Origin of the sequence: Streptomyces sp. NPDC015345, from assembly GCF_043078805.1 — a bacterium.
GTDB lineage: Bacteria > Actinomycetota > Actinomycetes > Streptomycetales > Streptomycetaceae > Streptomyces.
On record NZ_JBIBTX010000005.1, the window covers coordinates 627184 to 682857 of the forward strand.

The 55674-nt window shown below is 70.8% G+C and carries 54 protein-coding genes, 6 tRNA genes and 1 other RNA gene (1 of these 61 only partly in view); 26 read left to right on the top strand and 35 right to left on the bottom strand.

Annotated features, from left to right (window positions below):
- Both ACF062_RS24040 and ACF062_RS24045 read right to left on the bottom strand, forming a co-directional pair.
- On the bottom strand, window positions 1–1184 hold the 5' end (the start) of the coding sequence (locus tag ACF062_RS24040; protein WP_392141061.1) for an MFS transporter. Its footprint begins 1363 nt before the window's first position; 1184 of the gene's 2547 nt are visible here — the first part of the coding sequence; the start codon lies at window positions 1182–1184; its stop codon lies off the left edge, out of view.
- Between the two features lie 13 nt (window positions 1185–1197).
- Window positions 1198–1704: a MarR family winged helix-turn-helix transcriptional regulator gene (locus tag ACF062_RS24045; RefSeq protein WP_223775565.1), complete on the bottom strand. Its 507-nt coding sequence runs from the start codon at window positions 1702–1704 to the stop codon at window positions 1198–1200.
- Window positions 1705–1879: 175 nt separating this feature from the next.
- On the opposite strand from ACF062_RS24045, the gene ACF062_RS24050 reads away from it, so the two are divergent.
- Window positions 1880–2083, top strand: a complete 204-nt coding sequence (locus ACF062_RS24050) for a hypothetical protein (RefSeq protein ID WP_392141063.1) — start codon at window positions 1880–1882, stop codon at window positions 2081–2083.
- Between the two features lie 143 nt (window positions 2084–2226).
- On the opposite strand, the gene ACF062_RS24055 is transcribed toward ACF062_RS24050, so the two are convergent.
- From ACF062_RS24055 to ACF062_RS24095, 9 genes are all read right to left on the bottom strand, one after another.
- Window positions 2227–3042: a hypothetical protein gene (locus ACF062_RS24055; protein WP_392141065.1), complete on the bottom strand. Its 816-nt coding sequence runs from the start codon at window positions 3040–3042 to the stop codon at window positions 2227–2229.
- A gap of 112 nt (window positions 3043–3154) precedes the next feature.
- Window positions 3155–4018, bottom strand: coding sequence for an RNA polymerase sigma factor SigF (locus ACF062_RS24060; protein WP_356576845.1), 864 nt, complete (start codon window positions 4016–4018; stop codon window positions 3155–3157).
- A gap of 244 nt (window positions 4019–4262) precedes the next feature.
- The gene (locus ACF062_RS24065; RefSeq protein ID WP_223775561.1) at window positions 4263–5099 is read right to left on the bottom strand and encodes an RNA polymerase sigma factor SigF; all 837 of its coding nucleotides are present in this window, start codon (window positions 5097–5099) and stop codon (window positions 4263–4265) included.
- A gap of 265 nt (window positions 5100–5364) precedes the next feature.
- Window positions 5365–5658 (bottom strand): Dabb family protein, encoded by a 294-nt coding sequence (locus ACF062_RS24070; RefSeq protein ID WP_223775560.1) that lies wholly within the window; start codon window positions 5656–5658, stop codon window positions 5365–5367.
- Window positions 5659–5704: 46 nt separating this feature from the next.
- Window positions 5705–5884 (bottom strand): hypothetical protein, encoded by a 180-nt coding sequence (locus tag ACF062_RS24075; RefSeq protein WP_223775559.1) that lies wholly within the window; start codon window positions 5882–5884, stop codon window positions 5705–5707.
- Window positions 5885–6293: 409 nt separating this feature from the next.
- Window positions 6294–6378: transfer RNA gene (locus tag ACF062_RS24080), tRNA-Ser, on the bottom strand.
- Between the two features lie 69 nt (window positions 6379–6447).
- Window positions 6448–6891: a tRNA adenosine(34) deaminase TadA gene (gene tadA / locus ACF062_RS24085; RefSeq protein ID WP_392141218.1), complete on the bottom strand. Its 444-nt coding sequence runs from the start codon at window positions 6889–6891 to the stop codon at window positions 6448–6450.
- Window positions 6892–6987: 96 nt separating this feature from the next.
- Window positions 6988–7542, bottom strand: a complete 555-nt coding sequence (locus ACF062_RS24090; protein WP_392141220.1) for a hypothetical protein — start codon at window positions 7540–7542, stop codon at window positions 6988–6990.
- 205 nt (window positions 7543–7747) lie between these two features.
- On the bottom strand, window positions 7748–7918 hold the full coding sequence (locus ACF062_RS24095; protein WP_199809524.1) for a hypothetical protein: 171 nt from the start codon (window positions 7916–7918) through the stop codon (window positions 7748–7750).
- A 99-nt stretch (window positions 7919–8017) separates the two neighbouring features.
- Here ACF062_RS24095 and upp point away from each other — a divergent pair, with 99 nt between their 5' ends.
- Window positions 8018–8653 carry a uracil phosphoribosyltransferase gene (gene upp, locus ACF062_RS24100; RefSeq protein WP_223775558.1) on the top strand — a complete coding sequence of 212 codons (636 nt, stop codon included), beginning with the start codon at window positions 8018–8020 and terminating at the stop codon, window positions 8651–8653.
- Window positions 8654–8662: 9 nt separating this feature from the next.
- Here the strand turns inward: upp and ACF062_RS24105 are convergent, their stop codons facing one another.
- The 3 genes from ACF062_RS24105 to ACF062_RS24115 form a co-directional block, all read right to left on the bottom strand.
- Window positions 8663–9328 (bottom strand): LytR C-terminal domain-containing protein, encoded by a 666-nt coding sequence (locus ACF062_RS24105; protein WP_392141068.1) that lies wholly within the window; start codon window positions 9326–9328, stop codon window positions 8663–8665.
- 134 nt (window positions 9329–9462) lie between these two features.
- Window positions 9463–9759 (bottom strand): type II toxin-antitoxin system VapB family antitoxin, encoded by a 297-nt coding sequence (locus ACF062_RS24110; protein WP_003999914.1) that lies wholly within the window; start codon window positions 9757–9759, stop codon window positions 9463–9465.
- 216 nt (window positions 9760–9975) lie between these two features.
- Window positions 9976–10557, bottom strand: a complete 582-nt coding sequence (locus ACF062_RS24115; protein WP_392141070.1) for an HhH-GPD-type base excision DNA repair protein — start codon at window positions 10555–10557, stop codon at window positions 9976–9978.
- Window positions 10558–10740: 183 nt separating this feature from the next.
- Between ACF062_RS24115 and ACF062_RS24120 the strand changes: the two genes are divergently transcribed.
- Together ACF062_RS24120 and ACF062_RS24125 are read left to right on the top strand one after the other, a co-directional pair.
- A complete protein-coding gene (locus tag ACF062_RS24120; RefSeq protein ID WP_392141072.1) occupies window positions 10741–12342 on the top strand; it encodes an ABC-F family ATP-binding cassette domain-containing protein in 1602 nt (533 codons plus the stop codon).
- Between the two features lie 91 nt (window positions 12343–12433).
- Entirely contained in the window at window positions 12434–13057 is a 624-nt protein-coding gene (locus tag ACF062_RS24125) for a GNAT family N-acetyltransferase (protein WP_392141073.1), read from the top strand.
- Here ACF062_RS24125 and ACF062_RS24130 read toward each other — a convergent pair.
- Window positions 12949–13899, bottom strand: a complete 951-nt coding sequence (locus tag ACF062_RS24130; RefSeq protein ID WP_392141074.1) for a LysR family transcriptional regulator — start codon at window positions 13897–13899, stop codon at window positions 12949–12951. The two genes, ACF062_RS24125 and ACF062_RS24130, sit on opposite strands and share 109 nt — an antisense overlap.
- Before the next feature lie 244 nt (window positions 13900–14143).
- On the opposite strand from ACF062_RS24130, the gene ACF062_RS24135 reads away from it, so the two are divergent.
- Complete coding sequence (locus ACF062_RS24135; RefSeq protein ID WP_392141076.1) at window positions 14144–15451, top strand: MFS transporter; 1308 nt, start codon at window positions 14144–14146, stop codon at window positions 15449–15451.
- 46 nt (window positions 15452–15497) lie between these two features.
- Here the strand turns inward: ACF062_RS24135 and ACF062_RS24140 are convergent, their stop codons facing one another.
- The 4 genes from ACF062_RS24140 to ACF062_RS24155 all read right to left on the bottom strand — a co-directional run bounded on the left by ACF062_RS24140 (window position 15498) and on the right by ACF062_RS24155 (window position 19048).
- Window positions 15498–15845, bottom strand: coding sequence for a GNAT family N-acetyltransferase (locus ACF062_RS24140; RefSeq protein ID WP_392141078.1), 348 nt, complete (start codon window positions 15843–15845; stop codon window positions 15498–15500).
- Window positions 15842–16606, bottom strand: a complete 765-nt coding sequence (locus ACF062_RS24145) for an ankyrin repeat domain-containing protein (RefSeq protein WP_392141080.1) — start codon at window positions 16604–16606, stop codon at window positions 15842–15844. The genes ACF062_RS24140 and ACF062_RS24145 overlap by 4 nt, the downstream gene beginning before the upstream one ends.
- Window positions 16607–16710: 104 nt before the next feature.
- The gene (locus tag ACF062_RS24150) at window positions 16711–18168 is read right to left on the bottom strand and encodes an FG-GAP-like repeat-containing protein (protein WP_392141082.1); all 1458 of its coding nucleotides are present in this window, start codon (window positions 18166–18168) and stop codon (window positions 16711–16713) included.
- 142 nt (window positions 18169–18310) lie between these two features.
- Window positions 18311–19048, bottom strand: coding sequence for a GAF and ANTAR domain-containing protein (locus ACF062_RS24155; RefSeq protein WP_392141084.1), 738 nt, complete (start codon window positions 19046–19048; stop codon window positions 18311–18313).
- A 217-nt stretch (window positions 19049–19265) separates the two neighbouring features.
- On the opposite strand from ACF062_RS24155, the gene ACF062_RS24160 reads away from it, so the two are divergent.
- The gene (locus ACF062_RS24160) at window positions 19266–19775 is read left to right on the top strand and encodes a DUF5949 family protein (RefSeq protein ID WP_392141086.1); all 510 of its coding nucleotides are present in this window, start codon (window positions 19266–19268) and stop codon (window positions 19773–19775) included.
- Window positions 19776–20118: 343 nt separating this feature from the next.
- On the opposite strand, the gene ACF062_RS24165 is transcribed toward ACF062_RS24160, so the two are convergent.
- A complete protein-coding gene (locus ACF062_RS24165) occupies window positions 20119–20406 on the bottom strand; it encodes a hypothetical protein (protein ID WP_392141088.1) in 288 nt (95 codons plus the stop codon).
- 282 nt (window positions 20407–20688) lie between these two features.
- On the opposite strand from ACF062_RS24165, the gene ACF062_RS24170 reads away from it, so the two are divergent.
- Complete coding sequence (locus ACF062_RS24170; protein WP_356576866.1) at window positions 20689–20970, top strand: hypothetical protein; 282 nt, start codon at window positions 20689–20691, stop codon at window positions 20968–20970.
- 263 nt (window positions 20971–21233) lie between these two features.
- On the top strand, window positions 21234–21515 hold the full coding sequence (locus ACF062_RS24175) for a hypothetical protein (RefSeq protein ID WP_356576868.1): 282 nt from the start codon (window positions 21234–21236) through the stop codon (window positions 21513–21515).
- A 167-nt stretch (window positions 21516–21682) separates the two neighbouring features.
- Here the strand turns inward: ACF062_RS24175 and ACF062_RS24180 are convergent, their stop codons facing one another.
- Window positions 21683–21898, bottom strand: a complete 216-nt coding sequence (locus ACF062_RS24180; RefSeq protein WP_223775546.1) for a hypothetical protein — start codon at window positions 21896–21898, stop codon at window positions 21683–21685.
- A 336-nt stretch (window positions 21899–22234) separates the two neighbouring features.
- Window positions 22235–22319: transfer RNA gene (locus tag ACF062_RS24185), tRNA-Ser, on the bottom strand.
- A gap of 120 nt (window positions 22320–22439) precedes the next feature.
- On the opposite strand from ACF062_RS24185, the gene ffs reads away from it, so the two are divergent.
- The 6 genes from ffs to ACF062_RS24215 all read left to right on the top strand — a co-directional run bounded on the left by ffs (window position 22440) and on the right by ACF062_RS24215 (window position 32087).
- Window positions 22440–22538, top strand: an RNA gene (ffs, locus tag ACF062_RS24190) — signal recognition particle sRNA small type.
- Between the two features lie 44 nt (window positions 22539–22582).
- A complete protein-coding gene (locus ACF062_RS24195; RefSeq protein WP_392141090.1) occupies window positions 22583–24817 on the top strand; it encodes a DNA polymerase III subunit gamma and tau in 2235 nt (744 codons plus the stop codon).
- Between the two features lie 635 nt (window positions 24818–25452).
- A complete protein-coding gene (gene purD, locus ACF062_RS24200; protein ID WP_392141092.1) occupies window positions 25453–26706 on the top strand; it encodes a phosphoribosylamine--glycine ligase in 1254 nt (417 codons plus the stop codon).
- Between the two features lie 318 nt (window positions 26707–27024).
- A complete protein-coding gene (locus ACF062_RS24205) occupies window positions 27025–29394 on the top strand; it encodes a hypothetical protein (protein ID WP_392141093.1) in 2370 nt (789 codons plus the stop codon).
- 170 nt (window positions 29395–29564) lie between these two features.
- Window positions 29565–31052, top strand: a complete 1488-nt coding sequence (locus tag ACF062_RS24210) for a N,N-dimethylformamidase beta subunit family domain-containing protein (RefSeq protein WP_392141095.1) — start codon at window positions 29565–29567, stop codon at window positions 31050–31052.
- Between the two features lie 138 nt (window positions 31053–31190).
- Window positions 31191–32087, top strand: coding sequence for a phosphoribosylaminoimidazolesuccinocarboxamide synthase (locus ACF062_RS24215; RefSeq protein WP_392141097.1), 897 nt, complete (start codon window positions 31191–31193; stop codon window positions 32085–32087).
- Between the two features lie 59 nt (window positions 32088–32146).
- On the opposite strand, the gene ACF062_RS24220 is transcribed toward ACF062_RS24215, so the two are convergent.
- The 8 genes from ACF062_RS24220 to ACF062_RS24255 all read right to left on the bottom strand — a co-directional run bounded on the left by ACF062_RS24220 (window position 32147) and on the right by ACF062_RS24255 (window position 36694).
- Window positions 32147–32219, bottom strand: a tRNA-Gly gene (locus tag ACF062_RS24220).
- A gap of 23 nt (window positions 32220–32242) precedes the next feature.
- Window positions 32243–32881 (bottom strand): response regulator, encoded by a 639-nt coding sequence (locus tag ACF062_RS24225; RefSeq protein ID WP_392141099.1) that lies wholly within the window; start codon window positions 32879–32881, stop codon window positions 32243–32245.
- Window positions 32848–34164 (bottom strand): sensor histidine kinase, encoded by a 1317-nt coding sequence (locus ACF062_RS24230; RefSeq protein WP_392141101.1) that lies wholly within the window; start codon window positions 34162–34164, stop codon window positions 32848–32850. The genes ACF062_RS24225 and ACF062_RS24230 overlap by 34 nt, the downstream gene beginning before the upstream one ends.
- Window positions 34137–34916, bottom strand: coding sequence for an ABC transporter permease (locus tag ACF062_RS24235; protein WP_392141103.1), 780 nt, complete (start codon window positions 34914–34916; stop codon window positions 34137–34139). The genes ACF062_RS24230 and ACF062_RS24235 overlap by 28 nt, the downstream gene beginning before the upstream one ends.
- Window positions 34913–35890: an ABC transporter ATP-binding protein gene (locus ACF062_RS24240; protein ID WP_392141105.1), complete on the bottom strand. Its 978-nt coding sequence runs from the start codon at window positions 35888–35890 to the stop codon at window positions 34913–34915. Before ACF062_RS24240 ends, ACF062_RS24235 begins: the two co-directional genes overlap by 4 nt.
- Before the next feature lie 135 nt (window positions 35891–36025).
- Window positions 36026–36101 (bottom strand) — tRNA-Gly (locus ACF062_RS24245).
- Window positions 36102–36180: 79 nt separating this feature from the next.
- Window positions 36181–36252: transfer RNA gene (locus ACF062_RS24250), tRNA-Gly, on the bottom strand.
- A 124-nt stretch (window positions 36253–36376) separates the two neighbouring features.
- Entirely contained in the window at window positions 36377–36694 is a 318-nt protein-coding gene (locus tag ACF062_RS24255; RefSeq protein ID WP_223775536.1) for an Lsr2 family protein, read from the bottom strand.
- Between the two features lie 354 nt (window positions 36695–37048).
- Here ACF062_RS24255 and purS point away from each other — a divergent pair, with 354 nt between their 5' ends.
- The 10 genes from purS (at window position 37049) to purM (ending at window position 46880) form a co-directional block, all read left to right on the top strand.
- A complete protein-coding gene (gene purS / locus ACF062_RS24260) occupies window positions 37049–37300 on the top strand; it encodes a phosphoribosylformylglycinamidine synthase subunit PurS (RefSeq protein WP_223775535.1) in 252 nt (83 codons plus the stop codon).
- A complete protein-coding gene (purQ, locus tag ACF062_RS24265; RefSeq protein ID WP_309031236.1) occupies window positions 37297–37977 on the top strand; it encodes a phosphoribosylformylglycinamidine synthase subunit PurQ in 681 nt (226 codons plus the stop codon). Before purS ends, purQ begins: the two co-directional genes overlap by 4 nt.
- The gene (gene purL, locus ACF062_RS24270; protein ID WP_392141107.1) at window positions 37974–40223 is read left to right on the top strand and encodes a phosphoribosylformylglycinamidine synthase subunit PurL; all 2250 of its coding nucleotides are present in this window, start codon (window positions 37974–37976) and stop codon (window positions 40221–40223) included. The genes purQ and purL overlap by 4 nt, the downstream gene beginning before the upstream one ends.
- Before the next feature lie 173 nt (window positions 40224–40396).
- Window positions 40397–40903, top strand: a complete 507-nt coding sequence (locus ACF062_RS24275) for an ArsR/SmtB family transcription factor (RefSeq protein WP_392141109.1) — start codon at window positions 40397–40399, stop codon at window positions 40901–40903.
- A gap of 36 nt (window positions 40904–40939) precedes the next feature.
- A complete protein-coding gene (locus tag ACF062_RS24280) occupies window positions 40940–41779 on the top strand; it encodes a M23 family metallopeptidase (protein ID WP_392141111.1) in 840 nt (279 codons plus the stop codon).
- A 5-nt stretch (window positions 41780–41784) separates the two neighbouring features.
- Window positions 41785–42423 carry a TetR/AcrR family transcriptional regulator gene (locus ACF062_RS24285; RefSeq protein WP_392141113.1) on the top strand — a complete coding sequence of 213 codons (639 nt, stop codon included), beginning with the start codon at window positions 41785–41787 and terminating at the stop codon, window positions 42421–42423.
- 9 nt (window positions 42424–42432) lie between these two features.
- The gene (locus ACF062_RS24290) at window positions 42433–43233 is read left to right on the top strand and encodes a sterol carrier family protein (protein WP_392141114.1); all 801 of its coding nucleotides are present in this window, start codon (window positions 42433–42435) and stop codon (window positions 43231–43233) included.
- Between the two features lie 54 nt (window positions 43234–43287).
- Window positions 43288–44124 carry an META domain-containing protein gene (locus ACF062_RS24295; RefSeq protein WP_392141116.1) on the top strand — a complete coding sequence of 279 codons (837 nt, stop codon included), beginning with the start codon at window positions 43288–43290 and terminating at the stop codon, window positions 44122–44124.
- Between the two features lie 110 nt (window positions 44125–44234).
- Window positions 44235–45761 (top strand): amidophosphoribosyltransferase, encoded by a 1527-nt coding sequence (gene purF / locus ACF062_RS24300; protein ID WP_223775529.1) that lies wholly within the window; start codon window positions 44235–44237, stop codon window positions 45759–45761.
- A 45-nt stretch (window positions 45762–45806) separates the two neighbouring features.
- Window positions 45807–46880 (top strand): phosphoribosylformylglycinamidine cyclo-ligase, encoded by a 1074-nt coding sequence (gene purM / locus ACF062_RS24305; RefSeq protein ID WP_392141118.1) that lies wholly within the window; start codon window positions 45807–45809, stop codon window positions 46878–46880.
- 89 nt (window positions 46881–46969) lie between these two features.
- On the opposite strand, the gene ACF062_RS24310 is transcribed toward purM, so the two are convergent.
- Together ACF062_RS24310 and ACF062_RS24315 are read right to left on the bottom strand one after the other, a co-directional pair.
- A complete protein-coding gene (locus ACF062_RS24310; RefSeq protein ID WP_223775527.1) occupies window positions 46970–47227 on the bottom strand; it encodes a DUF3073 domain-containing protein in 258 nt (85 codons plus the stop codon).
- A gap of 285 nt (window positions 47228–47512) precedes the next feature.
- Window positions 47513–48589, bottom strand: a complete 1077-nt coding sequence (locus ACF062_RS24315) for a Leu/Phe/Val dehydrogenase (protein WP_392141121.1) — start codon at window positions 48587–48589, stop codon at window positions 47513–47515.
- A gap of 232 nt (window positions 48590–48821) precedes the next feature.
- Between ACF062_RS24315 and ACF062_RS24320 the strand changes: the two genes are divergently transcribed.
- Window positions 48822–49673 (top strand): hypothetical protein, encoded by an 852-nt coding sequence (locus ACF062_RS24320; protein ID WP_392141123.1) that lies wholly within the window; start codon window positions 48822–48824, stop codon window positions 49671–49673.
- A gap of 468 nt (window positions 49674–50141) precedes the next feature.
- Window positions 50142–50348, top strand: coding sequence for a developmental transcriptional regulator BldC (bldC, locus tag ACF062_RS24325; RefSeq protein ID WP_003949541.1), 207 nt, complete (start codon window positions 50142–50144; stop codon window positions 50346–50348).
- A gap of 545 nt (window positions 50349–50893) precedes the next feature.
- Here the strand turns inward: bldC and ACF062_RS24330 are convergent.
- The 3 genes from ACF062_RS24330 to hrpA form a co-directional block, all read right to left on the bottom strand.
- Window positions 50894–51169 (bottom strand): DUF6274 family protein, encoded by a 276-nt coding sequence (locus ACF062_RS24330; RefSeq protein ID WP_392141124.1) that lies wholly within the window; start codon window positions 51167–51169, stop codon window positions 50894–50896.
- 264 nt (window positions 51170–51433) lie between these two features.
- Window positions 51434–51508, bottom strand: a tRNA-Asp gene (locus ACF062_RS24335).
- A 94-nt stretch (window positions 51509–51602) separates the two neighbouring features.
- On the bottom strand, window positions 51603–55607 hold the full coding sequence (gene hrpA, locus ACF062_RS24340) for an ATP-dependent RNA helicase HrpA (RefSeq protein WP_392141125.1): 4005 nt from the start codon (window positions 55605–55607) through the stop codon (window positions 51603–51605).
- Window positions 55608–55674 lie beyond the last annotated feature (67 nt).

Sequence of the window (55674 nt, forward strand, 5' to 3'; positions counted from 1 at the left end):
CCCATCAGAGCCATGTAGATCGCGATGTGCCAGTACTCGGTGTCGTACCGGATGGTGCCGAGCAGACCGAGGCCCGCCGTCACCAGCAGACCACCGCTGACCAGCCAGGCCTTCCACTTGCCCGTCTTGGTGATGATCTGGCCCGAGACGGTCGACGAGATGAACAGGCCGCCGATCATCGGGATCGTCATGACACCGGACATGGTCGGGGACTCGCCCCGCGCCAGCTGGAAGTACTGGCTGAAGAAGACCGTGCCCGCGAACATCGCGACACCCACGAAGAGCGAGGCGAGCGAGGCGAGCGTGATGGTGCGGTTGCGGAAGAGCCGCAGCGGGATGATCGGCTCACTGGCCTTGGACTCGACGAACACGAAGATCAGCCCGAGGACGACCGACCCGCCGACCATGGCGGCGGTCTGCCACGACATCCAGTCGTACTTGTCACCGGCGAAGGTGACCCAGACGAGCAGCAGGCAGACGGCGGCGCTGATGAAGAAGGCGCCGGCCCAGTCGACCTTGACGTCCCGCTTCACGACGGGAAGCTTCAGGGTCTTCTGGAGGACGATCAGCGCGATGATCGCGAAGGGCACACCGACGTAGAAGCACCAGCGCCAGCCGAGCCACGAGGTGTCGGTGATGACGCCGCCGAGCAGCGGGCCGCCGACGGTGGCGACCGCGAAGGTCGCGCCGAGGTAGCCGGAGTAACGCCCGCGCTCACGCGGGGAGATCATCGCGGCCATGACGATCTGCGCCAGGGCGGAGAGACCGCCGACGCCGATGCCCTGCACGACGCGGCAGGCGATCAGCATCCCGGCGCTCTGCGAGAGACCGGCGACGACGGAACCGCCGACGTAGATGATCAGGGCTATCTGGACCAGGGCCTTCTTGCTGAAGAGGTCCGAGAGCTTGCCCCACAGGGGCGTGGTCGCCGTCATCGCGAGCAGCGAGGCGGTGACGACCCAGGTGTAGGCGGACTGGCCGCCGCCGAGGTCACCGATGATCTCGGGCAGGGCGTTGGAGACGATCGTCGACGACAGGATCGCCACGAACATGCCGAGCAGCAGCCCGGACAGCGCTTCCATGATCTGCCGGTGCGTCATCGGAGCGTTCGCGTCGGGGTGACCGTGGTGGGCTCCGTGCTTGGCATGGCTGCCCCGCACACCGGCTGGTGTGGTTGTTGCCATGGACTTCCTCTTCTTACGCGGGTGTACGGGTGGTCTGTACGTCGTGGGGGGACACGTCGTGGGTGGGGTGGGGCAGCCGGGCCGAAGCCGCGCGGCAGTCCCCGAAGCTGTCGCGCAGACGCGCGAGCAACGTGCTGAGCTGGACGACCTCGTCGTCGGTCCAGTCGTGCAAGTAGTGGGTGAGGGTCCGGATGGAGAGCTCGGAGAGCTCGTCGACCTTGGCCTTGCCCTCGGGCGTGAGCCGCAGGATCCGGGAGCGCTTGTCCGCGGGGTCGGGATCGCGGACGATCCACTCCCTCTCCGCGACATGCGCGACATGGCGGCTCGTCACCGACATGTCCACGGCGAGCAGCTCCGCGAGCCTGCTCATCCGCATCGCGCCGTGGCGATCCAGCAGGACGAGTACGGCGGCGGACCCGCCGGGGCAGTCGTGGGGCAGACCCCGGCCGAGACCGCGCTTCACGGCACCGATGGCGCTGAGCTGTCGGGCCAGCTCCTCGTACTGACGCTGCGCGGCCACGGCACCTCCTGGGTATTTGTTGCTTAGGGCAACGATAAAACCAGTTGGTTGCCACAGGCAAACTAAAACCGGACCAAGGCCCTAAAGAGTCGGCAAAGCTCTGGGGCTGCGTGCGTAAAGTCCCAGGCGGGCGGGGGTTGGGCCGGGAGCCGTGGATTCGCTAGGGTCCTGCTCCATGGCACACAACCCCCAGGGTCCCCAGGGCAACCCCGACCCCGCCGGCAGCACGCAGATGTTCCGCGCCTTTGTCGACGAGGCGCCGCAGGGCCGCCGAGCGGCGACGCCCGCTTCCACCTCCGGTCCGCGGGTCGGCCTGATCCTCGGAGTGGTGCTTGCCGTGGTGATCGTGGCGGGAGTGGCGTGGCTGGCGCTGAAGTAGCGGCGGCGTTCTAGGGCCTGTCTGACAATTCCCGCCTGCCTCCGGGCGACGACGCGAATTGTCAGACAGGCCCTAGCGGAGACCTGAGCCCCGTCAGGGGCGCGGGGAACCGCGCGACCGGCCGAGACGTCCCGCGGACGCCGTCATCGCCAGTCGACCGAGACGTCCCGCGTCTCGACATGCATCCCCAGCGGTACGCGCCACGCGTCGACACATATCGGCCAGGTTTCCGTCTTCTTCCGCCCCGCTTCGATCGGGGCCGGAAGCTTTTCGGTCGACTCGACCGTTCCCCAGTCGACGCCCAGCGCCCCGATGATGTGCGTCCCGAAGGTCACCGTGCCCGAACGCACCGGTGATCCCCCGGAGTTGTGGAAGGTGACCGTCACCTTCTCGCACCACCGCTTGGCCGCGGGGGCCCGCTCCGGCTCACCGACGCTGAGCACCGCCGGCCCGCTCGGCGGTTCTGCCGGGCGGGGCCTCTCCGTACGCGGGGGCGTCGGGCCGCCACCCGGTGGAGTCCCGGCCGACGGCGGAGCGGAGCCGCTCGGCCCGGTGGGCGTGGCCGAAGCGGGTGGGCTCCCTTGAGCGGTGGGCGGCTTCCCCTCCGTGCCACCCGCCCCGCTGCTTCCGGGAGCGTCCCTGTCCGTCCCGTGCGGCGTCGCTGCCGCCGGGTCGCCGCGGCCGTCACCGGCGCCGCCTCCGGAGTCCTTCGCGCCGCCGGTCCCGCCGTCTCCCCGGCCTCCCTGGTCTCCGGCGTCTTTGGCGTCACCGTCCAGCGGGATCAGCCGCACGTCACCGGTCGGGCCCCCGGCCTCGCCCGGTGCCTTGTCCGGTACGGAGCCGACCGCCCCGGTCGCCACATGACCTTCGCCGCTCCCGCCGCCGCACGTGGCGAGGAGTCCGCCGAGGCACAGCAGGGCCGCCGACGCACCGAGCACGTTCCGAGCACCACGTCGCATGGCGGCAGTGTGGCTGACGGCCCGTCAATAAGGAACCCGTCAGCAACACGGCTTACGCGGCGCGCGGTTGACACGCCGGGCGGTGCATGAGGTGGGCAGGGCTTCCGGGAGGTCAGTCCGAGATGAGACCGTCACGCAACTGCGCCAGCGTCCGCGTGAGCAGCCGTGAGACGTGCATCTGCGAGATGCCGACCTCCTCGCCGATCTGTGACTGCGTCATGTTGGCGAAGAAGCGCAGCATGATGATGCGGCGCTCGCGCGGCGGCAGCTTGGCGAGCAGCGGCTTGAGGGACTCGCGGTACTCGACGCCCTCCAGGGCCGTGTCCTCGTACCCGAGCCGGTCCGCGAGGGAGCCCTCGCCGCCGTCGTCCTCCGGGGCCGGGGAGTCGAGTGAGGACGCGGTGTAGGCGTTGCCCACCGCCAGGCCGTCGACGACGTCCTCCTCCGACACCCCGAGCGCGAGGGCGAGTTCGGGCACGGTCGGCGAGCGGTCGAGCCGCTGGGCGAGTTCGTCGCTGGTCTTCGTCAGCGCGAGCCGCAGCTCCTGGAGGCGGCGCGGGACCCGCACGGACCAACTGGTGTCGCGGAAGAAGCGCTTGATCTCGCCGACGACGGTCGGCATCGCGAACGTCGGGAATTCCACGCCCCGTTCGCAGTCGAAACGGTCGATCGCCTTGATCAGGCCGATCGTGCCGACCTGGACGATGTCCTCCATCGGTTCGTTGCGGCTGCGGAAGCGGGCCGCCGCGTACCGCACGAGCGGGAGGTTGAGTTCGATGAGCGTGTCGCGTACGTAGACACGCTCGGGGCTGTCCTGGTCGAGTGCGGCGAGCCGCAGGAACAGGGAGCGGGACAGGGTCCTGGTGTCGATGGCTTCCGGGGCCGTTGAGCTCTGAAGCGCGTCGGGCGCGGATTCGCTCGGGCCCTTGGTGAGCGTGAGCGTGAGCACCTTCGAGCTGCCCTGGTCTGCGGACATGCCACCCCCTTGAGGTCGCGGACGGTCGCGGCGGGCGCTCCCGTCGGAGGAACGCAGCCTCCACCTGAATACCGGAGGTGGGGCTACGGCAAACGCGGTTCCAGCAGAATGTCACATGTCGGCAACGCGCTGTAGTTACTTGTCGACAAACAAGGGTGACATCCGTGCAGGAAAGAGGGGGTCTGCGGCATTTCGGCCAGGCGTGCCGTCGGGAAGAGCCCCGACCGCACTCCACTCGATACGGTTACGCCTCGATCCGATTTGCGGACCGAAGTCGCGCGAAGCTCCTGGCGAGCAGCCTCGACACATGCATCTGGGAAACGCCCAGTTCGGCGCTGATCTGTGACTGCGTCAGATTGCTGTAGTAGCGCAGCAGGAGGATCCGCTGCTCGCGCTCGGGCAGTTGGACGAGGAGATGGCGTACGAGGTCGCGGTGTTCGACGCCGTCGAGCGCGGGATCCTCGTAACCGAGCCGGTCGAGCAGGCCGGGCAGCCCGTCGCCCTCCTGGGCCGCCTCCAGTGACGTGGCGTGGTACGAGCGGCCGGCCTCGATGCAGGCGAGCACCTCCTCCTCGGTGATGCGCAGCCGCTCGGCGATCTCGGCGGTCGTGGGGGAGCGCCCGAAGGCGGTGGTGAGGTCCTCGGTGGCGCCCGTCACCTGCACCCACAGCTCGTGCAGCCGCCGTGGCACGTGGACTGTGCGGACGTTGTCGCGGAAGTACCGCTTGATCTCACCGACGACGGTCGGCATCGCGAAGGTCGGGAACTGCACCCCGCGGTCCGGGTCGAAGCGGTCGATGGCGTTGATCAGCCCGATGGTGCCGACCTGGACGACGTCCTCCATCGGCTCGTTGCGGCTGCGGAAGCGGGCCGCCGCGTACCGCACGAGGGGCAGGTTGGCTTCGATGAGCGCGCCGCGTACCCGGCCGTGCTCGGGGCTGCCCGGCTCCAGGTCCTTGAGCTGGCCGAAGAGGACCTGGGTGAGGGCCCGGGTGTCGGCGCCGCGGGTGCTTCCGGTGCTCGGTGCGGTCTTCGTGGGTGGAGCCTCGGGCGCAGTACTGGCCGGCACGGTCAACGCCACCCCTTCTCGGTCAAGCCCAGTCAAGCTCGGTCGACCTGAATCGGTCTCAATCGGTCTCAGTCGACCTCGGTCAACTCATCCGTCAAAAGCGGTCATAGCATCACAAGACATGTGCACTGTGTGCAAGCACCCGATAACTACGTGTTGAGGGGCAAGTTGAGGCCGGGAACGCGGAACGGCCCCGCACCGTCGTGGTGCGGGGCCGTGCGGAGCCGTGAGGGCAGGGGTCCGGCGGGTGGCGCGGAGCAGGGGCCTCCGGGGCGGCTCAGAACTCGTAGTCGGCGATCACCCACGTGGCGAACTCCCGCCACATGGCGACGCCCGCCTGGTGGGCCGGGTGTTCCAGGTACCGCTTCAGCGCTTCGGTGTCCTCGACCGCGGAGTTGATGGCGAAGTCGTACGCGATGGGGCGGTCGGTGATGTTCCAGTCGCACTCCCAGAACGTCAGTTCCGGGATCTGCCCGCCGAGCGCGCGGAAGGCGTCGACGCCCTCGACCACGCGCGGCTCGTCGCGCCGCACACCGTCGTTGAGCTTGAAGAGGACCAGATGGCGGATCACGGGCACTCCTTGGAGAGGGCTGGGGCCTGACGGCCTTGGCGGCCGCTCAGTCCTTGCCTCCGTTGGCGACCCACGTCATGAAGTCGCCGATGCTCTGAGCGGCGCTCGAAACGCCTTCGAAGCCTATCTGCACGTAGTCCGCGGCCTTGGCGGGGTCGGTGATGATCACGTAGAGAACGAAGACGACCACCACGAAGAGGCTGATCTTCTTCCACTGCACTGCCACGATCTGGCCTCCCCTTACCCGCGCCCCGTGTGACCCCTGTGACGGCGGTGAGTCTAACCCGGCGCGCACTCACCGGGCTTTTAAGGACCAACGGCCCACATCCCCAGGTCGTTTGCCTGCCTTCCTCCGGTGGCACGGAGCGCAGGATGGATGGTGAGCCCGGCGGATCTGGCAGGAATCCACGGGCGAGGGACCGGCCCCACTGCGGGGTCCGCGCCGTCTGCTTCCCCCTGACGACGGCGCCGACTTGAGGGCTGGTCCTCGTCGGGGGAAGCGGCTTTGTCCCCCCGGTGCCGCTTCCCCCGTCCTTCTCTCTTCCGGCCACTCTCTTCCGGCCGCACTCTTCTGGGGTTCTCCCGGCAGCACGACGAAGGGCCCGTCCGATCGGACGGGCCCTTCGTGTCAAGAGCGGTAGCGGAGGGATTTGAACCCTCGGTGACTTGCGCCACACTCGCTTTCGAGGCGAGCTCCTTCGGCCGCTCGGACACGCTACCGAGAGGAACTCTAGCCCAAGATGGGCCGTGGTCAGAAATCCGTTCCGCGCGGCGTCCCGGCGTCCCGGTTCAGCGGCCCCGGTGCCCCTCGCGGAAGAAGCGGGTGAGGAGTCCGGCGGCCTCCTCGGCGAGGACGTCATGGATGACTTCGGGGCGGTGGTTGAGCCTGCGGTCGCGTACGACGTCCCAGAGCGAGCCGGCGGCTCCGGCCTTGTCGTCGCGCGCCCCGTAGACGACCCGGTCCACGCGGGACTGCACGATCGCGCCGGCGCACATCGTGCAGGGTTCCAGCGTGACGACGAGCGTGCAGCCGGTCAGCCGCCACTGGCCTAGCTCGGCGGCGGCCCTGCGGATGGCGAGCACCTCCGCGTGCGCGGTGGGGTCGCCGGTCAGTTCGCGTTCGTTGTGCCCGGCGGCGAGCACCGTCGTGCCGTCCGGGGACAGCACGACGGCGCCGACGGGGACATCGCCGCCCCGGACGGCCAGCTCGGCCTCGGCCAGAGCGAGCCGCATGGGCGCCCGCCAGCGGTCGCGTACGGGGTCGTGAGCAGTGGTCTGGTCGGTGGTGCGGTCGGTGGTGTGGTCGGTCGGGTCGGTCACATCGGGAACCTAGCGGACGGTCTCCAGCACCTCCGCCGCCCCGAGGATCTCGGCGATGTCGTTGAGGGCGTCGCCGGCCTCCAGGCCGAGCAGCTCCTTCTCCGGCACGCCGAGGTCGGTGAGGAGGTCCGCGTCACCGAGCGGGCCCGGGGGCACCGCGTCGCCGGTGTCGGCGGGCCCGTCGTCCCCGCCGTCGGCGGAGTCCTCCGGTTCTCCGTCCTCCGTACCGTCGAGGTCGAGGGCGTCGAGGTCGGCGACCGTGTCGTCGGCGCCCGGGGCGCGGCCGAGCATTTCGTCGGTGAGCAGGATCTCCCCGTACGAGCTGCGGGCGGCCGCGGCCGCGTCCGAGACATAGATACGGGGATCCTCCTCGCCGTCCACGCGGACGACGCCGAACCACGCGCCTTCCTGTTCGATGAAGACGAGCACTGTGTCGTCGTCGTAGTCGGCCGTGGCTTCTCGGGCCAGATCGGCCAGATCCGCCAGGGTCTCCACATCGTCGAGCTCTGTGTCGCTCGCTTCCCACCCGTCTTCGGTGCGCGCGAGCAGTGCGGCGAAGTACACCGTGACTCTCCCACTGGTCATAGGCAGTGCCGGTTGGCGGTTTGGGGTCCCCCCGGCGAGGTCGGGGGGCGGGGAGCTGCTGTGCCGAGCCCCGCCCATTCGGAATCGTGGCAGAAACAGCGCCGTCAGGAGAGGTCTTCGGCCCGCTGTGTCCGCGTCGGCTTCATCCGGTGCCCCCCGCGGGGCCCGCCGCGCGCCGGGGCGGTCACCAGCGGAACGTACGCATACGCATCTGCTGACGCATCCGTGCCGCCCGGGCGCGGCGCGGCTTCACACGGTCCCGGAGCTCGATGGCCTCGGCGCGCTCCCGCAGAAACTGTGCGCGGCGCCTGCGGCGCTCGGCGTCGGTCTCGTCATCCGGCTTGCGTTCCGCCATGGGCCACACCACCTCAGTCCGTACGTCCCACCTTCCCCTGGTCGGCGGTATTGATGCCGACGAGCGGCGCGGGGGCCGGGCCCGGTTACTGTTGATGCCATGCGGATCCACGTCGTCGACCACCCGCTGGTGGCGCACAAACTCACCACGCTGCGCGACAAGCGCACCGACTCCCCGACCTTCCGGCGCCTCGCCGACGAGCTGGTCACCCTGCTCGCGTACGAGGCCACCCGGGACGTGCGCACCGAGCAGGTCGACATCGAGACCCCCGTGACGAGGACGACGGGCGTGAAGCTGTCGCACCCGCGTCCGCTGGTCGTGCCGATCCTGCGGGCGGGTCTCGGCATGCTCGACGGCATGGTGCGGCTGCTGCCGACCGCCGAGGTGGGCTTCCTCGGCATGATCCGCAACGAGGAGACCCTGGAGGCCTCCACGTACGCGACGCGCATGCCGGAGGACCTCTCCGGGCGCCAGGTGTACGTCCTCGACCCGATGCTCGCCACGGGCGGCACGCTCGTCGCGGCGATCCGGGAACTCATCAAGCGAGGCGCCGACGACGTGACCGCCGTGGTGCTGCTGGCCGCCCCCGAGGGCGTCGAGATCATGGAGCGCGAGCTCGCGGGCACGCCGGTGACGGTCGTGACGGCGTCGGTCGACGAGCGGCTCAACGAGCAGGGCTACATCGTGCCCGGCCTCGGCGACGCCGGAGACCGGATGTACGGCACGGCGGAGTAACCGCCGCGGTCAGCAGTTCTTCTCGCCGGACGGTGTGGACGTCGGCTCGGGCTTGGCGAGTGCCGCCAAGGCCTTGTCGGCGTCCTCCTTTTTGGCCAGGTCCTTGAACCGTGTGCCGAGGATCAGGTCGACCTCGCCGCCCGTGCGGCCGTCCGTCCTGTGCTCGGCGCCCGCGAGCTGCGTGCCGAGGACGGGGAGCGCGCTGTCGGCGGCCGTCTTCGCGCCGAGCAGTATCCCGGTGCCCTTGACCTTCTTGTCGTACTGCTTCGTCGCGTTGCCGACCTTGCCGATGGCGAAGCCGCGCTTCTTCAGCTCGTCCGCGGTGTTCTTGGCGAGGCCGCCGCGGGGGGTGGCGTTGAAGACGTTGACGGTGATCTGGGCGGGCCTGGGCAGGGGTCTGGCCTCGACGGCGGGCCTGGCCCCGCTCTTGGTCCCGGTCCCGGGGCCGCCGCGGTCGCAGTGCCGCGCGGACCGGCCCGCGGCCGACGCCTTGTCCGTGCCGGAGAAGACGTGGATGAGCTCCAGCGTGCCCCAGCCGATGAGGCCTATGGCCGCGGCGGAGGCGATGATCGCGAGCACGATCCTGCGGCGCCCGCCGGTGCGGCGCATTCGGGGATATCTGTCCCCCGTGATGCGGTATTTGCCGCCCATGCCGGGGGGAGTGAGCATGCTCATGGGCGCAGCGTAGTGCCGCGCGAAGGCGATGCCTACTAAATGATCATCTACCGGTGAGCAGTCCAACCCGAAAGGGTCAACGCGGGGTGGCGTACGGGGCGCGCCCGGTCCTCGCGGCCGTCCGGCCGCTCGCGTCAGTCCAGTTCGAGTACGCGGGCGTGGAGCACCTGGCGCTGCTGGAGCGCCGCGCGGACCGCGCGGTGCAGGCCGTCCTCCAGGTAGAGGTCGCCCTGCCACTTCACGACGTGCGCGAAGAGGTCGCCGTAGAAGGTCGAGTCCTCGGCGAGCAACGTCTCCAGGTCGAGCTGGCCCTTGGTCGTCACGAGCTGATCGAGGCGGACCGGGCGCGGCGCCACGTCCGCCCACTGCCGGGTGCTTTCCCGGCCGTGGTCGGGGTACGGCCGGCCGTTTCCGATGCGCTTGAAGATCACACGGAAAGCCTACCGGTCAAGACTCTCCGGGCGCAGCCATGGCGACGGAGTGTGCCCCTGGGAAATGACGCCTTAAAGCGGGGCAAAAGCGGGGCAAACCGGAAAGTGACGGGCCGGGAACAGGGGCCGAGGCGAGGGGGAGCGGGCCGAGGCCGTCCACGATGGGGAGCGGAAACCGCCCGAACGAGTCAGTGCGGGTGGCGGGGGTGACGGCGGTCAGGTGCGGGATTTGGCGGCGGCCTTGAGCTGTTGTTTGTGGGCGCGGACCCGGTGCAGGGATTCCGGGCCCGTGATGTCCGCGACCGAGCGGTACGCCTCCGCCGGACCGTAGTCGCCCGCCGCCTCCCGCCACCCCTTGGGCCGTACGCCCAGCTGCTTGCCGAGCAGGGCCAGGAAGATCTGCGCCTTCTGCTTGCCGAAGCCGGGCAGTTCGTTGAGGCGCCCGAGGAGTTCCTCCCCGGTGGCGGCGTCCTGCCACAGGGCGGTGGGGTCACCGTCGTAGTGGTCCACCAGGTACCGGCACAGCTGCTGGATCCGCTTGGCCATGGAGCCGGGGTAGCGATGGACCGCCGGCTTCGTGGAGAGCAGCGCGGCGAAGTCATCGGGGTCGTAATCGGCGATCTCGTGGGCGTCGAGGTCATCGGCGTTCATGCGCGTGGCGATCGTGTACGGGCCCGCGAACGCCCACTCCATCGGCACCTGCTGGTCCAGCAGCATCCCGACCAGCGCGGCCAGCGGACTGCGGCCGAGGAGTTCGTCGGCCTCCGGCTGCTGGGCGATGTGAAGGGTGACGTCCATGGGTCGATGATCTCTCGCCGACGGCCGCGTCGCCTCCCCACCAGAGCCTGCCGAAAAAACGCCGTGCGGCGGCGGTACGGCCGCCGCTAGCCTCGAAGGCATGTCTACGCCCCGCATCTCCTAGCCAGGACACCCGCTCTCGCGCCACCCGTGTGTCCATTCGCTATTGCGGAGCGTTACCCCATGATCACCGTACGAGGCATCGACGTACGCGTCGGCGCCCGGATCCTGCTGTCCGGCGCCTCCTTCCACATCGCCCCCGGCGACCGTGTCGGCCTGGTCGGCCGCAACGGCGCCGGCAAGACCACCCTCATGAAGATCCTGGCGGGGCAGGCGGCCCCCGCCGGCGGCACCGTCACCCGCACCGGCTCCGTCGGCCACCTCGCCCAGGACCCGGGCGCCGCCGACCCCGCCGTCACCGTCATCGACCGCATCCTCGCCGCCCGCGGCCTCGACGAGGCGGTCGCGGCCCTGCGTGCCGCCGAGGCCGCCATGGCGGACGCCGCGGACCCGGCCGCGCAGGAGCGGGCGATGACCGCCTACGCCCGCGCCGACGACCGTTTCCAGGCGCGCGGCGGTTACGCCGCGGAGGCGGAGGCCGCCCGGGTCGCCGCCGGGCTCGGGCTGCCCGAGCGGGCCCTGCAACGGGCCGTCGGTGAGCTGTCGGGCGGTCAGCGGCGTCGCGTGGAGCTGGCCAGGATTCTCTTCTCGCGGCACGACACGCTGCTCCTTGACGAGCCGACCAACCATCTCGACGCCGACTCGGTGGGCTGGCTGCGCGGGTACTTGTCCTCGTATCCCGGCGGTCTCGTGCTCATCAGCCACGACACCGGCCTCCTCGCCGACACCGTGAACCGCGTCTTCCACCTCGACCCGCGGCGGGCCGCCGTCGACGTGCACAACACCGGGTGGCACACCTACCTCGCGCAGCGCGCGGCCGACGAGCGGCGGCGCACCCGTGAGCGCGCCAACGCCGAGCGCAAGGCCGCCTCGCTGCGCGCCCAGGCCGACAAGATGCGCTCCCACGTCGCCACCGCCACCGCCGCGAAGAACATGGACCGGCGAGCCGAACGCATGCTCGCCGGCACGGAGCCGGTGCGGCGCGGCGAGAAGGTCGCGCGCATCCGGCTGCCCGAGCCGGCGCCGTGCGGCCGGATACCGCTCGGCGCGATCAGCCTCACCAAGTCGTACGGCTCCCAGCGCGTCCTCACGGGCATCGACCTGGCCGTCGACCGGGGCAGCCGCCTGGTCGTCCTCGGGCTCAACGGCGCGGGGAAGACCACGCTGCTGCGGCTCCTCGCCGGGCGGGAACGTCCGGACGCGGGGCGCGTCGTGGCGGGGCCCGGGCTGCGGCTCGGCTACTTCGCCCAGGAGCACGACACCCTGGAGGGCGCGAAGACCGTACGGCAGAACCTCGCGGGCGCGGCTCCGCAGCTGACCGACGGCGAGGTGCGGCGCGTCCTCGGGTCGTTCCTCTTCGGCGGCGACGACGCCGACAAGCCGGCGGCCGTCCTGTCCGGCGGCGAGAAGACGCGCCTCGCGCTGGCCGGGCTCGTCCACTCGGGCGCGAACGTCCTGCTCCTCGACGAGCCCACCAACAACCTCGACCCGGCGTCCAGGGACGAGGTCCTCGCCGCCGTGGGCACGTATCCGGGTGCGATCGTGATGGTCACGCACGACGAGGGCGCCATCGACGCGCTGCGCCCGGACCGCGTGCTGCTGCTCCCCGACGGCTCCGAGGACCTGTGGAGCCCCGACTACCGGGAGCTGGTCGGCCTGGCCTGAGGGCGCGCGGCGCGAGTGGTGTGCGGGCAGGCACGTGCCGAGTGGCGGGCACGGCGGGACCTCGTGCGTCCCGCCGTGCTTCCATGCTCCGATGAGACGAGACCATGTCGCCCCCGGCCTCCGAGTGCGGGAACGTGCCGGTGAGCGTGACCTGGAGGCGTGCGTCGGCGTGCTGGCCCAGGTCCACGAGTCCGACGGCTACCCCGTCAACTGGCCCTCGCGGCCCGGCGAGTGGCTGCTCGGAGCCGCCACGCTCGGTGCCTGGGTGGCCGAGCTCGACGGGCGCGTCGTCGGGCACGTGAGCCTGTCAAGGAGCGCGCCTGACGACGCGGCCCCCGGGCTGTGGAGCGAGCGGACGGGCGTGGGCGTCGAGGCGGCGGCCGTGCTCAGCCGCCTCTACGTGGCGCCGACCGCGCGCGGCCACGGCATCGGCGCGCTGCTGGCGCGGCGCGCCGTGCGGGAGGCGCGGACGCGCGCCCTGCATCCGGTCCTGGACGTGGTGTCCTCCGACACCGCGGCCATCACGCTGTACGAACGCATGGGCTGGGAGCTGCTGGCCGTCGTCGAGCGGGAGTGGGATCCGGGGCAGCGCGTGGCCCTGCGCTGCTACGCGGCGCCTTCCGGCGGCGCGGCGTCCGCCACCGGCCCGGCGGCGGCCTCCGTCGCGGAAGCCGCCGCCCGCAGCGCCTCCAGGAGCCCGCGCAGCGCGGGCTGAACCGGTGACCCGGCCCGTACCGCCGCCTGGATCGCCCTGACCGGCTCGGGGTTCCTGACCGCGCGTACGACCACGTCGGGACGGTGCCCGGCGGCCAGGCCGACCCCGGGCACCAGGCTGACGCCGAGACCGGCGGCGACGAAGCCCTGGGCCGTGGCGTAGTCGCCGCTCTCCACCACGAAGTCGGGGGTGAAACCCGCGGCCGCGCAGGCGTCGAGCACCGGGTCCAGGCACGGGCCCGGCGTCTCGCCCGCGACCCAGGGCTCCTCGGCGAGGTCGCTCAGGTCGAGCACCGGCCGCGCGGCGAGCCGGTGGCCACGCGGGAGCACGGCGCGGTAGTGGTCGTCCAACAGGTGCACGAACCGGATGCCGTCCACCGCCGCCCTGGCCCGCTCCCTGACCACCAGCGCCAGGTCGGCCCGCCGCGCCCTCACCTCCAGTACCGGGTCGTCCGGTTCGAAGAGCCGCAACTCCACCTGGACGCCGGGTTGTTCGCGGCGCAGCGCGGCGATCGCCGGTGCCACGATGGGCGCCCCGGCCGTGGTGAAGTACCGCATGGACACACGCCCCGTCCGCCCGGCCCGCAGCTCGGCGAGCGCGGACTCCGCCTCCGCGGCGTGGCGGCCGATGACCGTCGCGTATTCCGTGAGCAGGCGGCCCGCGTCCGTGGGCAGCACCCCGCGACCGGTCCGGTCGAGGAGTGTGATGCCCGCTTCCTTCTCCAGGGCCGCCATCTGCTGGCTCACGGCGGAAGGGGTGTAGCCGAGGTTCCGGGCAGCCGCGGTGACCGAGCCACTGGCTACCACCGCCCGCAGGATCTGCATCCGCCGCATGTCGAGCATGCTCCAAGTGTGCAGCAGACCTTAATTCTGTCTCCAGATCTTTTCGCTTGCCTTACGGCAGTTGGGCCGGGACCGTACGGAGCGGAACCGAAGCCAGAAGAAGAACGCTGGAGGCGAGCCATGCTCAGCGGACCCAGCGCATGCCACGCGGGCGCCGAGTCTGGGGGCTGTCCGCCGCCCAGGACGAGAAACGAGATGAAAAGCGAGACGAAAAACGAGACGAGAAGGACGAATGGAGCCTGGCGTGCGTAACCCCTCCGCATCCCCTTGGCGGACAGCCGACTTCCGGGTCCTGTTCAGCGCCACCGCGCTCAGCCAGCTCGGCACCAACATCGGATACGTGGCCGTCCCGATCGTCGCCGTCACCGCCCTGGACGCGCGCCCCGGCCAAGTCGGCGCCCTGGCGACCCTGAGCATGGCCGCGTTCCTGCTCATCGGGTTGCCCGCGGGTGCGTGGGTCGATCGGATGCGCCACCGCCGCGTACTGATCACGGCGGACCTCGTACGAGGGTCGCTGTACGCCACCGTGCCACTCGCCTGGTGGCTGGACCGCCTCACGCTCGGCCAGCTCTACGCGGTCGTGCTCCTGAACGGCTGTGCCACCGTCTTCTTCGACGTCGGTTCGCAGAGCGTCCTGCCCCAACTGGTGGGACGTGAGGGCCTGGTGCGAGCCAACGCGGCCATGGTGACCCTGATGGCGGCGGGCAATGTCGCCGGGCGGGGCGCGGGCGGCGGGCTCATGGCGCTGCTCACCGCGCCGGTCGCCCTGGTGTGCACCGCCGTCAGCTATCTGGCCTCGGCGGCACGGCTGACCGCCGTACGGGGCGGCGACGCCTCTCCGAAGCCCGTCCCGCGCGGTGCGCGCCCCCACCTCGGGGCGCAGATCGCCGAAGGGCTGCGGCACGTCCTCGGCAACAAGGAGCTGCGGGCCCTGGCCCTCACCGCCTCTCTCGGAAACCTCGGTTCGCAGATCGTCAACACCATGCTGCCGGTGCTCTTCGTCGGCGAGCTCGGCTTCTCGCCGGTGGTGTTGGGGCTGTTCTGGGCCGCGGGCGGTGTCGGACTGCTGCTCGGCGCGCGGTGCGCCCGGACCGTGGCTGCCCGCGTCGGCTACGGCCGCACGCTCGGCCTCGCAGGGCTGTGCCTGGCCCCCGCAGGGCTGCTCGTACCGCTCGTCGACCGCGGGCCCTGGCTGTACGTGGCGGGTGCCGGATGGCTGCTGGCCCTGTTCAAGACGGGGATGGACAACGTCCTCGGGGTGAGCTTGCGGCAGCGGATGACCTCCGACGCCCTTCTCGGCCGCATGAACGCCACGTTCCGCTTTCTGCTCAGTGGTGCCCTCGCTGTCGGCGCCGGGGTGTCCGGACTGGTCGGTGAGGTCGCGTCGGTGCGGGGCGCGCTGTGGACGGGGGGCGTGATCATGGCGATGGCGTTCCTGCCGGTCTTCTTCTCACCGGTACGTACGCGCCGTGAACTGCCCGGTCATGGTGTGCCGGTGGCGTCTGGCACGGAGCCGTCGGCGGAGCCCGGCCTACCGGCTTCGGGGCGGTAACGGTGACTGGCTCCAGTGCGGTGGCGGTGAACCGAGCGGCGGCGCCTCAGGCCCGGCGGGCGTGCGGATGCCCCTTCGAGGCGAAGGCCCAGTCCGTGCGGATCCCCGGCGCCCGCGAGGCCACCCCGCGGCCCCGCGCGTGCGGAGCCGTCCGGTATCCGGTCTCGGCGGTCCCGGGCGTGGGGACCGTCCTCTTGAGCGCGACGTCGGCCAGGAGTCGCTTCTCGCCGCCGCCGTCTCCCTCGTCCTCGGCCACCGTGAACCCGAGGTAGGTGCCGTCCGCCCGGCCCTGCCGCTGGGTCGCCGGCCGGCGACCGGCCTCCTCGCGCCACGGCCGCGGCGGCAGGGCGGGCACGGCCTCCGTGGCGGGGCCGCGCAGGACGGCCGGGGTCACAGCTCCGCTCCCGTCCTCGCGCCCTGTTCCCGCAGCCACGCGGCGACGTCGTCAGCGTCCTCGGCATCCGTCGCGACGGCGATGTCCAGGGGCGTCATGCCGTCGTGCCCGACCCGGTCGAGCGCGGCGCCCCACTCCAGGAGCAGCCGGGCGGTGGCCAGGTGCCCACCGTGGCAGGCACCCCAGAAAGCCCCGTCGAGGTCGTCGGCGCCAGGGGTACGTGACATGTCCGGTGTGTCCGCCGCGGCTCCCGTCAGGCGGGCCCGTATGCGGTCGAGCAGCCCGAGCGTCGCCTCGTCCCGCAGCGTCGTCCGCGCGCCGTGCTCCACCAGCCGCCGCGCCGCCCGCCACTGGCCGAACCCGCGCGCGTCGGCCAGCGGTGTGCCGCCCCCGATGACCCCGCCGTCCGCCTCGATGTCCGCACCCGCCGCGAGAAGGGCGTCGATCGCCGCGACGTCGTCGCTGGAGGCCGCCCAGTGCAGCGGCGTCTCGCGGTGGGCGCCGACGAAGCGGGCGTCGGGGTCGGCGCCTGCCGCGACGAGGACGCCGATGACCTCGGGCCCCGCGGGGAAGTGCCCCGGCCAGTCCGTGGCGATGTGCAGCAGGGAGCGCGTCCCTGCGGCCTCGCCCTCCTGTCTGATCCACGAGGCGGCGAGGCCCGGGTGCGCCCCGAGGAGCTCCTGGAGCGCGGGTACGTCACCGGAGCGGATCGCCGCGGTCACCGCGACGGCCCGCGGATCATCCGCGTCGAGAACTGCCATGCCGGGCCTCCTGATCGACTGCCGCGATTCTGCCAGCGGCCACTGACAACGGCGGGCGTCCTCCGGCGGATGGCTCGCGCCCGGACCACGCCCGCCGCCCGGTGTCAGCCCTGGAGCACGTCACCGAAGTACGACGTGCCCGCAGGCCCGCCGAGCCCCGGGCCGCTGACCGACTTCGAGCCGGTCGCCGAGACCCCGGCAGAGGTGCTCTTGAAGAGCCAGACGGCACCGGCGCCGTCGTTCTCCCCGTAGGCCCCCGCCACGAGCTCGGCCCGGCCGTTGCCGTCGGCGTCCGTGAGCTCGACCGAGGCGCCGAAGTGGTCCGAGGTCTCCGCCGTGCCGGGGACACCCGAGGTGTTCTGCGAGAACGCCTTCGAGCCCGTGCCGGTCAGGCCGCCCGCCGAGCCGCGCAGGACGACGACCGAGCCGGCCTTCTTCGCGGAGCCCAGCGTCTCGGTGGCCGCGCCGACCGCGATGTCGGCGTAACCGTCACCGTTGGTGTCCCCCGCCGCCAGGCTCCAGCCGAAGGAGTCACCCTTCTCCGCGGCGCCGGGCACGCCCGCCGTGTCCTGGGTGATGCGCATTGGGGTGCGGGTGCTCAGGCCGGTCGCGCTGCCGTAGGTGACGGTGACCGCGCCGCCGGGACCGCCGTTCGGCTCGTCCGCCGACTTCTCCATGAAGTTGCCGGTGACGATGTCGCCGAAGCCGTCCTTGTCGACGTCGGCGATCGTCGCGGCGTAACCGCCCGCCACCTTGCCGGCCGGCTTGGGCGTCGTACCGCCCCGGTAGAGGACGCTGCGCGTGCGGTAGCCGCCGGCGCTGGTCTGCTCCTGACCCATGACCAGCAGGTCGGTGGCCGCGTCGCCGTCGACGTCGCCGGTGACGATCCTGTCGGTGTTGATGCCGGTCGCGTCGGAGGTGTCGATGCCGGTGAGCGCCGCGGCCTTGCCGGTCCGGGAGATCGGGCCCCTGAAGATGTTCAGCCCCGGCGAGGCGTTGTTGGCGGCCGCCAGGTCGGTCGTGCCGTCGCCGTCGAAGTCACCGGTGGCCACCGCCCAGCCCAGCTCGCTGCGGTACTCGGGCAGGGGCGAGGAGATGTCGGTGCCCGTGCCGAGCCCGCTCGCGCCACCCCAGACCACGGTGAGCGCGCCGAAGTCGTCGGTGCTGCCGATGCGCTCGGCGTGCACGCCGACGATCAGGTCGGTGTAGCCGTCGTCGTCGAGGTCGCCGGTGGTGATCCGGTCGCCGAAGTAGTCGCCGGTCTCCGGGGTGCCGGGGATGCCGGCGGTGGCCTGGTCGATCAGGGTCCGCCTGGTGGTGTCGAGGCCGGCGGCGGTGCCGTAGACCACGGAGACCTGGCCCGCGCCGGACTTGCCCGCGACCTTGGCCAAAGGAGCGGAGATCGCGAGATCGCCGTAGCCGTCCCCGTTGAAGTCGGCGCGTATCCGGTCCGCCCCCGGGGCGGGCGCCGCACCGGCCGGAGCCGACCCCGCGGCCAGCAGCGATCCGGTCAGAGCGGCCGTGGCGGCTCCGGCCAAGGCCATACGGAACTTCTTGGGCATGCGTTTCTCCTGCGGCGGCATGCGGAACACCCGCGATTCGGGCATCCCATGGCGATGGGGCTGCCGAGCGCATGGCGCATCGGCGCACAGGAGACCTTCGATGCGGCGCGAGGGTTGTACGGGACTGGTGGGCGGCGCCCGCTCACGGCGAGGGCCAGGAGGGACCACCGGAGGGCGAGTCGTTGATCTCCCGGGCGATCTCCGGAAGGGGCCGCCCGGTGACGAAGGCGGAAGCCCGCAGGCGCGCGAGGGCTTCCTCGGGGGAGATGTCCAGGTGGGCGGCGAGCTTGTCGCTGGCCTGGTGGGTGGTGCCCCAGTGGGTGTCGATCTGGTCGGAGGGCTTCCACAGCGGCAGTTCGCCGTGCGCCAGCAGCCGCCAGAAGGAGGGCAGCATGACCCGGGAGACGGCCCGCGCGGCTGCTTCCGCCTGCCGGACCATCTCTCTGTCCGACGCGTCGTCCTCCAGGGAGACCGGCTCGTGGCGTATGAGTTCCACCGTCCCGAAGACCTTGTCGTCGAAGGCCAGGGGAAGGACGTGGACGGCTCCGACCTGCTCCAGCTCGTCCGTCATGACTGTTTCGAACAACGGCCAGCGCGTCAGCGGCCGCCGGAAATCCTCGACCAGGAGCGGCTTGCCGCTGATCGCGGCGGTCACGCAGGGCCCCTCGTCCGCCAGGAACTGGAGTTCCTCCAGGCGGAGCGACAGCGGATCCGTGGCGTGGAGCAGCTGGCGGTAAGGGGTCTCGGTCAGAAAGGCCAGGCTGGCACCGTCGGCGGGCAGCCCCTCGCAGAGCGCCCGGCACAGTCGCAGGGGCAGCTGCTCGGGCTCTTCCCGGGTGGCGGACAGCACCAGATCCACCACCGTGCATCCATGTGTCATAGCGGTTCAGCTCCCGCGCCCACCGGCGCTCATCTTTACGAAAGGGCCGTTCCTGAGTACCCCTCGCGCCCGAGGCGCACGCCTGCGGCCGGGGGACGGATCGCGGGGCCGGTTACCGGGCCCGTTACCCGGCCGGGGGAATCAGCCCGCCAGGTGTGGGCCGAACGGGTGTAAACGCACCCGAAGGACCAGGAAGGCGCCACTAGCATCCGCGGGCATGACCTCTTCCACCGCCGTAACGCCGGAAAAGCAGGGCTCCCTCCTGGGCACCCTCATCATCGTCCCGTGGGCCAACGAACCCGCACCCGGCTCCGAGGGCCCCGTGACGCCGTTCCTGCTGGTCTGTTCGCGCGGGGACGGCCGTGAGGGCCCCGAGGCGGGCACGAAGGCACTGCGGGCCGAGCTGGAGAAGGCCGGCCTCCCGGTCGGCGAGAACATGACGGACCTGACGCGCGAGACCCGCAGCTCGGTCTCGCTGCTGGTGGAGGCCGAACAGGCGGTGCTCACCCTGCCCTTCCTGCACGTCCAGTGCCCGGTCTCCCCGCAGTGGCAGAAGGCGGCCTACGAGAGCGGCTCGGCCTACATGATGTGCGCGCTGCGCCCATGGCCCGAAGCCGTACAGGGAAAGCCGGTCGGCGCGGAGCAGCTGCGGGCGTTCGTCTCGGACGAGCAGATGGTGCCGACCAGCGCCCGCTGCCTGGTGCCGGTCCGCAGGGTCCGTACCTGACGCCGAAGAGCGAGAACACGCTCTCCAAAATCACGCCCGCGAAAAACCACGCCCTCGGAGTTGTTTCTCCGGGGGCGTGCCGCTTAAGGTCTCCGGTTCTTTTGAGGTCTCTGGTTCTTTCGGTCCTTGCTTTGGGTACGCGGGTATGTGGCCGCACAGCTTTGCCCCGGGAAGCGACGGGTATCCGTCGCCTCCCGGGGCAATCGCTGCTCCGCCGTACAGGGATCCGTACCGGTTTCACCGGGCGGTGGTCACCCTCACAGTGCCGCTGACATACGCGTACCACCCGGTGAATTCCGGTGCTTCACCTCGCGGGGCGGAAGCCGGGACGTCGAGAAGAGCGTCAGTTCTGGACCTTGCCCAGGATCGGCAGCGCGGGGGCGGCCGACTCGTCCGAGTAGTGCGACTTCTGGCGGATCTCGTTGCACTGGAAGGCACGCGCCTGGTCCAGCACCTCAATGGTGAGGACGTCGATGTCCTGGACGGTCGGGCAGATGTCCCGAATGACCTGGATGCTCTGCGAGTAGTGGCCGTGCACTTCCTCGTCGGCCGAGGCCGGCGTGACCGCCATGCCGGTGGCCGCCAGGGTCAGCATCGTCCCCGCCAGCACCTTCTTGTTCTTCGAGTTCATATTTCTGAGCACTCCTTCCCGGATACATAGCACCCGGTCCGGGTGCCGACGCGGGACCCAACCACGGGGCGGTGTCAGAGGTTGCGCGCCCCGAGGCCCTTTCACCCAATTGCACGCTCACACTGTCCAAAAGTGTGATGACGCTATGTTCAATAGAAGTATGGATGCGGTAACCGGGTGATTATGGCCTTCCCGCAGAAACGTGATGGCGGTGCTCGCGGTTATGAGTGGTGCTGGCGCACTCACTGGGAGACGCCCACTAATGCTAGGAAGGTACACACCATGAGTGTGAAGAAGATTGTCGCCGGTTCCATGCTGACCCTGACCGCCACCGGTATGGCTGTTACCCCGGCCATGGCCGACGAGGAAGTCCACGGTCACTACTCGCAGAACATCGAGATCATCCGCGACATCTGCCCGACCATCCAGGACATCGACGTCCTCACCATCGAGGTGCTGGACGAGGCCCGCGCGTTCCAGTGCAACGAGATCCGTCAGGGCTCCAAGGTCCACGACAGCTCGTCCGCTCCCGCGCTGCCGCTCCTCGGCCAGGTGCTCAACTAAACAGCTTGGGCTCCGACGCGGCGCTCTTGTAATTCCCCTTTACCGAGGGAAATGGGCCCCGGGTTCGCGGACGACCGCGAACCCGGGGCCCATTGGGTATGCGGGCCGGTTGGACGGGCATATCGAGTGTCCGGTGCCTGCTACTGCAAAAGGGTGAACAAGTTTAGAGGGACGGAACCCCGGCTGCCGCGGGACAGTTAGTGAATCTGTCGGCGCCCACTGAAAGCGCCACAGCTACCCGGACGCAAGGAAGGCACATAACAATGAACGCCAAGAAGATTCTCGCCGGCTCGATGCTGACGCTGACGGCCACCGGCATGGCCGTCACCCCGGCCATGGCCGACGAGGAGGTTCACGGGCACTACTCGCAGAACATCGAGATCATCCGCGACGTCTGCCCGACGATCCAGGACATCGACGTCCTGACCATCGAGGTGCTGGACGAGGCCCGTGCCTTCCAGTGCAACGAGATCCGTCAGAAGTCGAAGGTCTACGACGACTCCTCGGCTCCCGCGCTGCCCATCCTTGGCGCCGTCATCGACTGACGCCGACGCAGTCCGGCGGTAGGCGAGGCCCTACTACGGACCCCGGGGCCGCTGTTCTTCAACAGCGGCCCCGGCGTTTGTTTTTGTGCTATTTAATTTTGCTGCCGGCTCTCCACGGTCGATGGATGCATCTCGTGGAGAGCCGATCAGTGTGGCGGCGACTCTACTCAGCGGTGGCCGTGGACTTCGCCGTGGTGGCCCGAGCCGCTGAAGATTCCGGTGCCGGACGAGGACTTGAGGACGTCGAAGTTCCCGCCACCCCACTCGGCACTGAAGCGGTGCTTACGGTCGTCACCGTCGCGGTCGTGAGCAGCGGCCGAGCTCGTACCGACTGCCATGGCGGCGGCAACAATGGCCGCGCAGGTAATAACCTTCTTGATCATTTCTGCCTTCGGGTCGAATTTCCGTGCCGCCCCATATGGGGAAGCATTTGTGGCGATTCTTTCCCGCGCTTCCCGGTTGTGCGGGGCCGGATACGCCGGGGCCACTCCTTCGGAAAGCGTCATTGCGCTATTTGGTCGCAGCAGGGGGGGATTTGTCCCGCCGGATGGTGTAACCGCCCACCGAGGCGTCCGGCTTGCGGCCGGCTCGTACCCGATGAGGCTCGCGCCGCACGACGGGCCGACCGGAGCGGCGTCCACGTCCGCAGAGCCCCCAGCGACGACGAAGGCCCCGACCGCTGAGCGGTCGGGGCCTTCGTCTGCCCTGACGGGCGAGTGCGGAGGATACGAGATTCGAACTCGTGAGGGGTTGCCCCCAACACGCTTTCCAAGCGTGCGCCCTAGGCCACTAGGCGAATCCTCCGCCGCAAACAATACAAGACGTTGGGCAGTGCTCGCGAACACGATCCCGTCGCCGGCTTCCCGGGCTCGGGAGGAGGCCTCCCGGCGTCGCTTCCGGCCCCCCGGATCCGCTAGGGTGGGGCTCAGCCCCTCACGTGGCGCTATCTGACTGAACTCCCCCAGGGCCGGAAGGCAGCAAGGGTAGGTCAGCTCTGGCGGGTGCGTGGGGGGCGCTTTGCGTTGGGGCGGTCCGGGTTGTCAGTGGTCGCCTATAACCTCGTATGCGTGTCGTCTCTCGCGTTGTACCGCCGTTATCGCCCGGAGTCGTTCGCCGAGGTCATCGGGCAGGAGCATGTGACCGACCCGCTGCAGCAGGCGCTGCGGAACAACCGGGTCAATCACGCGTACCTGTTCAGTGGCCCGCGCGGCTGCGGCAAGACGACGAGCGCGCGCATCCTGGCCCGCTGCCTCAACTGTGAGCAAGGTCCCACCCCCACGCCCTGCGGCGAGTGCCAGTCCTGCCGCGACCTGGCGCGGAACGGCCCGGGATCGATCGACGTCATCGAGATCGACGCCGCGTCGCACGGTGGTGTGGACGACGCCCGTGACCTGCGCGAGAAGGCCTTCTTCGGCCCCGCGAGCAGCCGGTACAAGATCTACATCATCGACGAGGCCCACATGGTCACCCCGGCGGGCTTCAACGCCCTGCTGAAGGTGGTCGAGGAGCCCCCGGAGCACCTCAAGTTCATCTTCGCGACGACCGAGCCCGAGAAGGTCATCGGCACGATCCGCTCGCGTACGCACCACTATCCGTTCCGCCTGGTGCCACCCGGCACGCTGCGGAGCTATCTCGCCGAGGTCTGCGCGCGCGAGGGCATGGCCGTCGAGGACGGCGTCCTTCCGCTGGTCGTGCGGGCCGGTGCCGGTTCCGTGCGTGACTCGATGTCCGTCATGGACCAGCTCCTGGCGAGCGCGGGCGAGGCGGGTGTGACGTATGCCATGGCGACGTCCCTGCTCGGGTACACGGACGGATCGCTGCTCGACTCCGTGGTCGAGGCCTTCGCCTCCGGGGACGGCGCCGCGGCCTTCGAGATCGTGGACCGCGTCATCGAGGGCGGGAACGACCCGCGACGCTTCGTCGCCGACCTCCTGGAGCGGCTGCGGGACCTGGTGATCCTCGCCGCCGTGCCGGACGCCGCCGAGAAGGGGCTCATCGACGCTCCCGCCGACGTCGTGGAGCGGATGCAGGCGCAGGCCGGCGTCTTCGGAGGCGCTGAGCTGAGCCGCGCCGCCGACATCGTCAACGAAGGCCTCACCGAGATGCGCGGCGCCACCTCGCCCCGCCTCCAGCTGGAGCTGATCTGCGCCCGCGTGCTGCTCCCCGCGGCGTACGACGACGAGCGCTCCGTCATGGCCCGCCTCGACCGCCTGGAGCGCGGCGGGAACTTCGTGGCGGGCGGTCAGGGGCCCGGCCCGGCGATGGCGTACGTCCCCGGGCCCGAGGCGCACGCGGGCATGCAGCAGCCGCCCGCGGTGGCGCCGCAAGGACCTCCGGTTCCTCCGGGAGGCGGTCCCGCCGCCGCGCGCGCGGCCGTACGAGGGCAGGGGGCTCCGCAGGGCGCCCAGGCCCCGGAAGCGGCCGCACCGCCTCCACCGCCCGCCCCGGCGGCTCCGGCCGCGCCTCCCGCCGCCCCGCCTGCGCCTCCCGCCGCTCCTGCGGGTGAGCGGCGGCCCGGCGGCTGGCCGACGGCCTCGGCTCCGGGCAGCGGTCCCGCGTCCCCGCCCGCCGCTGCCGCGCCCGCTCCGGAATCCGCGCCCCGGCCGGGCGGCTGGCCCACCGCGGCGGCCACGGGCAGCGGAGCCCCGGCTGCCGCCCCGCAGGCCCCTGCCCCGGCGGCTCCCCAGGCCCACGCTCAGCCCCAGGCCCCCGCCCCCATGGCCCCCCAGGCGGCCCCCGCGGGCGGCCCGGACCCGCGCAGCCTGTGGCCGAACATCCTGGAGGCGGTGAAGAACCGCCGCCGCTTCACCTGGATCCTGCTCAGCCAGAACGCCCAGGTGGCGGGCTTCGACGGCACGACGCTCCAGATCGGCTTCGTCAACGCCGGGGCGCGGGACAACTTCGCCAGCAGCGGCAGCGAGGACGTGCTGCGGCAGGCCCTGTCCGAGCAGTTCGGCGTGCAGTGGAAGGTCGAGGCGATCGTCGACCCCTCGGGCGGCTCCGCGCCTCCACCGGCCGCGGGCAACTTCGGCGGCAGTGTCCCCGCGGCGCCCCGCCCGGCGGCCCCGCAGCACCAGCCCGCCCCGCCCCCGGCGGCGACCCCGGCCCGGCAGGCCCCGCCCGCCCCGGCCCCGGAGCCGACACCACCGCCCCGCTCCGCCCCCGCCCCGGAACACGTCTCCCCCGAGGACGACATCCCCGAGGACGACGACCCGGACCTGGTCGAATCCGCCCTCTCCGGCCACGACCTGATCGTCCGGGAGCTGGGCGCGACGGTGGTCGACGAATACCCGAACGAATAACCCGGCCGTCTTCCGCCGCCCCGCCGGGCCCACGGGCCGTCTCCCACAGGCCTCGTGGGCTGTCTCCCACCGGCCCCTCGGCCGTCTTCCACCGGGCCTTGCCCCGCATGCCTGCCCGGGCCGTCTCCCGCAGGCCCCTCGGCCGTCTTCAGCAGGGGCCCCGGTAACTGGCCGGACTCCGGGATTTGACCGGACCCGGGGACCTGTCGGACCCCGGGACCTGGCCGGACTTCCGGGCACTGGCCGGACCGCCGGGCACTGGCCGGACCGCCGGGACGTGGTCGGGCCCCGGGAGCGGGCCGGGAGCGGGCCGGGACCCGGGAAGTAGGTAGCCCCCCGGGATCTGGCCGAACCTCCAGCCCCTGGTCGGGCCCTCGGGAACGGGCCGGGCCCTCGGGAACGGGCCGAGCCCCGGGGAACGGGTCGGCGCCCGGGAACGGGCCGGACGCCAGGGATCTGGTCGGGCCCCGCGATCTGGGTCGGGTCCCGCGATCTGGTCGGGCCCCGGCGAACTCGGCGGAGCCCCCAGGCGCTGGCCGCCCCCCCCAGAAACTGGACGAACATACAAGAGCCGCAGGACCCGTACTCGGCAGCCCGTACAAAGCCCTGCCACCCCGCGGGCTAGGCTGACCACCGTGAAGGTCCTCGTCATCGGCAGTGGTGCCCGCGAACACGCCCTGTGCCGCTCTCTGTCCCTCGACCCCGACGTCTCCGAGCTGCACTGCGCCCCCGGCAACGCCGGTACCGCGGAAGTGGCCGAGACCCACCAGGTCGACGCCCTCGACGGCGCCGCCGTGGCCGCCCTGGCGACCGAGCTCGGCGCCGGGCTGGTCGTCGTGGGCCCGGAGGCCCCGCTCGTCGCCGGCGTCGCCGACGCCGTGCGCGCCGCCGGTATCCCCTGCTTCGGCCCGTCCAAGGAAGCCGCCCGGCTCGAAGGCTCCAAGGCGTTCGCCAAGGATGTGATGGCGGGCGCGAGCGTGCCGACCGCCCGGTCCTACGTCTGCACCACCGCCGAGGAGGTCGACGAGGCCCTCGACGCCTTCGGAGCGCCGTACGTCGTCAAGGACGACGGGCTCGCCGCCGGCAAGGGCGTCGTCGTCACCGACGACATCGAGGCGGCCCGCGCACACGCCCTCGCCTGCGAACGCGTGGTCATCGAGGAGTTCCTCGACGGACCGGAGGTCTCGCTCTTCGCGGTCACCGACGGCGAGACCGTCGTGCCGCTGCAGCCCGCCCAGGACTTCAAGCGGGCGCTGGACGGGGACCAGGGGCCGAACACCGGGGGCATGGGCGCGTACTCGCCCCTCCCGTGGGCCGACCCCGAGCTGGTCGACGACGTCATGCAGAGCGTGCTCCAGCCGACCGTCGACGAGCTGCGCCGCCGCGGCACCCCGTTCGCCGGACTGCTCTACGCGGGTCTCGCGATCACCAGCCGGGGCGTACGCGTGATCGAGTTCAACGCCCGCTTCGGCGACCCCGAGACCCAGGTGGTCCTGGCCCGTCTGAAGACCCCGCTCGCCGGGCTCCTGATGGCCGCGGCGACCGGCAACCTCGCCGACCTGCCCCCGCTGCGCTGGAGCGACGACTCCGCGGTGACCGTGGTCGTCGCCTCGCACAACTACCCCGGCACGCCTCGCACGGGTGACCCCATCGAGGGGCTCGACGAGGTAGCGGCACAGGATGCGCCCCATGCGTACGTCCTGCACGCCGGGACCCGGCGTGACGGCGACGCCGTCGTCAGCGCGGGCGGCCGCGTGCTGTCCGTGACGGCGACCGGCGACGGCCTCACGGAGGCGCGTGAACGCGCGTACACCGCGCTGTCCCGCATCCGCCTCGACGGCTCGCAGCACCGTACGGACATCGCGGCGAAGGCGGCCGCGGAAGCGTGAGCCACCTCGCTGCCGCGTGACCTTCAGCCGGCCAAAGGCCCCGGATCCGACACTGGATCCGGGGCCTTTTGCGGTCTCCACCTTTAGCCAAAGCCATTCCATCGAGTGACCGCTGACCCATCCGGCTGACGGCAACCGGTACCCCAACTAGGGTGCGGCGCAAGCGTTCAAGGTGCCCAGAGCCAAACAGACCACCGGCATTGCGATGTCAGTGGCGGGTGCCACAGTGGGGGAGTGAGCAAGACCAACGCCATTGATGTGTGCCGTCGGCCCCGGCCGGCGGCCGAGCGGTAGGGCAACCAGGGGGTGCCATCGGTCGTGACAGGTACGGGTGTGGAGGTCGGCGCGCAGGCCGCGCGCTCCCGGGCCCTCGCCGTGCTGCGTCTGCGCAGCCGGGCGCTGGCCGTGGCCCTGTTGCCCGCGGCCGCCGCCGTCGTGCTGCTCGCGGGCGGGGCCACGGGCCATATCAGCGGCGGGAGTTGGGATGTCGTGCGCTGGGTGGTGACGGCGCTCGCCCTGCTCGTGCTGCTCGCCGCGGCGGGCGTCGCGCTGGTCGTCGCCCGGGCTAGGCCCGCGCTGAGCCCCACGGTCCCGATCGCCGAGGAGTCCGCGCCCGACCTGTACCGCCTGGTCCGAGACCTCGCCGACCGCCTGGACGTGCCCGCGCCCTCGGCGATAGCGCTCACCCCCGACTGCGACAGCTGGCTGGAGGACCGCACCCATCCGGCGCACGGCCCACCCGCGCGGGACCGCGACGCCTCCGCCGCGCGCGGCGAGGTCTCCGGCGGTGCGCCCGATGTCCGTGTCGCTCCTGAGCGCCGGCCCTCCGCCGCCCCCGTGCTCGTGATCGGCTCCCCCTTCCTGTGGTGGATGCGGGTCGGCGAGCTGCGCGCGGTGCTCGCCCCCGTCGTGGCGGGCACGGGGCCCTCCGCGCATCCCGACATAGCTGCCGCCCGGCGTTTCGTGCGCGGGCTCGACGCGGCGGTGGCGGTCGCCTCGGCCCCGGGCCGCGGCCCTCTGGTCCGTACGGTGCTCGCCGGTGTCGGCTGGGTCGCCCGGCTGCTTCTGCGCAACTGCCGGGTGCATGCCGCCGAGATGGAGCGCGGGGTCGCCGCGGCCGCCGCCGAGCGCGCCCAGACCGTGGACTACGGCGTGCGGATCGTCGCCCAGGAGCAGGTCGGCCTCGCGTACGCGGGCTGGGACCGGCTGCTCACCCGGGTCGCGCTGCCTGCCTGGCGGATGGGCCGCTGGCCCTCCCGGCTGGACGCGGGAGTGGTCTCCGCGCTCACCGAGCTGTCCCGCAGGGACCGCCTGGCGGAGGGTTTCGCCTCCCGCTTGGGCGAGCGACCCGCCTGTGACCTGCTGGAAGAGCCGGGTTCGGTGGACGAGGCGGCATCGCTGCTCGCCGCCCGCCTCTTCCACGGTGGCCCCGCGGAGACGGGGCCCGGCTGGGCGCCGGTGGCGTGGCAGGAGTATCCGGAGGAGGTCGTGGACCGCAAATGGCGCATGGACGCCGCCCGCCTGCACCGCGTCCTGGACTCCCTGGACGTGGACCACCGCGCGGACCCCGCGGCCCAGGGTCCCGAGGGCCCGACGCTCGCCCGCATCCTGGACCACCTGACCTCCGCGGCGGCGAAGAACGGCACCTCTGCGGCACCGGAGGCTGACGGCTTCGACCTCCGGGCCGGCGGCGAGGCCGACGAGACCCGCGAGGCGGGCACCGGCCGCGAGTCCGGCACCGGCGCCGCCCGCGATGCCGACGTGAACACGCCCACCACTCGGTCAGGCCCTGCTTCCGGCGCCGATGACGCCGACGACAACCGTGGTGCCGCCGACGCCCGCGATGCCGACCCGAACGCCCCCACCACCCGGTCAGGCTCCGCTTCCGGCGCCGATGAGACCGGCGGCGCCCGCAGTGCCGACCCCCACGCTCCTATCACCCGATCAGGCTCCGCTTCCGGCACCGACGCCGCCCGCGAGCCGGGCGCCGCCCGCGACACCGGCGGCGCCCGCGATGCCGACCCGAACGCCCCCACCACCCGGCCAGGCCCCGCTTCCGACGCCGACCTCGATGCCGCCCCCCATGGCAGCCACGACGGCCACGACGGCCACCACCGCGCTGACAGCCTCGACGGCCCCGGCGGTGCTCCCACCCCCATAACCGCCCCCGCCCCCACCACGCATCCCACGCTCACCCCCGACCCCGACCCCGACCCCACCCCCGACAACCCCGACACCCCCAACGATCCCTACGCCCCCAACGACCCCGACACCCCCAGCCCCCGCGACGAAACCCCCACCGGCATCCTCGCCGCCGGCCTCAGCGCCGAGCTGGCCCGTGAGGAGGCCGCGGCCCCGCCGCACCCCGCACCCGCCGGGCAGGGCCCGGACGAGGCGCTCTGGGACGACGGCGCGCTGCCACTGTTCCCGCTCCAGCCGCCCCGCACGGGCCGCGAGCTGCTGGCCGACCACGTCACGGCGATGGTCTGCTGCGCCGCCGTGGACACGGCGGGCGCCGCTCCCGGCCTCGACTGGCTCGACGGCCCCGCCCTGCTGGTCGACGGGGAGCGCGCGGCGGACCTCGCGCCCCGCGTCCTGCGCCTCGTCGAGCACGGAGACCCGTTCCCCCTGCGGGAGTGGCTCGCGCGTCTCGGTGTCCGTCAGGAGAAACCGGTCCGCCTCGTCTGACCCCGCCGTCACGCCCGCTTCGCACCGCGATCCGGAAGCTCCCCTTCCGTTCCCGTCAATTAGCGACGAACGGTGACGGAGTGCGTGCGTAATGTGATGTGCTGGGTTCCATCGCCGGACGTACACATCCACCGGCGCCGCAGGCTCGGGGGAGCGAGGGAGGGGAAGACATGGGGCAGGAGCCGATCCGCCGCTGGGAATCGGGCGCGCTGGCGCACGCCGTGTCGGACCCCTTCGGTCAGGGCCCGCTGCCCTGGCTGCGAGGATCCGAGCACTACTTCGACGACACGGGCCAGGTCGTGCCCTGGTACGTCGACCACGCCCCGGCCCCCGGGGCGAACATCCCGGCGCCCCGCACCGGCGGCCCACTGACCGCCGACGACGTGAGCTGCCAGATCAAGGGCTTCACCTCCACCGGCGCCGCCGCCCCGGGCGAGGCGATCGACTTCCACGTCACGGTGGACCCGCCCCAGCAGTTCAGCGTCGACATCTACCGCATCGGGCATTACGGCGGCGACGGCGCCAGCAAGATCACGACGAGCCCGCGCCTGTCCGGCATCGTCCAGCCGCGGCCGCTCACCGCGGACCGCACGGTCTCCTGCCACCACTGGTGGCTCTCCTGGCGCCTCCAGATCCCGAGCTACTGGAACATCGGGGCGTACGTGGCGGTGCTCACCACCGCCGACGGCTACCGCTCGCACGTGCCCTTCACGGTCCGCGACAGCCACCCCGCCGACCTTCTGCTCCTCCTGCCGGACGTGACCTGGCAGGCGTACAACCTCTATCCGGAGGACGGCCGCACCGGCGCCAGCCTCTATCACGCGTGGGACGAGGAGGGCCGCCTGCTCGGCGAGAGCGAGGCGGCCGTCACGGTCTCCTTCGACCGGCCGTACGCGGGCGCGGGCCTGCCCCTGCACGTGGGCCACGCCTACGACTTCATCCGCTGGGCCGAGCGGTACGGCTACGACCTCGCGTACGCCGACGCCCGCGACCTGCACGCGGGCCGCATCGACCCGACCCGGTACCGGGGCCTGGTCTTCCCCGGCCACGACGAGTACTGGTCACCGGCGATGCGCCGCACCACGGAGCTGGCCCGCGACGGCGGCACCTCCCTGGTCTTCCTCTCGGCCAACACCATGTACTGGCAGGTGGAGTTGGGCCCCTCCCCGTCCGGCGTCCCGGACCGCCTGCTGACCTGCCGCAAGCGCCGCGGCCCCGGCAAGTCGGCCCTCTGGCGCGAGCGGGACGGCGACAACACGGCCGAACAGCAACTGCTCGGCATCCAGTACGCGGGCCGCGTCCCCGAACCGCACCCCCTGGTCGTCCGCAACGCCGACCACTGGCTGTGGGAGGCGACCGGGGCGCACGAGGGCGACGAGATCGAGGGCCTGGTCGCGGGCGAGGCCGACCGCTACTTCCCGCGTACGGCGCTCCCCGAGCACCAGGACCGCATCCTGCTCGCCCACTCGCCGTACGCGGACGCGGAGGGCGTCACGCGCCACCAGGAGACCTCGCTCTACCGCGCGCCCTCGGGCGCCCTCGTCTTCGCGTCCGGCACCTTCGCCTGGTCCCCGGCGCTCGACCGCCCGGGCCATGTGGACACCCGCGTGCAGCGCGCCACGGCCAATCTCCTGGACCGCATCTGCAAGCGGGACTGATCATTGGTCCGGGCCGGCGCAAGGCCCGGAGCGATCCTTCCGCCGGGCCGACGCGAGGCCAGGACCGACCCCTGGCCAAGACTTCCCCCTCGATACGGGAGAATCGACACCACTTGGTCGGAATCACTGGAGGGAACCGTGTCCGGATTCGTAGAAAAGCCCGAGCCGCTGCACGTGCCGGGCCTGGTCCACCTCCATACCGGCAAGGTGCGCGACCTGTACCGCGACGAGGCGGGCCGGCTCATCATGGTCGCCAGCGACCGGCTCTCCGCCTATGACTGGGTGCTGCCCTCGGAGATCCCTGACAAGGGCCGCGTCCTCACCCGGCTCTCCCTGTGGTGGTTCGACCAGCTCGCGGACATCATCCCGAACCACGTCCTCTCCACCGACCTGCCGCAGGGCGCCCCCGCCGACTGGGAGGGCCGCACGCTCGTCTGCAAGTCCCTGGAGATGGTCCCGGTCGAGTGCGTGGCCCGCGGCTACCTCACCGGCTCGGGCCTCCTGGAGTACAACGAAACCCGTACCGTCTGCGGCCTCGCGCTGCCCGAAGGCCTGGTCGACGGCTCGGAGCTGCCCGGGCCGATCTTCACGCCCGCCGCGAAGGCCGCCGTCGGCGAGCACGACGAGAACGTGAGCTACGAGGAAGTCGCCCGCCAGGTCGGCCCCGAGACCGCCGCCCAGCTGCGTCAGGCGACGCTCGCCGTCTACAGCAGGGCGCGGAACATCGCGCGTGAGCGCGGCCTGATCCTCGCCGACACGAAGTTCGAGTTCGGCTTCGACGACGGTGCGCTGTTCATCGGCGACGAGGTCCTGACGCCGGACTCCTCGCGGTTCTGGCCCGCCGACCAGTGGGAGCCGGGCCGCGCCCAGCCGTCGTTCGACAAGCAGTTCGTCCGGGACTGGCTGACCTCGCCGGCATCCGGCTGGGACCGCAAGGGCGAGCAGCCGCCGCCCGCGCTGCCGCAGGAGGTGGTGGACGCCACCCGTGCCAAGTACATCGAGGCGTACGAGCGGCTGACCGGGACGTCCTGGTAGCGGGGGCGCCCGGGAAGAACGCGAAAGGCCCCGCTCCGAGGAGCGGGGCCTTTCATCTGAGCGGACGACCAGGTTCGAACTGGCGACCTCAACCTTGGCAAGGTTGCGCTCTACCAACTGAGCTACGTCCGCGTTGCGCCGTAACGCGAGGACCACTATACCCAACCTCGCTCGCGAGCGAGACGCACCGCCGTATGCCGGTTCTCCGCCCCGATCTTGGTGACCGCGGAGGAGAGGTAGTTGCGGACGGTCCCCGGGGAGAGCGCGGCCCGCTCGGCGATCTCCGCGACCGGTGCCCCGTCGGCGGCGAGTTCGAGCACCTCGGCCTCGCGCACGGTCAGCGGCGAGTCCCCCGCGGAGATGGCGTCGGCGGCCAACTCCGGGTCCACGTAACGGTTTCCGGCGTGCACGGTGCGGATGATCTCGGCGAGCCGCTGCGCGCTCACCGTCTTCGGTACGAAGCCGCGTACGCCCACCGCGAGGGCCCGCTTGAGATGTCCCGGTCTGCCATGACTCGTCACGATCATGGTGCGGCAGTGCGGCAGTTCGTCCCGCAGGGATGTGGCCACACTCACACCGTCGGCGCCCGGCATCTGGAGATCGAGCACGGCGACATCGGGCCGGTGGGCCCGCGCCATGGCGAGCGCCTCGGGCCCGGTGGCCGCCTCCGCGACGACCACGAGGTCGTCCTCCAGGGCGAGCAGCGCGGCGAGCGCGCCCCGGATGAGGTGCTCGTCGTCAGCGAGCAGTACACGCAGGCTCACAGCAGGGCCTCGCTCCGGTCGGCTGCACATCGAGGCGCCGCCGGCACCGCGCTCCCCGGGAGCAGTGGTACCGCCGCGGTGAGGCGGAAGCGCCCCTGCCCGGCCGCGAAGTCCAGGGTGCCGTCGACCTCGGCCAGCCGTTCCTGGAGCCCGGCGAGGCCCGAGCCGCCGCCCGACGGCACGGCATCGGGCACGCCGTTGTTCTCGACGGTCAGTGTCGTACGTCCGTCCGTCACCGCCAGGGTGATGTCGCAGCGCGTGGCGTCGCCGTGCCGCAGCACGTTGGTGGCCGCCTCCCGCACGACCCAGCCCAGCGCGGACTGCACGGGCGCCGGCAGCCCCGCCGCCGATCCCGTGACCCGGCAGGTGATCCCGGCCGCCTCCAACACGCCCTGGGCGCCGAGGAGCTCCACGCCGAGGTCGATCTCGCGGTAGCCCCGCACCACCTCCCGCACCTCCCGCTGCGACTCCTGCGCGATCCGCTGCACCTCGACCATCTGGTCCACGGCCTCGGGCCGCCCGCGGCGCGCGAGCTGCACCGCCAGCTCGCTCTTGAGGGCGATGACGGCGAGGTTGCGGCCCATGACGTCGTGCAGGTCCCGCCCGAACCGCAGCCGCTCCTCGGCGACCGCGAGGCGCGCCTCCACCTCGCGCGACCGGTCGGCCTCCCACATCACGGAGAGCGTCCAGGCGCCGCAGCGCGCGGAGATCAGCGTCAGGGCGCCGGCGAAGCCGATGAGGGCGGCGTACCCGGCGAGCCGTCCGCCGGGCACGCCGACGGCGGCGAATCCGGCCAGGGCGACGGCGTCGATCAGCACGATGTGCAGCAGGAACGCCCGGACGGAGACAGCGAAGGCGAGCGACTGGCCGAACGGCACGACCAGGTACAGCGTCGTGAAGCCGATCATGCCTTCGGTGACGCCGTCGACCGCTTCGAGGCCGAGGCTGAGCCCCAGCGCGACGGCCAGCAGGACACCGGAGACGGCGAGGTCGCGGCGCGGCATGCCGCACCGCTTCAGATAGTGGTCGACCGACCGCCGCAGGGACCGGTTGACGTGGACGCTCTGCGCGGCGGCCACCGCGATCAGCGCCCAGCCGAAGATCAGTGCGGCGGGCTCGTGGCGCAGGCTCAGGCCCAGGGGCAGCGAGCCCCAGCTGAGGAAGAAGATCCAGGGCATGGCGTGCCACATGACCATGCTCTGGAACTCGACCTTCTCGATCTTGCTCCGGCCGTGCCAGCCACGCTGCCAGGCCCGTATCCGGCCGACCACACGGACCGCCTCCCTCAGTGCCGGGGTTCCCAGCGGAACCATCGGCGTACAGCAAACACCGACAGCAGGGTCCAGGCCACCGCCGTGGCGAGGGCGCCGAGCGTGTCGGCCGTCGAGAGGTGGCCGGCCCAGCCGCCGCGGATCAGCTCGATGACCGAGGAGAGCGGGAGCAGCTCGCAGAACGCGGCGAGCTTGTCGGGCATGACCTCGAACGGGATGAAGAGCCCGGAGCCGATCATCGACCCGAAGATCAACGGCATGCTCATGACCTGGGCGGACTCGGTGGACCGGCTGAAGCTGCCGGTGACGGCCGCCAGCGCGGCGAACATCACGAGACCCGCGGCGATGCCGAGCACCACGAGGTGGGGCGCGCTCGGCGCCCCGGCGTCCAGGAGCACCGCGCAGCCGATGCTCAGCACCAGGCACTGCGCGATCCCGATGGTGACCGAAGGCAGCGCGGCGCCCGCGAGTATCTCGGCGTCCCGCAGCTCGCCGGTGCGCAGCCGCTTGAGCACCAGTTCCTCGCGCCGGGCGACGTAGACGCCGGTCAGCGTGGCGTATACGGCGAAGAGCAGCGAGAAGCCGAGGGCGCTCGGCAGCACGACCGTGCCGAGGGAGAGCCCGGTGCCCTTCAGGTCCATGCCTTCGGTGGCCTGCCGCATGCTGAGCGGGAGGACGAACGGCACGAACAGCGCCGCGAACAGCGAGCCCTTGCTCCGCCCGAGCAGCGTCAGCTCGGCGCGCGCCAGCGCCCGCATCCGCCCCGCGGGGGTCGTCGACGCCACGGTGCTCATACCGCCATCTCCTTCTCGGCCGGGCGCCCGCCCCGCGTGCTTCCCGCGCCGTCCGTGTTCGTGCCGGGCCTCGCGATCCGCAGGAACGCCTCCTCCAGCGAGGCCGCCCGCACATCGAGCGCCCCCAGTTCGACCTGTGCGTCCCGGGCCCACAACAGCAGCCCTGTGGCGGCTCGTTGCAGCTCGTGCGTACGCAGCTTCACCCGGCGCCCAAAGGTCTCGTGCCCGCTCACGCCCAGCTCGGCGAGCGGCGGCAGATCGCCGACGAAGTACCCCTCGGGGAGTTCGAAGGAGACGTGGGAGGGCTGCGCCGCGACCACGTCGGCGACGCGTCCCTCGGCGGCGATCCGCCCCTCGTGAAGGATCGCGAGCCGGTCGGCGAGCTCCTCGGCCTCTTCCAGGTAGTGCGTGGTGAGCAGCACGGTCGTGCCGTTGTCCCGCAGGTCGCGGACCAGCTCCCAGGTCTCGCGCCGCCCTTCCGCGTCGAGCCCCGTGGTGGGCTCGTCGAGGAAGAGCACCTCGGGCCGCCCGATGAGCGCCATGGCCAGGTCGAGCCGCCGCTTCTCGCCGCCGGACAGCTGCTTGACGCGCACACCGGCCCGCTTGCCGAGCCCCACGGTATCCAGGGCCTTGGCGACGGGCCGGGCGCCGCTGGTGCACCCGGCCCACATCCGCACGGTTTCGGCGACCGTCAACTCCGCGGGGAAGCCGCCTTCCTGGAGCATCACGCCGATGCGGGGCCGCACGGCGCTCCGCTCGGTGTACGGGTCGTGCCCGAGCACCCGGACCCGCCCGCCGGCCGGCGCCGCGAGGCCTTCGAGGAGCTCCATGGTGGACGTCTTGCCGGCGCCGTTGGTGCCGAGCAGCGCGAACAGCTCGCCCCGGCCCACGCCGAAGGAGACACCGCGTACCGCCTCGAAACCGCCCCCGTACACGCGCCGGAGATCGGTCACGTCGATCACTTGGTCAGTCATGGCTAGAGCGTCTCCCGGCCCGGGGCGCGGGAGCAGTGCGCGCTGTCACCGGCTCGCATGACAAATGTCAGAATCCGGCGGCCCGCCCGCGCGCACGAAGAAGACCCCGGTCGGACTGACCGGGGCCTTCTTCGATGGAGCGAACGACGAGGTTCGAACTCGCGACCTCAACCTTGGCAAGGTTGCGCTCTACCAACTGAGCTACGTTCGCATTGCCTCCGACCAGCTCTCACTGATCGGCGCGAGCACCAGCTTACCGCAACCAGATGACTGGTCCGTAAGCGATGCGGAGCGGGTGACAGGAATTGCACACTGCGCCTTCCCCCTGGAAGGGGGATGTTCTACTACTGAACTACACCCGCACGACTCCGTGAGGTCCGGCCTTTCGGCCTTGCCCCTCGGCGTGCTCCAGACTCTAGCTGACCAGCGGGGGTGCAGCGCAAGTCGGTTGCCGCGAGGGGCTCGGGGACCGCGGCGGCCGCCAGGTCAGTTGGCCGCCTCGAAGGCCTCGTAGACCCTCTTGGGGATGCGGCCGCGCGGTGGGACGTCCAGCTGGTGCGAGCGGGCCCAGGCCCGCACCGCCGACGGGTCGGGGGAGACGGCGGTGTGCCGGAACGCCTTCCCGGACTTCGACTGCTTCCGGGCCGCCTCCAGGTAGGGGGCGAGCGCGGTGCGCAGTTTCTTGGCATTGGTTTGGTTGAGGTCGATCTCGTACGACTTGCCGTCAAGACCGAACGCGACCGTTTCCGCCGCTTCCCCGCCATCCATGTCGTCAAAGAGAGTGACTACGACACGCTGCGCCACGAATATCGGTCCCTTCGTGCGGCTCCACCACGCTGACGTGCGGTGACGCCGACTGTCCGGCTGTTATGGGCAAAGTATCGACTATTGCCAATTCATTTGTACAGTGCCCGGCATTGCATTGTGAAGTCCGGCCGAATACCTCCGCGTGTCCGGTCGCAATGGCGAGGCGTGATCTTTTCCTGGATTCCTCGTGAAGGTGTCCTGTTCGATACCCGCCCAGAACCTCGGAACGTGACCGCCATCACGTAGGTTTCTACGAATCTACGCGAGTAGAAATTTTGTGCCGGTAGTCTGAAGGAACCTGCTCAGCACCATGCAAGCAGCACACGCCAGCACCACACACCGGGAGTGCCAGTGGCACGCGTCGTAGTCGACGTCATGCTCAAGCCGGAGATCCTCGACCCCCAGGGCCAGGCGGTGCAGCGTGCACTGCCGCGCCTCGGTTTTGAGGGCATCTCCGACGTACGTCAGGGAAAGCGTTTCGAACTCGAGGTGGACGGGCCGGTCGACGACGCGGCCCTCGCCCGTATCCAGGAGATGGCGGAAACCTTCCTCGCCAACACCGTGATCGAGGACTTCGTCGTAAAGGTGGAGGAAGAGAAGTGACCGCTCGAATTGGCGTCGTCACTTTCCCCGGAACCCTCGACGACCGCGACACCCAGCGCGCCGTCCGCGTGGCGGGCGCCGAGGCCGTGCCGCTGTGGCACAAGGACAAGGACCTCAAGCAGGTCGACGCCGTGGTGCTGCCCGGCGGGTTCTCCTACGGGGACTATCTGCGGGCCGGTGCCATCTCCCGCTTCTCGCCGGTGATGGAGTCCGTCATCGAGCAGGCGAAGGCCGGCATGCCGGTCCTCGGCATCTGCAACGGCTTCCAGGTCCTCACCGAGACGCACCTCCTGCCGGGCGCGATGCTGCGCAACGACCACCTGCACTTCATCTGCCGCGAGCAGAAGCTGCGCGTGGAGAGCGACCGGACCGCCTGGACCGCCGACTACACCGCCGGCCAGGAGATCTCGATCCCGCTCAAGAACATCGACGGGCAGTACACGGCCGACGAGCGGACCCTGGACATGCTGGAGGCCGAGGGCCGCGTCGCCTTCCGGTACCTGGACGGCAACCCCAACGGCTCGCTCCGTGACATCGCCGGCATCACCAACGAGGCGGGCAACGTCGTCGGCCTCATGCCGCACCCCGAGCACGCCGTCGAGCCGCTGGTCGGGACCGGCCGCACCGACGGCCTGGGATTCTTCACCTCGATCCTGAAGAAGCTGGTCAACGCATGACTCTGGACACCGTCAAGCACGCAGCCGAGACCCCCGACGTCAAGCTGCCCTGGGCCGAACTGGGCCTGAAGGAAGACGAGTACGAGCGCGTCCGCGAGATCCTCGGCCGCCGTCCCACCGGCGCCGAGCTGGCCATGTACTCCGTCATGTGGTCCGAGCACTGCTCGTACAAGAGCAGCAAGGTCCACCTGCGGCAGTTCGGCGAGAAGGTGCCGGAGAACGACGCGATGCTCGTCGGCATCGGTGAGAACGCCGGCGTCGTCGACGTCGGCCAGGGCTACGCCGTCACCTTCAAGGTCGAGTCGCACAACCACCCCTCGTACGTCGAGCCCTACCAGGGCGCGGCCACCGGCGTCGGCGGCATCGTGCGCGACATCATCGCGATGGGCGCACGCCCGGTCGCGGTCGTGGACCCGCTGCGGATGGGCGACGCCCACCACCCCGACACCAAGCGCGTGCTGCCCGGCGTCGTCGCCGGCATCGGCGGCTACGGCAACTGCCTGGGCCTGCCCAACATCGGCGGCGAGCTGGTCTTCGATGCCTGCTACCAGGGAAACCCGCTGGTCAACGCCGGTGCCATCGGCGTCATGCGGCACGAGGACATCCACCTCGCGAAGGCGTCGGGCCCCGGCAACAAGGTCATCCTGTACGGCGCCCGCACGGGCGGCGACGGCATCGGCGGCGCCTCGATCCTGGCGAGCGAGACCTTCGACGACACGAAGCCCTCCAAGCGCCCCGCGGTCCAGGTCGGCGACCCCTTCCAGGAGAAGCTCCTCATCGAGTGCACCCTGGAGGCCTTCGCCGAGAAGCTGGTCGTCGGCATCCAGGACCTCGGCGCGGCCGGACTCTCCTGCGCGACCTCGGAGCTGGCGTCGAACGGCTCCGGCGGCATGCGGGTCGAGCTGGACGACGTGCCGCTGCGCGACTCCACGCTCACTCCCGAGGAGATCCTCATGAGTGAGTCGCAGGAGCGCATGTGCGCCGTCGTGGAGCCGGAGAAGGTCGACCGGTTCCTGGAGATCTGCGAGAAGTGGGACGTCATCGCCACCGTCGTCGGCGAGGTGACCGACGGCGACCGGCTGGAGATCTTCTGGCACGGCGAGAAGATCGTCGACGTCGACCCGCGCACGGTCGCGCACGACGGCCCGGTCTACGAGCGCCCCTACGCCCGCCCGTCCTGGCAGGACGCCCTCCAGGCCGACGACGCGAACAAGCTGGCCCGCCCGGCCAACGCGGCCGAGCTGCGCGAGCAGGTCCTGAAGCTGGTCGCCGCCCCGAACCAGGCCGCGAAGTCCTGGGTCACCGACCAGTACGACCGCTTCGTGCAGGGCAACACCGTGCTCGCGCAGCCCGAGGACTCCGGGATGATCCGGATCAACGAGGAGACGGGCCTCGGCGTCGCCATCGCCACCGACGGCAACGGCCGGTACGCGAAGCTCGACCCGTACAAGGGCGCCCAGCTCGCGCTCGCCGAGTCGTACCGCAACGTCGCCGCCTCCGGCGCCAAGCCGCTCGCGATCTCGGACTGCCTGAACTTCGGCTCGCCCGAGGACCCGGACGTCATGTGGCAGTTCGCCGAGGCCATCCGCGGCCTCGCGGACGGCTGCCTGGAGCTGGGCACCCCGGTCACCGGCGGCAACGTCTCGCTCTACAACCAGACGGGCGAGGCGGCGATCCACCCGACGCCGGTCGTCGCCGTGCTCGGCGTGATCGACGACGTGGCCCGGCGCACGCCGATGGCGTTCAAGGAAGAGGGCCAGCTCCTCTACCTGCTCGGCGAGACGCGCGAGGAGTTCGGCGGCTCGGCCTGGTCGCAGGTGGTCCACGACCACCTCGGCGGGCTGCCGCCCGAGGTCGACCTGGGCCGCGAGAAGCTGCTCGCGGACATCCTGATCTCGGCCTCCCGCGACGGCATGATCGACGCCGCGCACGACCTGTCCGACGGCGGCCTCGTGCAGGCCGTCACCGAGTCCTGCCTGCGTGGCGGGAAGGGCGCGCGCCTGATCGTCCCGGACGGCCTGGACGCGTTCACCTTCCTGTTCTCCGAGTCGGCGGGGCGCGCGGTCGTCGCCGTGCCGCGCAGCGAGGAGCTGCGCTTCACCGACATGTGCGGGGCGCGGGGCCTGCCCGTCACGCGCATCGGTGTCGTCGACGGCGACGCGGTGGAGGTGCAGGGCGAGTTCACGCTGCCGCTGAACGAGCTGCGCGAGGCGCACGAGGGGACGATTCCGGGGCTCTTCGCCTGAGCGACTCCTGCTGACGGCTGACGGCTGACGGCTGACGGCTGACGGCTGACGGCTGACGGCCCCCGTCCGGATCCGATCCGGGCGGGGGCTTCGTCGTGCCCGGGCGCTTTTCCGGGGTGCAGGTTTCGGATCAGGGCTTGCCAGAAATTACGTACTTACGTAATCTCGTACTCGTGGATCTTGAAGAGCGCGTCGCCGAGCTCGAACGGCGCATGGCGGAGTTGGAGAGCGCGGGACCGGCCGCACCCCCGGTGGGAGAGGGCGACTTCTGGGCGCTCGACGCCCTGAAGGCACGGCACCCGGTGTCCGATGACGCGGACGGCGCCGTCCTGTTCACCGGAACGGTGCGGGTGCCGACGGGGCATCGCTACGACTGGCAGTACGGCCTGCTCACCGAGACGGTGTTCGAGGGCGACTGGTCGGATGCGGCCGAGTCGTTCGCCGCGCTCGGCCATCCCGTACGGCTGCGGCTGCTGCGGGAGATCCTCGGCGGACTGCGCACCGCCGCCGAGCTGGCCGCGCTGGACGACGTCGGGACGACCGGCCAGATCTACCACCACCTGCGCCAACTCACCGGCGCCGGCTGGCTGCACACCTCGGAGCGCGGCAGGTACGAGGTGCCCGCCGGGCGGGTGGTGCCGCTGCTCGTGGTGCTCACCGCCGCGCGCCCGGTGACCTGACCAAGATTTCGACCTATTTCTGTACAAGGGGGAGTCATGTCCATAGGCCTGCGCAAGTTCGCCGCGGTGCTCCATCGGATGCTGTGGATGGTGTTCTTCGGCCAGTTCGTCGTCAGGCTCTTCACGGACCTGCCGTACAACTACTGGCTGAGCTGGCTGCCCGCGCTCGGCGCGATCGCCGTCAGCACCACGCTGTCCCGCTCCGCGCGCCGACGGATGGAGGTGGAGCCCCCGGCTCCGGTCGAGGTCGCGCCCCCGGTCACCGGCCGCTGGTCCGCGCTCAACAGCCCCGCCGACAAGGTGCCGAGCCACGGCACGCACTACCTGGCACAGACGTACGCCATCGACATCACGGCCGAGCCGGAGGACGGACCCGCGCGCCCCGGTCCCGTCTGGTTCTGGCCCGTCGCCCGGCACGGCCGGGCCTACCCCGCCTTCGGGGAGCCGCTGTACGCGGTGGCCGACGCCACCGTCGTGCACGCCGAGGACGGCCAGCGCGACCACTTGAGCCGCAGCTCCCTCCTCGGGGTGCTGTACTTCTGGCTGATCGAGGGCGTCGGCAGGACGCTCGGCGGGGGCCGCCGCGTCATCGGCAACCACGTCGTGCTCGACCTCGGCGAGGGGACGTACGCCCTGTACGCGCACGTCCAGCGGGGCTCACTCGCGGTCCAAGCCGGCGACGAGGTCACCGCCGGGCAGCGGATCGGCGGCTGCGGCAACTCCGGCAACTCCACCGAGCCGCACGTCCACTTCCAGCTGATGGACGGACCCGACCCGGAGACCGCGCGGGGCGTGCCGTTCAGCTGGCGCGGGGTCGGAGTGCCCCGCAACCGCGAGACGTTCACGGTGGGCGAAGAAGCCACCCGGGTACCGTGACTTGCATGACTGAGGAGCTGGGCCTGCGCGCGCGCAAGAAGAGGCAGACCGCCGCGCGGATCTGGAGCGTCGCCGTGGACCTCTGCTCCGAGCGGGGCTTCGACCACGTCTCCGTGGCGGAGATCGCCGAGGCGGCCGACGTGTCGAAGATGACCGTCTTCAACTACTTCGGCACCAAGGAAGGCGTGCTCGTCGGCCCCATGGAGGAGCATGCCGGGGACCCGGCCCGCGCGGTGCGCGAGCGCCGGCCCGGCGAGTCCGCGGTGGCGGCCATGCGCCGCCAGTTCCTGGCCCAGGTGGCCGAGCGCGACCCGTCGATCGGCCTCAGCGGCGACCCGCGCACCCTCAAGGTGCGCCAGCTCATCAACGAGACGCCGACCCTCGCGCACCGCATGGTGATCTTCCACATGCGCAGTGTCCAGCTCCTCGCGGACGCCCTCGCCGAGGAGACGGGCGACACGCTCCTCGCGCGGGTCGCCGCCGCCCAGCTGACCGGTGCCCGCAACGCGCTCATCATGGAGAACCACCGGCGCACCATCGTCGGCGAGCCGCTCGACGAGATCGCGAAGGACTGTGCCGCGTCCGCCGAACGCGCCTTCGACCTGGTGGAAAAGGGACTTCAGGGGTACCCCGGAAACGCTTAGGCTCGGCCCATGCCACCGGCCAAGAAGCGCACGCGTACGTACGACTCCGCCAAGATCCGCACCGCCGTGCTCGCCCAGTTCGGCAACGTACGAGAGGCGGTACGCACCCTCACGCCCGAGCAACTGGCCCGCCCCACCCGCCTCGGCGAGTGGACCGTGCACGAACTGGCCGCCCATATCGCGATGGTGGTCGGCACCGTCCACCGCTATCTGAGTGTCCCGGAACCGGCGAAGCACGAAGTGCCGCTCATGGACTGGCCGTTCGCGACGGTCACCGCCGCCGCCCAGGTCGACGAGGACACCCGCGCCATCGCCGAGAGCGCGGGCACGGAGCTGGACGAACTGTTCACGCGCACGCTCACCGGCATCGAGCAGTCGCTGGCGGCCGCGCCCGACGGACGCCTCGTGCCGTCCCGCTTCGGCGCCATGACCCTCGGCGACTTCCTGGTCACCCGCACGGTCGAACTGACCGTGCACACCGACGACTTGAACGACGCCGTGCCGGGCCTCGACGTGCCGTACGACCGCCAGGCCCTGGCCGCCTGCACCCGCCTCCTCGCGGACGCGCTCGCGCTGAAGGCGCCGGGTGCCGCCACGGAGGTGCGCGTCCCGCCGTACGCGGTGGTGCAGTGCGTCGAGGGCCCGCGGCACACCCGCGGCACCCCGCCGAACGTCGTCGAGACCGACCCGCTGACCTGGGTCCGCCTCGCCACGGGACGCGCCGACTGGGCGAGCGCCCTGGATGCGGCGAAGGTCAGCGCGAGCGGGGAGCGGGCCGACCTGTCGGGACTGCTGCCGATCATGGGGTGACCCGGTCGGCGGGGCGGATGGAACCGACACCCCCACCTGTCCCGTCACATTGCCATGCACACGCAGCGTCTGACCCTGACCCTGACCGCGCTGGCCTCCGCCGGGCTGCTGCTCACCGCGTGCGGCACCGAGTCCGGAGCCGGCTCCGAAGGCGGCTCCGGCGGCCGTTCCGTGGAGACGGAGCCGCTCCTCACGGGCGTCCGGTGGAGCGTCGACAGCCTCACCGTGGGCGGCAAGACGTACGAGGCCCCCGACGACGCCCACCTCAAGATCGGCAAGGACGGACGGGCCGGTGGCAGCTTCGGCTGCAACTCCGTCGGCGCCGACGTGACGATCAAGGGCGACACCGTGGACTTCGGCGAACCGCTGATGACGGAGCGGGCCTGCGAGGGCGACGGCCGCATGAGGTTCGAGAAGAACGTCGTACGCGCCCTCGGCAAGGAGAAGTTCACCGCGAGGGTCGACGGCGACCGGATGACCCTCACCACCGCCAAGGGGGACCGCATGACCTTCACCTCACGCCCCGACGAGCCCGAAGCCCCGCTCACCGGCACCAAGTGGACCGTGCGGACCGTGGGCGACGCCAAGAGCGCCGCGCCGCTGCCGAAGGACGTGGCCGACAAGGTCCACCTCACCTTCGGCGAGGACGGCAAGGTGCGCGGCAACCTCGGCTGCAACGACGTCACCGCCGACGCCGAGGCGAAGGACGGCCGCATCACCTTCGGCACCCCCGCCACCACCCGGAAGATGTGCCCCGGCAAGGCGATGGCCACCGAGCGCAGGCTGCTGAAGCTCTTCGACGGCACGGCACGCTACGAACTGGAGCGGAACACCCTGAGGATCACCGCCGCCGACGGCACGGTGATCGACGCGAACACCGCGGAGAAGTAGGGTCGCCGCCCCCGCCGTGGGCAAGCCCTGATCACGGCAGTCGTCACCGTCCGTACAGGGCCCGTATCCCCAATTCGGACCAGTGGTCGATCTCGCCTACACTCGAAGATGTGCCACGTGGTGACGGTCGACTCAATCACGATCTGCTTCCCGGCGAGAAGGGCCCCCAGGACGCTTGCGGCGTCTTCGGTGTCTGGGCTCCGGGCGAAGAGGTCGCAAAGCTCACTTACTTCGGGCTTTACGCCCTCCAGCATCGGGGCCAGGAATCCGCGGGAATCGCGGTCAGCAACGGCTCCCAGATCCTCGTCTTCAAGGACATGGGCCTCGTTTCCCAGGTCTTCGACGAAACCTCTCTCGGCTCGCTCCAGGGTCACATCGCGGTCGGTCACGCCCGCTACTCGACCACCGGTGCCTCCGTCTGGGAGAACGCCCAGCCGACGTTCCGTGCCACCGCGCACGGCTCCATCGCGCTCGGGCACAACGGCAACCTCGTCAACACGGCCCAGCTCGCCGAGCTGGTGGCCGACCTGCCCAAGGAGAACGGCCGCGCGACCCAGGTCGCGGCGACCAACGACACCGACCTGGTGACGGCTCTCCTCGCGGGCCAGGTGGACGACGACGGCAAGCCGCTGACCATCGAAGACGCCGCCATGAAGATCCTCCCGCAGGTTCAGGGCGCCTTCTCCCTCGTCTTCATGGACGAGCACACGCTGTACGCGGCCCGCGACCCGCAGGGCATCCGCCCGCTGGTCCTCGGCCGCCTGGAGCGCGGCTGGGTCATCGCCTCGGAGTCCGCCGCGCTCGACATCTGCGGCGCCTCCTACGTCCGCGAGATCGAGCCGGGCGAGTTCGTCGCCATCGACGAGAACGGCCTGCGAACATCCCGATTCGCAGAAGCGAAGCCCAAGGGCTGCGTCTTCGAGTACGTCTACCTGGCGCGTCCCGACACGGACATCGCCGGGCGGAACGTCTACCTCTCGCGTGTCGAGATGGGCCGCAAGCTCGCCAAGGAAGCACCCGTCGAGGCCGACCTCGTCATAGCGACGCCCGAATCCGGCACCCCCGCCGCGATCGGGTACGCGGAAGCCTCCGGCATCCCCTTCGGCGCGGGCCTGGTCAAGAACGCCTACGTCGGCCGGACCTTCATCCAGCCCTCGCAGACGATCCGCCAGCTCGGCATCCGCCTCAAGCTGAACCCCCTCAAGGAAGTCATCAAGGGCAAGAAGCTGGTGGTCGTCGACGACTCGATCGTCCGCGGCAACACCCAGCGCGCCCTGGTCAAGATGCTCCGCGAGGCCGGCGCCGCCGAGGTCCACATCCGGATCTCGTCCCCGCCCGTGAAGTGGCCGTGCTTCTTCGGCATCGACTTCGCGACGCGCGCCGAGCTGATCGCCAACGGCATGACCATCGAGGAGATCGGCACGTCGCTCGGCGCCGACTCCCTCTCGTACATCTCCATCGACGGCATGATCGAGGCCACGACCATCGACAAGCCGAACCTCTGCCGCGCCTGCTTCGACGGCGAGTACCCGATGGATCTCCCCGACCCCGAACTGCTCGGCAAGCAGCTTCTGGAGACGGAACTGGCCGCGGGCCCGGCGAGCACTGCCGCCGCCGACGCGATCCGCCGCCCGTAAGACCCCCCGCAGTACGAGCAGTACGACACGAAAGTTCTCACCGTCATGTCTGAGACCACTGGTGCCAGCTACGCAAGCGCGGGCGTCGACATCGAGGCGGGCGACCGCGCCGTCGAGCTGATGAAGGAGTGGGTCAAGAAGACCCAGCGCCCGGAGGTCGCGGGCCTCGGCGGCCTCGGTGGCTTCGCCGGGCTCTTCGACGCCTCCGCCCTCAAGCGCTTCGAGCGTCCCCTGCTCGCCTCCGCCACCGACGGCGTCGGCACGAAGGTCGACGTCGCCCGCCAGATGGGGGTCTACGACACCATCGGCCACGACCTCGTCGCGATGGTCATGGACGACATCGTCGTGTGCGGCGCCGAGCCGCTCTTCATGACCGACTACATCTGTGTCGGCAAGGTCCACCCCGAGCGCGTCGCCGCCATCGTGAAGGGCATCGCCGAGGGCTGCGTCCTCGCCGGCTGCTCGCTCGTCGGCGGCGAGACGGCGGAGCACCCGGGCCTGCTCGGCCCCGACGACTTCGACGTGGCGGGCGCCGGCACGGGCGCCGTCGAGGCCGACCGCCTGCTCGGCCCGGATCGCATCCGTAAGGGTGACGCGGTCATCGCCATGGCCTCGTCCGGTCTTCACTCGAACGGGTACTCGCTCGTCCGGCACGTGGTCTTCGACCGAGCGGGCTGGGCCCTGGACCGGCAGGTCGAGGAGTTCGGCCGCACCCTCGGCGAGGAGCTCCTGGAGCCCACCAAGATCTACTCCCTGGACTGCCTGGCGCTCACCCGCACCACGGACGTCCACGCCTTCAGCCACATCACCGGCGGCGGCCTCGCGGCGAACCTCGCCCGGGTGATCCCGGACGACCTGCACGCGATCGTCGACCGCGAGACGTGGACCCCGGGCGCGGTCTTCGACGTGGTCGGCAAGCAGGGGAAGGTCGAGCCCCTCGAACTGGAGAAGACGCTGAACATGGGCGTCGGCATGATCGCGATCGTCCCCGAGGAGTCGGCGGACGCGGCGCTCACCACCCTGGCCGACCGCGGCGTGGACGCCTGGGTCGCGGGCGAGATCACCGACCGCGGTGACCACGCGACGGGCGCCGCCCTGATCGGCGACTACGCCAAGTAGGCCCGTGCGGAGGGGTTCAAGGCAGCACAAAACCCGGTCCGGTGTGGTGACCACCCCGGACCGGGTGAAGTGCAGTCGCTACAACGAGGTCAAGCGCCGCGGCGCTGCGACGACGGACCGGACTCATCGGTCGAGTCCTCGTCGTCGTCGACGTTATACAGATCCGCGTACTGGGCGTACGGGTCGTCTTCCTCGTCGTCGTCCTCGAACGGCTCGCCATTCGGCGGCTGTTGCGAAGTCGAAGCGCCCAGCTCATTGGCCAGACGCGACAGGTCAGTCCCGCCGCTGCTGTACTTCAGCTGGCGGGCGACCTTCGTCTGCTTGGCCTTTGCCCGGCCGCGCCCCATGGCTCGACCCCCTCGGATACGGGGCTCGACGGCCCCAGAGTCTTGACACGCGTTCATGATCTAGGACGGACTCTCCTCGGAGAGACCGGTCCGTAGGGCTTCCACGGTACCTGCTCCTGCGGCCATACGGTACGTCGCCCGCAGGACGCGCCTCGGCGCAGAACCCGCGAGGAGCCCCGTCCTCGCTGGTCAACTGCGATTTTAACCTCTTCTTGCCGGGCGACCCGCCGACGGGGGTGAGTCTTGTCTCCTCAACCGTGTCGGCGGGGCCCCGAGGCGGTGATCTCAGCGGGCGTCGGCCATCCGCTGCTCGGCGATCCTGTCGGCCGCCGCGGCCGGCGGAATGCCGTCCTGCTTTGCGCGAGCGAATATCGTCAGCGTGGTGTCGAAGATGTTCGCCGCCTTCGCCTTGCACCGGTCGAAGTCGAAGCCGTGCAGTTCGTCGGCGACCTGGATCACGCCGCCCGCGTTCACCACGTAGTCCGGCGCGTAGAGGATCGACCGGTCGGCGAGGTCCTTCTCGACGCCCGGGTGCGCGAGCTGGTTGTTGGCGGCGCCGCACACCACCTTCGCGGTCAGCACGGCCACGGACTCGTCGTTGAGGGCGCCGCCGAGCGCGCAGGGGGCGTAGATGTCGAGACCCTCCGTGCGGATCAGCGCGTCCGTGTCCGCCACCGCCGTCACCGACGGGTGTCTGTCCAGGACGCGCCGTACGGACTCCTCGCGCACGTCGGTGATCACGACCTCGGCGCCGTCCGCGAGGAGGTGCTCGACCAGGTGGTGGCCGACCTTGCCGACTCCCGCGACGCCGACCTTGCGGTCACGCAGCGTCGGGTCGCCCCACAGGTGCTGAGCGGAGGCGCGCATGCCCTGGAAGACACCGAAGGCGGTGAGGACGGAGGAGTCGCCGGCGCCGCCGTTCTCCGGGGAGCGGCCGGTCGTCCAGCGGCACTCGCGGGCGACGACGTCCATGTCGGAGACGTACGTACCGACGTCGCAGGCCGTCACGTACCGGCCGCCGAGCGAGGCGACGAAGCGGCCGTAGGCGAGGAGGAGGGCCTCGCTCTTGATCTGCTCGGGGTCGCCGATGATCACGGCCTTGCCGCCGCCGTGGTCGAGGCCGGCCATGGCGTTCTTGTACGACATCCCGCGCGCGAGGTTCAGCGCGTCGGCGACGGCCTCCTCCTCGCTCGCGTACGGATAGAAGCGGGTGCCGCCGAGGGCCGGGCCCAGGGCGGTGGAGTGCAGGGCGATGACGGCCTTGAGGCCACTGGCGCGGTCCTGGCAGAGCACTACTTGCTCATGGCCGCCCTGCTCCGAGTGGAACAGGGTGTGCAGGACGCCGTTGTCTGCTTCGGTCACGGTGGTGACTCCCGGTCGAGTAGCGGCGGTGGGCGGGCTCCCGTACGGGTGGCGGGGGCCCGATGGGCATGAGACTAAAGCCTGGCCACCGCATCTGAGTGCCCGGCGGCGAGGATCACCCGTCTCGCCGAGCGCGGGCCGCGTGAGGGAGCGGCGCGGCGGGCTTCGGCCATGGCACGATCGGCAGTGATTTCGGGGTTGTCCGGTCGGAACGCGGGGGAGAGAAGCAGCCGTGCCCAAGGTGTCATCGGTGACGGTCCCGTACGCGTCCTACTTGCGCGTCTATGAGCCGCTGGCCGCCTTCCCCGAGCCGGAGCGCGGCCACTGGGCGCGCTACGCCCGCCGCTCGGACCACCCCTCGTACCAGGACGAACTCCGGCGCTCCCTGGCCGACTTGGTGCCGACGCCGCCCGTGCCCGTGCCGGTGCACGAGAGCAGCGACGCCTTCGTCCTGGAGATCGACGGGGTGCTGTGCGTCTGCCCGTGGCGGACCCGGCTGCGCGGCTGGCAGGCGATGGGGGAGCTGGCCGGGCAGCTGCCGGCGCCGGTCCTCGACGCGGTGCTCCCGCCGGTGCTCCGCAGCCAGACGGCCGCGGACTACGAGCAGTGGCTCGCCCGCAACCCCGACGCGCGCCCCTGGATCCGTACGTCGACGTGGCAGGTGCCGCTGCACTGGTTCGTGCTCGTGTCGGACGAGGAGCGCTGCTACGACCGGGGCGAGGAGGGCGCGCCGGGTGTCTCACCGGTCCTCCGCTACCGCACCCCGATGGTCCAGGCCCGGCGCCGGGTGGCGCGCGGTCTGAAGACGCTGCGGGACGCGCTGGACGAGGCGCCGCTCATCGAGGGCCTCGTGGACGTCGGCCGGTGGCTGGAGGAGTTCCACCCGCGCTCCTTGGTCGAGCTGGACTACGGCGGCCTCGTGCACGCCCTGCCCGCCGACGAGCTGGACGAGGACCACTCGGCGGCGGATGTGGCCGAGGGGATCGAGGCCTTGCGCAACGGCGACGGCGAGGGGGCCGGCGAGGCGTATGCGAGGCTCGTGGAGCGATGGCGGGCGGTCCGGGACCTTCAGTTCGCGAACTGAGGGACCGTGAGCCGACGGGTGGCGGGACGTAGGTCCCGATCCGGGCCTTTGTGTCAAGCGTGACGGACCGCACTTACGGGGCCCTTGCGCCCATCGCCCCTCCTCATGCCAAAATAGGACAAGGAGTCCGGGGAGGGCTCCTTCCGCCCAAGTAAGGGCGGAATGCTCAGCATTGCACTGTATGGGGGGTCCTGTTGACTCCTGATCGCTCTGTGACTGATCGTCACGGTGGCGTGACTGTCCGCTATGGCATGGTCCATCGGCTTCCGTCGGTGATGAACACCTGGGAGGGCAATTCCATCGGTTTGGCCGACGCGGCTGGACGGATGGTGTAGTTGTAGTGCCGAGGACAAGCCGTTCGTCCTATAACCGACTCGACTCGCGTCCGCCATTTCGGGCAACGCGGGTCAAGGTGCAGAATTTAGAGGAATGAACCGAGAAGGTTCGGTTCTCCCGAGGAGGCCGCTCATGACCGCTCGCACCCCTGATGCCGAGCCGCTGCTGACCCCGGCTGAGGTCGCCACGATGTTCCGCGTCGACCCGAAGACGGTGACGCGCTGGGCCAAGGCTGGCAAGCTCACGTCGATTCGCACGCTCGGCGGACACCGCCGTTACCGCGAGGCTGAGGTCCGCGCACTGCTCGCGGGTATCCCGCAGCAGCGCAGCGAGGCCTGACGTACGCCTGAAGTACCGCTCAACCAGCAGTAACCCGCACAACCCGGGCGAATAGCACCACTGCTGTCAGGTCCCCCAACCTGGCCGTACGTCCGACATATAGCTACACGCGACGCGGGTCCCGCCCCAACGGGATCCACGCCTGAGCCTCATGGGTGAGTCGTTCGATCGCGCTGGACTCCGCCGGGTCCAGCGCGATCTTTTTTTGTGCGCTGAAGAGGCGCTGGTGGGCACGTCCGTGAGCGTCCCTGTTGGTCTCTGGGGAGTCCTCGCGGGGGCACTTGGGGCGTGGCTGGGGAGTGCGGGGAGAGCGCGGGGGGAACGCGAGGGGAGTGCCTTGAGGGCGGTGCAATTGCACATATTAAATTGGCCCGTTGTAGGGAGGGTGTAAGTTCGGGTGTTTCCAAAACCTGTTCGGTGACACCCGTCACACGCCGCGCGCCTTGTTGCGTGCGACGCCCCTGCGCTAGAGGGACTTCGGTGGTGCACCGAGGCCCGCGCCTCTCAGCCTCCCACCGAGGGGAGGGCCCGCGCGTCGGCTTTGGTCATGCCTTGGCGGGACTTTCGTCCTCGCCGGGCACGGCATCGCCCTCGGCGCGCTCGTCGCCCGCTGCTTCCTCCAGGACGAAGCCGGCGTCGGACAACGCCTCGCACTCGCCCGGGCGGTGCGGAGAGGGCTCCAGGGCGAGCCTCAGGAGCCGGTGGCAGATCGCGCAGTGCCGCGTCAGGTGGCGGTAGCTCGTGGCCGCCGCGAGGTGGGCACGCAGCAGGGCGCGGGTCTCGTGCCGCGCAGCCGCGGAAGGAACAGAAGAAGCAGACATGCGTCACCTCCGGAGGAGTCTGCCGCCGACTCCCTGCTGTCTGGGGTACCGGCGGAATGTGACGCAGTCAAGACGCGCACGCAAGAACGGGCCGCATCGGAATCGATGCGGCCCGTTCTCCTCAACTGCGGTCCTGACGGGATTTGCTGTGTCTTTTCGCGGCTGCGCCGCGGGTGCGGCCTCTGGTCAGGTGGGGTGGTCGCCTGGTGCGGGAATGCGGAACGGGCCGCTCCCCCAGGGGATGCGGCCCGTTCTCCTCAACTGCGGTCCTGACGGGATTTGAACCCGCGGCCTCCACCTTGACAGGGTGGCGAGCACTCCAAACTGCTCCACAGGACCTTGCTCGCGGCACGTGTTGCTCCGTTGTGCTGCGAGACGAGACTCTACAGCAGTGCAGGCCCGGCGGTCGAACTCACCCTGCGTGCCCTGCCGGTCACGGTGCGGCCGCGTCGATGGCCTTCACGATCCGCTTGTCCGAGACGGGGTACGCCGTGCCCAGCGCGTGCGCGAAGTAGCTGACGCGCAGCTCCTCGATCATCCAGCGGATGTCCAGCACCTCCCGGGGCACGGGACGTCCTTGCGGCAGCTGCTCCAAGAGCCACAGGTACTCGTCCCGCATCTCGTGGACCTTCTCCATGCGCGAGGTGTCCCGCTGGACGTTGGTCGGCATCTGCTGGAGGCGGCGGTCGGCGGCCACCATGTACCGCATCAGGTCCGGCAGGCGCCCCAGGCCCGTCTCCGTCACGAAGCCCGGCTTGATGAGGGAGTCCAACTGCTCCCGCACGTCCGCCAGATTGGCGAGGAGCACCGGGCTCCTCGCCGACTTCAGGCGCCGCTCACAGGCCTGCCAGGCGGCGAGGACCTGCTGCACCTGCCCGACCACCCGCACGGTGGTGTCGACGATCTCCGCACGCACCTTGTCGAAGAGCTTGCGGTACGACTCCTCGTCCCAGGCGGGCCCGCCGAAGTCCGCGATCAGCTTGTCCGCCGCGGCCATCGCGCAGTCGTCGAAGAGCGCCTGCATGGAGCCGTGCGGATTCGCGGACAGGGCGAGCTTCTGCTGGTTCGTCAGCTTGTCCGAGGCGAACTTGCCGGGGTTGACCGGGATGTTGCGCAGGATGAGCCGGCGGGTGCCCTTCCACATCGCCTGCCGCTGCTCGGCCTCGGTGTCGAAGAGGCGTACGGAGACCGTGCCTGCCCCGGGCCCTCCGTCGTCCACCAGGGCCGGGTACGCCTTCACGGGCTGTCCTGCCCTGCGGGTCTCGAAGACGCGGCTGAGCGTGCCGATGGTCCAGTCCGTGAGGCCCGTCCGCTCGACCGCCGAGCCGCCCGTCCGCTCGGCTGTCGCGGCGGCGGCCTGGGAGAGCGCCTTGCGGGCCTTCGGGCGGAGCTGGAGCTTCAGGGCCTCCAGGTCCTTGTCCTCGGCGAGCTTCCTGCGCCGCTCGTCGGTGATCCGGAACGTGATCTTCAAGTGGTCCGGTACGCGCGTCAGATCGAAGTCGTCGGGCGTGACCGGCACGCCCACCATCCGCTGGAGCTCGCGCGCCAGCGTGACGTGCAGCGGCTCCTGGAGGGGCACGGCCCGCTCCAGGAACGCCTTCGCGAAGTTCGGCGCCGGGACGTAGTTGCGGCGGATCGGCTTGGGCAGGGAGCGGATCAGCTCGACGACCACGTCCTCGCGCAGCCCCGGGATCTGCCAGTCGAAGCCCTCGTCCGTGACCTGGTTCAGCACCTGGAGCGGGATGTGGACCGTGACGCCGTCCGCGTCCGCGCCCGGCTCGAACTGGTATGTCACCTTGAACTTCAGCGGGCCCTGGCGCCACGAGTCGGGGTAGTCGTCCTTGGAGACGTCCCCCGCCTTCTCGTTGATGAGCATCGACCGCTCGAAGTCGAGCAGTTCCGGCTCTTCCCGCTGCTTCTTCTTCCACCACGAGTCGAAGTGCGCTCCGGAGACGACCTCTTGGGGGACCCGCTGGTCGTAGAAGTCGAAGAGCGTCTCGTCGTCGACGAGGATGTCGCGGCGCCGGGCGCGGTGCTCCAGCTCCTCGACCTCGGTGAGCAGCTTGCGGTTGGCGGCGAAGAACTTGTGGTGCGTGCGCCAGTCGCCCTCGACGAGGGCGTTGCGGATGAACAGGTCGCGGGAGACCTCGGGGTCGATCCGGCCGTAGTTCACCTTGCGGTCGGTGACGATCGGGACGCCGTACAACGTGACCTTCTCGGTCGCCACCACCGCCGCCTGGTCCTTCTCCCAGTGCGGCTCGCTGTACGTGCGCTTGAGGAGGTGCTGCGCGAGCGGCTCGACCCACTCGGGCTCGATCTTCGCGTTGACTCGCGCCCACAGGCGGGAGGTCTCCACCAGCTCGGCCGACATGATGAAGCGCGGGGGCTTCTTGAAGAGCGCGGAGCCGGGGAAGATCGCGAACTTGGCGTTGCGGGCGCCGATGTACTCGCCCCGCCCGCCGCGCTGCTTGGGATCCTTGCCGTCCTTGCCGTCCCTGTTCTCCTTGGAGTCCTTCACGTCCTTCAGCCCGATGTGGGAGAGCAGGCCGGCGAGGAGGGAGATGTGGACGTGCTGCTCGGGGGCATCTTCCTCGTTGAGGTGGATGCCCATCTGCTTGGCGACCGTACGCAACTGCGTATAGATGTCCTGCCATTCGCGAATGCGCAGGAAGTTCAGGTACTCCGCCTTGCACATCCGGCGGAAGGACGACGAGCCGCGCTCCTTCTGCTGCTCGCGGACGTACCGCCACAGGTTCAGGTACGCGAGGAAGTCGCTCGTCTCGTCCTTGAAGCGGGCGTGCTGCTGGTCGGCCTGCGCCTGCTTCTCCGCCGGGCGCTCGCGCGGGTCCTGGATGGAGAGCGCCGCCGCGATCACCATGACCTCGCGCACGCAGCCGTTCTTGTCGGCCTCCAGGACCATGCGGGCGAGCCGCGGGTCCACCGGCAGCTGGGCCAGCTTGCGGCCCTGCTGGGTCAGCCGCTTCTTGGGGTCCTTCTGGGTGGGGTCCAGCGCGCCGAGTTCCTGGAGGAGCTGGACGCCGTCGCGGATGTTGCGGTGGTCCGGCGGGTCGATGAACGGGAACTTCTCGATGTCGCCGAGACCGGCCGCGGTCATCTGGAGGATGACGGAGGCGAGGTTCGTACGGAGGATCTCCGCGTCCGTGAACTCGGGGCGCGAGAGGAAGTCGTCCTCGCTGTACAGGCGGATGCAGATGCCGTCCGACGTACGTCCGCAGCGGCCCTTGCGCTGGTTGGCGCTGGCCTGGCTGATCGCCTCGATGGGCAGCCGCTGCACCTTCGTACGGTGGCTGTAGCGGGAGATGCGGGCCGTGCCCGGGTCGATCACGTACTTGATGCCGGGGACGGTCAGGGACGTCTCGGCGACGTTGGTGGCCAGGACGATTCTTCTGCCGGTGTGCTGCTGGAAGACGCGGTGCTGCTCGGCGTGCGAGAGGCGGGCGTAGAGCGGCAGGACCTCGGTGAACCGGTAGTTCTTCTTGTTCAGCGCGTCCGCGGTGTCGCGGATCTCGCGCTCTCCGGAGAGGAAGACGAGGATGTCGCCCTTGCCCTCGGCCTGGAGCTCCTCGACGGCGTCGGTGATCGCGGTGATCTGGTCCCGGTCGGAGTCGTCGGAGTCCTCTTCGAGGAGGGGGCGGTAACGCACCTCGACGGGGAAGGTGCGACCGGAGACCTCCACGATCGGCGCGTCCCCGAAATGCCGTGAGAAGCGCTCGGGGTCGATGGTCGCCGAGGTGATGACGACCTTCAGGTCGGGGCGTTTCGGCAGCAGCTGGGCCAGATACCCCAGCAGGAAGTCGATGTTGAGGGACCGCTCGTGGGCCTCGTCGATGATGATCGTGTCGTACGCGCGCAGCTCGCGGTCCGTCTGGATCTCGGCCAGCAGGATGCCGTCCGTCATCAGTTTGATGAACGTGCCGTCCGGGTTCACCTGGTCGGTGAAGCGGACCTTCCAGCCGACGGCCTCGCCGAGCGGGGTGTCCATCTCCTCGGCCACGCGCTCGGCGACCGTACGGGCCGCGATGCGGCGGGGCTGCGTGTGGCCGATCATGCCGCGCACGCCCCGGCCGAGCTCCAGGCAGATCTTGGGGATCTGCGTGGTCTTGCCGGAACCGGTCTCGCCCGCGACGATCACGACCTGGTGGTCGCGTATCGCGTCGGCGATGTCGTCCTTCTTCTGGCTGACCGGGAGCTGCTCGGGATACGTGATCGCGGGCACGCGGGAGCGGCGCTCGGCCATCCGCGCCTCGGCCTTCTCCACGTCCGCCGCGATCTCGGTGAGGACTGCGGCGCGGGCCTCGGGTTTGCGGATCCGGCGCGCACCCTCCAGCCGGCGGCCGATCCGGTGCTCATCGCGCAGCGAGAGCTCGGACAGGCGGGGGGCGAGGGTGTCGAGGGTGAGGGCGGGCTGCGTAGACATACGCCGTCCAGGATCTCACCCGCCGCTCGGCAGTGGCGAACCGATTTCTCCGGCGGGGCCGCCCGGC

Excerpts from the sequence above, each read along its gene's own strand:
- ACF062_RS24050 (WP_392141063.1), top strand. The coding sequence starts at position 1,880 with ATGGCACACAACCCCCAGGGTCCCCAGGGCAACCCCGACCCCGCCGGC.
- ACF062_RS24055 (WP_392141065.1), bottom strand. The coding sequence starts at position 3,042 with ATGCGACGTGGTGCTCGGAACGTGCTCGGTGCGTCGGCGGCCCTGCTG.
- ACF062_RS24060 (WP_356576845.1), bottom strand. The coding sequence starts at position 4,018 with ATGTCCGCAGACCAGGGCAGCTCGAAGGTGCTCACGCTCACGCTCACC.
- tadA (WP_392141218.1), bottom strand. The coding sequence starts at position 6,891 with ATGCGGCTCGCTCTGGCCGAGGCCGAGCTGGCCGTCCGGGGCGGCGAT.
- ACF062_RS24095 (WP_199809524.1), bottom strand. The coding sequence starts at position 7,918 with ATGGCGGAACGCAAGCCGGATGACGAGACCGACGCCGAGCGCCGCAGG.
- upp (WP_223775558.1), top strand. The coding sequence starts at position 8,018 with ATGCGGATCCACGTCGTCGACCACCCGCTGGTGGCGCACAAACTCACC.
- ACF062_RS24105 (WP_392141068.1), bottom strand. The coding sequence starts at position 9,328 with ATGAGCATGCTCACTCCCCCCGGCATGGGCGGCAAATACCGCATCACG.
- ACF062_RS24115 (WP_392141070.1), bottom strand. The coding sequence starts at position 10,557 with ATGGACGTCACCCTTCACATCGCCCAGCAGCCGGAGGCCGACGAACTC.
- ACF062_RS24120 (WP_392141072.1), top strand. The coding sequence starts at position 10,741 with ATGATCACCGTACGAGGCATCGACGTACGCGTCGGCGCCCGGATCCTG.
- ACF062_RS24125 (WP_392141073.1), top strand. The coding sequence starts at position 12,434 with ATGAGACGAGACCATGTCGCCCCCGGCCTCCGAGTGCGGGAACGTGCC.
- ACF062_RS24130 (WP_392141074.1), bottom strand. The coding sequence starts at position 13,899 with ATGCTCGACATGCGGCGGATGCAGATCCTGCGGGCGGTGGTAGCCAGT.
- ACF062_RS24145 (WP_392141080.1), bottom strand. The coding sequence starts at position 16,606 with ATGGCAGTTCTCGACGCGGATGATCCGCGGGCCGTCGCGGTGACCGCG.
- ACF062_RS24150 (WP_392141082.1), bottom strand. The coding sequence starts at position 18,168 with ATGCCCAAGAAGTTCCGTATGGCCTTGGCCGGAGCCGCCACGGCCGCT.
- ACF062_RS24155 (WP_392141084.1), bottom strand. The coding sequence starts at position 19,048 with ATGACACATGGATGCACGGTGGTGGATCTGGTGCTGTCCGCCACCCGG.
- ACF062_RS24160 (WP_392141086.1), top strand. The coding sequence starts at position 19,266 with ATGACCTCTTCCACCGCCGTAACGCCGGAAAAGCAGGGCTCCCTCCTG.
- ACF062_RS24165 (WP_392141088.1), bottom strand. The coding sequence starts at position 20,406 with ATGAACTCGAAGAACAAGAAGGTGCTGGCGGGGACGATGCTGACCCTG.
- ACF062_RS24170 (WP_356576866.1), top strand. The coding sequence starts at position 20,689 with ATGAGTGTGAAGAAGATTGTCGCCGGTTCCATGCTGACCCTGACCGCC.
- ACF062_RS24175 (WP_356576868.1), top strand. The coding sequence starts at position 21,234 with ATGAACGCCAAGAAGATTCTCGCCGGCTCGATGCTGACGCTGACGGCC.
- ACF062_RS24180 (WP_223775546.1), bottom strand. The coding sequence starts at position 21,898 with ATGATCAAGAAGGTTATTACCTGCGCGGCCATTGTTGCCGCCGCCATG.
- ACF062_RS24210 (WP_392141095.1), top strand. The coding sequence starts at position 29,565 with ATGGGGCAGGAGCCGATCCGCCGCTGGGAATCGGGCGCGCTGGCGCAC.
- ACF062_RS24225 (WP_392141099.1), bottom strand. The coding sequence starts at position 32,881 with ATGTGCAGCCGACCGGAGCGAGGCCCTGCTGTGAGCCTGCGTGTACTG.
- ACF062_RS24230 (WP_392141101.1), bottom strand. The coding sequence starts at position 34,164 with ATGGTTCCGCTGGGAACCCCGGCACTGAGGGAGGCGGTCCGTGTGGTC.
- ACF062_RS24235 (WP_392141103.1), bottom strand. The coding sequence starts at position 34,916 with ATGAGCACCGTGGCGTCGACGACCCCCGCGGGGCGGATGCGGGCGCTG.
- ACF062_RS24240 (WP_392141105.1), bottom strand. The coding sequence starts at position 35,890 with ATGACTGACCAAGTGATCGACGTGACCGATCTCCGGCGCGTGTACGGG.
- purL (WP_392141107.1), top strand. The coding sequence starts at position 37,974 with ATGACTCTGGACACCGTCAAGCACGCAGCCGAGACCCCCGACGTCAAG.
- ACF062_RS24280 (WP_392141111.1), top strand. The coding sequence starts at position 40,940 with ATGTCCATAGGCCTGCGCAAGTTCGCCGCGGTGCTCCATCGGATGCTG.
- ACF062_RS24285 (WP_392141113.1), top strand. The coding sequence starts at position 41,785 with ATGACTGAGGAGCTGGGCCTGCGCGCGCGCAAGAAGAGGCAGACCGCC.
- ACF062_RS24290 (WP_392141114.1), top strand. The coding sequence starts at position 42,433 with ATGCCACCGGCCAAGAAGCGCACGCGTACGTACGACTCCGCCAAGATC.
- ACF062_RS24295 (WP_392141116.1), top strand. The coding sequence starts at position 43,288 with ATGCACACGCAGCGTCTGACCCTGACCCTGACCGCGCTGGCCTCCGCC.
- purM (WP_392141118.1), top strand. The coding sequence starts at position 45,807 with ATGTCTGAGACCACTGGTGCCAGCTACGCAAGCGCGGGCGTCGACATC.
- ACF062_RS24310 (WP_223775527.1), bottom strand. The coding sequence starts at position 47,227 with ATGGGGCGCGGCCGGGCAAAGGCCAAGCAGACGAAGGTCGCCCGCCAG.
- bldC (WP_003949541.1), top strand. The coding sequence starts at position 50,142 with ATGACCGCTCGCACCCCTGATGCCGAGCCGCTGCTGACCCCGGCTGAG.
- ACF062_RS24330 (WP_392141124.1), bottom strand. The coding sequence starts at position 51,169 with ATGTCTGCTTCTTCTGTTCCTTCCGCGGCTGCGCGGCACGAGACCCGC.
- hrpA (WP_392141125.1), bottom strand. The coding sequence starts at position 55,607 with ATGTCTACGCAGCCCGCCCTCACCCTCGACACCCTCGCCCCCCGCCTG.